The organism is Candidatus Pelagibacter sp. HIMB1485, from assembly GCF_052048055.1.
GTDB lineage: Bacteria > Pseudomonadota > Alphaproteobacteria > Pelagibacterales > Pelagibacteraceae > Pelagibacter.
Genome location: NZ_JBNAIN010000001.1, coordinates 115,343 through 173,013 on the forward strand (window position 1 = coordinate 115,343; position 57,671 = coordinate 173,013).

Genomic DNA, 57,671 nt, shown 5'->3' on the forward strand with positions numbered 1-57,671 from the left:
CTATTCCACTTGCTACGTCAAATAAAACAACTTCATCAACAAGCTCCTTTATTCCAATTAAATGTGCTAGTGTTCCACCTATTTGGCCTGCGCCAATTAAAGATATTTTTTTCATTTATTTCCTCTTATTTCATTGTTGGCATTACAAATTCTGCGTTTGTACGCACACCTGAAGGCCATCGTGATGTTACAGTTTTAATTTTAGTATAGAATTTTATTCCTTCCATGCCATGCATGCCGCTATCTCCAAATAATGATCTTTTCCAACCACCAAAACTATGAAAGGCCATAGGAACTGGAATTGGAACATTGATACCAACCATTCCTACTTGAATTTTACTAGCAAATGTTCTGCCTGCATCACCATCTCTAGTATAAATACTTACTCCGTTTCCATATTCATGATCATTGATTAGTTTTGCAGCCTCTTCAAAAGTTTTAACTCTAACTACAGATAGAACTGGACCAAAAATTTCTTCTTTATAAATTCTCATGTCTTTATTAACGTGATCAAATAAACAACCACCTATATAAAATCCGTTTTCATAACCTTGAAGTTTTAAGTTTCTTCCATCGACAACTAATTTAGCACCTTCTTCAACTCCTAAATCAACATAACTTTTTACTTTTTCTAAATGTTCTTTTGTAACCAGAGGTCCCATCTCTGAAGTTTTGTCCATACCAGGTCCTACTTTTAAGGCCTCTGCTTTTTTTGAAAGTCTTGAAACTAGTTCATCACCAATATCTCCAACAGCAACAGCAACAGATTGAGCCATACATCTCTCACCTGCAGATCCGTAAGCTGCACCCATCAATCCATTTACTGCACCATCCAAATCACAATCTGGCATGACTACTAAGTGATTTTTTGCACCTCCAAGTGCTTGTACTCTTTTTTCATTTTTAGCTGAATTTTCGTAGATATATTTTGCAATTGGAGTGGATCCAACAAAGCTTACAGCTTTAATATCTTTATTTTCTAAAATTGCATCAACAGCTTCTTTGTCGCCATTAACTACGTTAAATACTCCCTCAGGCAATCCAGCTTCACTAAGTAACTCTGCTAATCTAAGTGGACATGAAGGATCTTTTTCTGAAGGTTTTAATATAAATGTATTTCCACAAGCAATTGCTATTGGAAACATCCACATTGGTACCATTGCTGGAAAATTAAATGGAGTAATTCCAGCTACTACCCCTAAAGGTTGCCTCATTGACCAACTGTCAACATTTGTTCCAACATTTTCTGAATATTCACCTTTTAACAAATGAGGAATTCCACAAGCAAACTCAACTACCTCAAGCCCTCTTGTTAAAGAACCTCTAGCATCCTCAAAAACTTTTCCATGTTCTGATACTATTAGCTTTGTTAACTCATCAGAGTTTTTTTCTATTAATTCTTTAAATTTAAATATTATCCTTGCTCTTTGTAAAGGAGGTTTTGCAGACCAAGTTTCAAATGCTTTTTTGGCTGCTTCTACAGCTTGATCTAAATCAGATTTACTTGCAAGTCTAACCTCAGATTCTTGTTCTCCTGTTGCAGGATTAAATACTTTTCCTTTTCTATCAGATGAACCTGGAATTATTTTTCCATTAACGAAGTGCTCTATTAATTTCATGAATACGGTCTTTTAAATCAAAAAAACTTAATAGTCTATTTAAACATTGGCCGTAGCTAACATTTTTTTTATTTCTGCAATTGCTTTTGCTGGATTTAGGCCTTTGGGACAAGCATTTGTACAATTTAAAATAGTATGACATCTGTAAAGTTTTAATTCATCAGCAACTTTTTTTAATCTTGCTTTTCTTTCTTCATCTCTACTATCAACGATCCATCTGTAAGCTTGTAGAAGGACTGCTGGACCTAAGTATTTATCTCCATTCCACCAATAACTTGGGCAAGATGTTGAACAACATGCACACATAATACATTCATAAGCGCCATCAAGTTTTGCTCTATCTTCTTGAGATTGATAAATTTCTGTTGTTTCTTTTTTTGAATTATTTTTTAACCAAGGTTCGATAGATTGATACTGTTTATACAAACCATCCAAATCTCCAATTAAATCTCTTTTAACTTTCAAGTGCGGTAGCGGATATATGTCTATATCTCCATCAATTTCCGAATGCGGAGTTGTGCACGCTAAACCATTTTTGCCACCCATGTTCATAGCACAAGAACCACAAACTCCATGAGCACAAGATCTTCTATAAGCTAATGTTGGGTCAATTTCGTTTTTAATTTTATTTAAAATATCTAAAACTTTTGAAGGACAATTATCCATATCAACTTCATAAGTATCAATTCTTGGATTTTCTTCAGTAGAAGGGTCCCATCTATAAACATTTACTCTTCTAAGATTTTTAGAGCCTGTTTTATCTTTAAAATATTTACCTTTTTTGACTTCAGAATTTTTTGGTAAATTCAATTGTACCATTAGTATACCCGCTCTTGTGGTGGAAAATATTGAACTTCATTAGTCAAAGTTGACTTGTGGACTGGTCTATAACTAATTTTTGTATTTTTTCCATCACACCAAGCAAGAGTATGTTGCATAAATTTATCATCATCTCTTTTTGGATAATCATCTCTTGCATGAGCTCCTCTGCTTTCTTTTCTGTGATATGCAGATTCTACTGTTGTTACTGCTTGTCTAATTAAATTATCAAATTCTAAAGTTTCAACTAAATCAGTATTAAATACTAAAGATCTATCTTTAACAGAAATAGAGTCCATTCCATCATAAGTTTTTCTAATATCATCAACGCCTTCTTTTAAATTTTTTTCTGTTCTAAATACTGCACATTTAGATTGCATTGTTTTTTGCATTGAAAGTCTAAGTTCTGCGGTACTATTGTTTCCATCTGCATTTCTTAACTTATCAAATCTATCTAAACATTTTTGTGTCTCAGACTCAGGTAACTCTTCATGAGGAGTTCCGGGTTTAACTAATTCTGCTGCTCTTTTTGCTGCTGCTCTTCCGAACACTACTAAATCAATTAATGAATTAGAGCCAAGTCTATTTGCACCATGAACAGATACACATGCTGCTTCTCCTATAGCCATCAGACCTGGAACAGTTTTTTCTGAACCATTAACAGTTAAAACTTCTGCTTTGTAATTTGTTGGAATACCACCCATATTATAATGAACTGTTGGGACAACGGGTATAGGCTCTTTAGTTACATCTACATTTGCAAATAATCTTGCAGCATCAGTAATTCCTGGAAGTCTACTTTCAATAATATCTTTATCTAAATGACTTAAGTTTAAATGAACATGATCTTGATCTTTTCCAACTCCTCTTCCTTCATTTATTTCAATAGACATTGATCTACTAACAACATCTCTTGATGCTAAATCTTTTGCATTTGGAGCATATCTTTCCATAAATCTTTCGCCCTTAGAGTTAGTTAGATAACCACCCTCACCTCTAGCACCTTCTGTTATTAACGTGCCATGACCATAAATTCCTGTTGGATGAAATTGAACAAACTCCATATCTTGAAGAGGCAATCCAGCTCTTAATACCATTGCATTTCCATCTCCAGTGCAAGTATGCGCAGATGTAGCTGAATAATAGACTTTCCCATATCCACCTGTAGCTATAATTACAGTATGTGCTCTAAATCTATGGATTGTTCCATCATTTAAATTCCATGCAATTAATCCCTTGCACGCTCCATCTTTCATTAAAAGATCTAATGCAAAATATTCTATAAAAAACTCAGTGTTATGTTTTAAGGCTTGTCCATAAAGTGTATGAAGAATTGCATGACCAGTTCTATCCGCAGCAGCACATGTTCTTTGTACAATTCCATTTCCATAATTTTTTGTCATTCCACCAAAAGGTCTTTGATATATTTTTCCCTCTTCAGTTCTACTAAATGGAACTCCATATTTTTCTAATTCTAAAACAGCTTTTGGAGCTTCTTTACATAAATACTCAATGCTATCTTGATCACCTAACCAATCTGCACCTTTAACCGTATCATACATGTGCCATCTCCAGTCATCTTCTCCCATGTTACCAAGTGCAGCTGAGATACCTCCTTGTGCAGCAGAAGTGTGGCTTCTAGTTGGAAATACTTTTGAAATACAGGCTGTTTTCAATCCAGCTTCGCTTAATCCAACAGCGGCTCTCAAGCCAGATCCACCAGCTCCTAAGACAACTACATCATATTCATGATCTATAATATTATAAGCGCTCATTATTTTAGATTAAGTAAAATTATTATTGTTAATAATGGAATAATTATAGCAGAAATATAGAGAAGTCTGTTTGCGACATATTTGGTTTTTTCATTAGAAATATAGTCCTCAAAAACCTCACTAATACTTAGGGCAGAAAAAAAATAAGCAAAAATTAAAAATATACTAAATAAAAACTTATTTGTTTTGTTTGAAAAAAAACTAACTACTTCAGAATAGTCTCCATCATAAACTGATATGAAATTAATTATAAACCAAAACATTAAAGGGACTAAAATTATTGATGATAATTTTAAAAACATCCATTTTTTTGTAGCTAAATTCATATTAAAAAAAGTTTTTTCCAATAAAGTAAAATAAAATAGTTAAAATCAATGAACCAAAGATCACCATCAAACCTGTTATACGAGTAGTCTTCAGTTCATAGCCATAACCCATATCCATTATTATATGTCGGATTTCACTAAGTATCTGAAAACTAAAAGACCACGTTAACCCTATTGCAACAAATTTTCCAAGAAATGAATTAAAAAAAAAGTTTATCAAATCATATTTTGTTTCTCCTAAAATTAGCCAAGAAACCCAGACGCAAACTAAAGTTATTGCTAAGATATTTATTATTCCAGTTATTCTATGAGAAATAGATACTAGTGAGGATATGTGCCATCTATAAATTTGTATATGAGGAGAAAGAGGTCTTTTACTTTCCATAAAAGTTATTTTTTATTAATGTTTGGGCAATTTCAACTGCATTTAAAGCTGCACCTCTAAGTAAATTGTCTGAGACAATCCACATATTTAAGCAATTCTTTTTAGTCTTATCTTCTCTAATTCTTGAAATGAATGTCTCATCTTTTCCAGCCGCTTCAAGTGGTGTTGAATATCCACCATCTTGTCTCTCATCAATAACTTTACAGCCTTCCATTTTTTCAAGACATTCTTTAATTTGATCAATTGTAAATTCTTTTTCTAATTCTAAATTTACTGCTTCAGAATGAGAAACTAAAACTGGTACTCTTACACAAGTTGCTGATAATTCAATATTTTGATCTAGAATTTTTTTAGTCTCATTGGTCATTTTTAATTCCTCTTTTGTGTATCCGTCATCAGCAAATACATCAATATGTGGAATTAAATTAAATGAAATTTGTTTTGTAAAATTTTTTGATTCAATTGCTTTGTTTTCTAGTGCTAACTTAGTCTGTTCTACTAATTCATCCATTGGTGCTTTACCACCACCAGATACTGATTGATATGTAGCTACAACTACTCTTTTTATTTTAAATAAATCATGGATTGGTTTTAATGGTAAGACTAATTGTGCAGTTGAGCAATTAGGATTAGCAATAATATTTTTTTTTATATTTTTTAAGTCATCCGCATTTACTTGAGGTACAATTAAAGGAACATCAGGGTCCATTCTATAAAAACTAGAATTATCTATTACAATACTGTGACTTGCTGCTTTTGAGGCATAAGCTTCTGAAATTTTTCCACCCGCTGCAAAAAAAGTAATTTTTGCTTTTGAAAAATCAAAAGTCTCTAAATTTTCAACTTCTATTTCTTTACCTTTAAAATTAATTTTTGAACCAGCACTTCTTGCAGATGCAACTAAAAAAATTTCTGAAATAGGCAAATTTTTCCTCTCAAGCACTTCTAGTACTTTTCTTCCAACATTGCCCGTGGCTCCGACTATAGCTATATTCATGATGGGGTTGTTATACTAAATGAAAGGTAAATCGCAAACTTTTCCAGCGCAATTATGTCCATTTACAACAACTTTTACATTTTGCTCAGGATTCCAGTATCCTTTTTGCATCATAGCTATACCAATTACTTTTTTGAAGTGAGGTGAATAGCAAGCAGATCTTAATTCTCCAATTAGGTTATTGTTTTCATCTGTCAAATCTAGAGAACCTGTTACACTGATTTCATTAATATCAATTTTTATACCCATCAATTTTTTGGTAATTCCTTCTTCTTTTATTTTGATTAATTTTTCCTTACCCAAAAACTTTGCATCACTATCTAAGTTAATATACTTATCAAAACCACACTCAAACGGGTTATCATTGTTATCCATATCGTTTCCAAATGATAGAAGAGCACTTTCAATTCTCTCTATTAAATTAGGGCATCCAGGCTTAACATTAAATTCTTTACCAGCTTCAAATAAATGATCATATAACTTTTGACCAGACTCAGTATTTTGAACATAAATTTCATAGCCACCTTGCTTAGACCAACCTGATTGTGCAATTAAATGGTCAGCTCCTTCAAAATTAAAATAATCAAATCCAAAAAATTTCAATTTAGTTATTTTTTCGCCAAATACTTTTTCCATTAACTTAAATGATTTTGGACCTTGAACAGCCATGATGTCTACATTTGGTTCAAAGATTTTCACATCAAATTTATTTCCAATTGCTAATCCTTTTGCAAATAAAATTACATCAGAGTCTGCAATGGATATCCACCATTTCTCCTGACTTAATCTCAGCACTACAGGATCATTAATTAATCCACCTTGGTCATCTATAATAGGACAATAATAACATCTACCATCTTTAGATTTAGATAAATCTCTACAAGTCATTAATTGAACTAATTTAGCTGAGTCTTTTCCTGAAATTTCAACTTGCCTTTCTGCTGCAACATCCCAAATTTGAACATGTTCTTTTAAGTGATGATAAGAGTCTTCCACAGATCCAAAGGCTGCTGGAAGCAACATATGGTTGTAGATTGTATAAGCTGTTACACCTTGTTTTTCTATTCTTGAAGTATAAGGTGTACTTCTGAGTCTTCTAGATTTTGCTATTGAATAATTTTTCATTTATTTAAAAAATCTAAAACCTTGTCCCGCATTTCAAATGCTTTTTCAATCATAATCATATGCCCACATCCTTCAATTACATGAATAGTTGAATTTTTAATCAATTGAGAGAATTTTTTTCCAGATTCTAAATTAACCATTTTATCTAAAGAACCAAAAACAAACATTGATGGAACCTCGATAGATTCAGCTGCGGTTGAACCATTTTTGTAATTATTACAAGCTATAAGATCTACAGCAAGTATTTCACTTATATCTTTTGGAGATTGAATAATTCTTTCAACTGGATTTCCACCTATAAATTTTTTTGAACCTTCATATCCCCACTTCATCATTAACTTTACTGCATCAGAATCTCCATTTTCTGCAAGCTCAATCAAATCAGGATGAACAGGCATTTTATTAGATCCACCTACAAAGACTATTTTTTTTAGTCTATCTTTATATCTATGGGAATACTCAAGTATTTCTAAACATCCTTGTGAATGACCAACTAAAATTAAATTTTGAAGATCTAAGGCATCAAATACAAGTTCCAACCATTCTGCAATTTCCTCAATAGTCTTTAAACATGGCCCCTCAGAATTTCCATGTCCTGGTAGATCAATAGATAATACATTAAAATTATTATTTGAAAAAAATTGCTCACTTAATGACCAAACAATATGAGATAAGCCACTCCCATGAAGAAAAACAATGGTATCTTTGTTTTTATCTATACCTTTGCCATTGTCTGAAGCAAAAATACTTTTATTTTCGATTTCAAAATTCAATTAGATTCCTAAACTTTTTTTCTCAGTTCAAACTTCTGTATTTTTCCAGTTGATGTCTTAGGTAGTTCACAAAAAACAACCTTTTTGGGAACTTTAAATCCAGCCAAAGTTTCTTTACAAAAATCAATTAATTCTTTTTCAGTAACAGGCTTATCTTGAACCATCTCGATGAAAGCACAAGGTACTTCTCCCCATTTTTCATCTGGTTTAGCAACTACCGCTGCTATTGAAACTGAAGGATGTTTAGATAAGGTATTTTCAATTTCTATTGATGAAATATTTTCTCCCCCTGAGATAATAATATCCTTCGATCTATCTTGGATTTTTACATATCCATCAGGAAACATAACTGCCAAGTCACCACTATGAAACCATCCATCTTTCATTGCTTTATCGGTAGCTTCTTTGTCTTTAAAGTAACCTTTCATTACTACGTTTCCTCTAATCATGATCTCACCGATAGTTTTTCCATCTTTAGGAACTTCTTTCATCGTTTCTGGATCTAAAACTGTTACTCCTTCTGTATTGGGATACCTTACTCCTTGTCTTGCTTTAATCTCATTTTGTTTATCTTCATCTAAATCATTCCATCCATCATTCCACGCACATTGTGTAACATGACCATATGTTTCTGTAAGACCATAAACATGCATAACTTCAAATCCAAGAGATTTCATTTTTTTAAAAATAATACTTGGCGGAGGTGCTCCAGCAGTTAAGACGTAAACTTTATGCTTTAATTTTTTTTTATCACTTTCGGGAGCTCCAGTTATCATATTTAAAACTATTGGTGCTCCTCCAAAATGAGTAATGTCATATTTATCAATAAGCTCAAAAATTTTCTTAACATCAATATTTCTTAAGCAAATTGTTCTTCCATTTAACATTGGAACTGTCCATGGATAGCACCAGCCATTACAATGAAACATAGGTACAACAGTTAAAAAGTTTAAACGATTAGGCATATTCCAGGCAACAGTACTTCCCGTGGACATTAAGTACGCACCTCTATGATGGTAAACAACACCTTTGGGATTGCCAGTTGTACCTGAAGTATAACTTAAAGATATTGCCTGCCATTCATCATCAGGCATTTTCCAATCAAAATTCTCATCTCCAGTATTTAAAAAACTTTCGTATTCTAAATCTCCAATTTTTTCCAATTTCGATTGATCAGCATGTTTGTCGTTAATATCTATAACCGTGATTTTTTTATTTAAATTTTTTAAAGCTTTTTTTACTTCTACATGTAATTGTCTATCTACAACCAATACCTTTGCATCACTGTGATTTAAAATATAATTAATTGTATTAGCATCTAATCTTATATTAATTGTGTTTAAAACAGCTCCTGTCATTGGAACTGAGTAGTGTGCCTCAAAAATTTCAGGAGTATTAAAAGCTAAAAAAGATACTGTATCTCCTTTTTGAATACCAATTTTAGAAAGTGCACTGGCAAATTTTACTGCTCTTTTATAAACTTCATTCCAAGTATAGCTTCTATCCTCATAAACTATAGCCTCATAATCAGGATAAACATCTTTGGCTCTTTGTAAAAATGTTAGTGGTGTTAATGGAACATAATTTGCATTATTTCTATCCAGATTAATATCGTAATGATTCATTATTAATTAAATTTAAATTTCATTATGTTTGAGCTACCTGAAACTGCAGATTTATAATGATATTCTGCTCTTGGTAACACTTTTTCAAAGTAGAATGTAGCTGTATTAATTTTGTCTGAATAAAACTCTTTATTTTCTTCATAATCTTTAAAACTAATTTCTAAGATTTTTATCCATGAAAAAGCAATTGAAACATAACCAAGTGTTTTTAAATAATCATTTGCAGCTGCAGAAACATCATCTTTTTCGATTTTACTTTTATCTACAATCCAACCAGTGAACTTTGACAAAATATCAAGATAATATGTAAGATCTTTTGTAAAAGATTTTACCTTTTCATGTTTGTTTTTACATTCAGATTTTATCATTTCTAAATATTTAGAAATTACATCACCATTTCTGTTTATTAATTTTCTAAATACTAAATCAGCGGCTTGAACTGAATTGGTTCCTTCATATATCGGTGTTATTCTATTATCTCTATATAACTGTTCAATACCTTGGTCTTTAGTGTAACCGTACCCTCCATGAATCTGCATAGCATCACTCGTAATCTCCATGGCTAAATCGGTAAATAAAGATTTAACTACAGGTGTCATCAAAGAAACATAATCAGAAGCTTCCTGTTTAATTTTTTCATCTGGATGATGAAGACTAACTTCAGTTTGTTGAGACAACCAAAAGCATAAGGCTCTTTCTCCCTCAATTATTGATTTCATGTTTAATAAAGTTCTTCTTATGTCTGCATGGTCAATAATAAAATCTGCTCCATTTGTGGATTTAGAATTATTAGTTTTTCCTTGTTTTCTCTCTTTTGCATAAGCAAGTGAATTTTGGTAAGCAATTTCTGAAATACCCAGTCCCTGAATGCCAACTACAATTCTCTCAAGATTCATCATGGTAAACATAGCATTTAACCCTTTGTCCTTAGGACCAATCATATATCCTGTTGCATCATCAAAGTTTAAGACACATGTTGCCGAACCTTTAATTCCCATTTTTGTTTCAATAGATCCCGTTGAAATACCATTTCTTTGTCCAACCGATCCATCTTGATTTACTAAAAACTTGGGTACTAAAAATAAACTTATTCCTTTTGTTCCAGGAGGAGAGTCGGTAGATCTTGCTAAGACTAAATGAACAATATTTTCTGTTAAGTCATGATCGCCTGATGTGATGAAAATTTTTTGGCCAGTTATTTTATAAGTTCCATCAGATTGACTAACTGCTTTTGTTTTAAGTAAACCTAAATCAGTACCACAAACAGGTTCTGTTAAGCACATCGTACCACTCCATTTACCTTCTACAATTTTAGGTAAATATTTATTTTTTATTTCATCAGTAGCGTGATGATTAATACAATTGTATGCTCCAATACTTAATTCACTATAAAGTTTAAAAGATAAACTCGCTGAAGACAGCATTTCGTCAAAAAAAGCACTCACTGTTTTTGGCATTCCTTGACCACCATATTTTGGATCGCATGACAATGAAGTCCATCCATCCTCAATATATTTCTGATAAGCTTCTTTGTATCCTGGTGGTGTTCTAACTACACCATTTTCTAAAACTGCCGGATTTTCATCACCTGCTTTAGCAAGTGGTAAAATTAAATTTTGATTGATTTTAGCTGCTTCTTCTAAAATATCTTTAACCAAATCTGAGCTGACTTCATTATATCTTTCAAGATCATTATAATTTTTGTTATCTCTTAATTTTTCATAGAGAAACATCATATCTTTTACAGGTGCAGAATAACTTGGCATTTAAAAAGCTTAGAATACTTAAGGATTTATTGCAATTTTGAAATTATCGCATCGCCCATTTGCGAAGTAGATACTTCTTTCATACTCTCAGAAAGGATATCTTTCGTTCTTAGACCGTCATTTAATACGGTTTGTACTGCATTTTCTAAAGCATCAGCTTCATTATCAAGATCTAAAGAATATCTTAAAGCCATTGCAAAACTTAATACTGTTGCGATTGGATTTGCTAGCCCTTTTCCTGCAATATCAGGAGCTGAACCATGTATAGGTTCATACATTGCTCTCATTTCACCATCTTTATTTTTTGCACCTAAGGATGCTGAAGGTAATAACCCTAGAGATCCTGTTAACATTGAAGCTTGATCTGAAAGCATATCACCAAATAAATTATCAGTAACAATTACATCAAACTGTTTTGGATTTCTAAGTAATTGCATTGCACAGTTATCTGCAAGCATATGACTTAATTCAACATCTTTGTATTCTTTTTCATGAAGTTCCTGAACTTCTTCTTTCCATAGTTGTCCAGCTTCCATTACATTAGATTTTTCACAAGATGTAACTTTGTTTGATCTTTTTCTGGCAAGATCAAAGGCAACTCTTGCAACTCTAGTAATTTCACTAGTAGTATAAGTGTGAGTATTTATTCCTTTTCTTTCACCATTTTCTATTGGTTTAATACCTCTTGGTTCACCAAAATAAATTCCTCCTGTTAATTCTCTTACAATCATTATATCTAAACCCGAAACTACTTCTGGTTTAAGTGTTGATGCACCAACTAATTGTTCAAAACATATGGCAGGTCTCAAATTTGCAAATAATTTTAATTCTTTTCTTAATTTTAATAAGGCTCTCTCCGGTTTTTTTGAAAACTCAATATTATCCCACTTAGGTCCTCCAACTGCACCGAGCATAACAACTTCGCTCTCTAAAGCTTTATAAAAAACTTCATCTGTTATAGGTGTACCGTGTTTATCGTAAGAACATCCACCTGCAAGATCTTCATCTATTTCAAAGTCTAAAGATTTTTTATCATTGAACCAATTAATTATTTTTCTAACTTCTCCAATTACCTCAGGTCCAATACCATCACCTGGTAATAATAGAATTTTTCTTTTTTTTACTTTAATCATTAAAAACCCAAGGTTTTTTATCTTTTAACTGATTTTCAAAATTTTGAATTTTATCAGATTTTTTTAAAGAAAGAGCAATGTCATCTAATCCTTCTAACAAACATTTTTTCTTAAATGGATCTATTTCAAATTTAATTTCATTGTTTCCATAAATAATTTTTTGATCATTTAAGTCTACAGAAATTTCTTCTTTTCTATTTGCATATTCAGAGAGTTCTTTTATTTTTTCTTCTTCAAGAATTATTGGTAAAATTCCATTTTTAAAACAATTACTATAAAAAATATCAGCATAACTTGAACTAATCACACAAGTAATTCCAAAATCTAACAATGCCCATGGAGCATGCTCTCTTGATGAACCACATCCAAAATTGTTTCCTGCAATTAAAATTTTTGAGTTATTAAATGGTTCCTGGTTTAATACAAAATCATTAATTTCTTTTCCATTATCGTCATATCTCATTTCAAAAAACAAATTTTTTCCAAGTCCAGTTCTTTTTATTGTTTTTAAAAATTGCTTAGGAATAATCATATCTGTATCGATATTTACGATTGGTAAATAAGCTGGAATACTTTTTAATGTATTAAATTTTTGCATTTAATTTTGATACTTTCTTACATCATCTAAATTACCAGAGATTGCAGCTGCAGCTGCCATACCAGGGCTTACTAGATGCGTTCTGCCACCTCTTCCCTGTCTTCCTTCAAAGTTTCTGTTTGAAGTAGATGCACATCTTTCCTCTGGTTTTAATTTATCTGCATTCATTGCTAAACACATAGAACAGCCTGGCTCTCTCCATTCAAATCCTGAATTTACAAATATTTTATCTAAACCTTCTTGCTCAGCTTGTTCTTTAACCAATCCTGACCCTGGAACTACAATGGCATTTACATGAGATGATATTTTTTTGTCCTTTAAAATTTTGGCAGCTTCTCTTAAATCTTCAATTCTTCCATTTGTACAGCTTCCAATAAAAACTTTATCTATTTTGATATCAGTTGCTGCCATATCAGGTGTTAGTCCCATATATTTTAATGCTCTTTCAATTGAGTTCTTTTTATCCTCATCTTTTTCATTTTGAGGATTTGGTACTTTTCCATCGATTGTAATTACATCTTGAGGTGAAGTCCCCCAAGTAATCATTGGTAAAATATCATTTGCATTAAGATTTATTTCTTTATCAAAACTTGCATCAGCATCTGTTTTTAAACTATTCCAGTATTCAAGTGCCTTTTCCCAATTTTCTCCTTTTGGAGACATTGGTTTACCTTTTAAATATTCAAATATTTTTTCATCTGGAGCAATTAATCCAGCTCTTGCACCACCCTCAATAGTCATATTGCAAATGGTCATTCTCTGTTCAACACTCAAAGATCTTATTAAATCTCCAGCATATTCAACTACACAACCTGTTCCTCCTGCAGTACCAATCTTTCCAATGATTTGAAGTATTACATCTTTGGATGTTACTCCTAATGGAAGTGTTCCATTAACATTAATTCTAAAATTTTTTGCTTTCTTTTGAACAAGTGTTTGCGTTGCTAAAACATGTTCAACTTCAGATGTTCCAATACCAAAAGCTAATGATCCAAAAGCTCCATGAGTTGCGGTGTGACTATCTCCACATACAATAACTGTTCCTGGTTGAGTAAAGCCTTGTTCTGGTCCAATAATATGTACAATTCCTTGTCGTTTATCATCCATACCAAAAAGCTGCACACCAAATTCCTTACAATTTGATTCTAATGTATCAACTTGTATTTTCGATTCCTGGTCTGATATCCCTTTAGTTCTGTCTGTCGTTGGAACATTGTGGTCAGCAACAGCTAAAGTTAAATTAGGATGACGAACTTTTCTATTTGAATTTCTTAAACCTTCAAAAGCTTGTGGACTAGTAACTTCATGAATTAAGTGTCTATCGACAAACAATAAAGCTGTTCCATCTTCTTGTTGATCAACAAGATGATCGTTCCAAATTTTATCGTAAAGGGTAGTAGACATTGAAAAAAAAATTATTTTTTTTCTGAAGTACTTTCTGTTGATTGTTCAGTTGTAGCTTCCTCTGTTTTAGGCGCTTCTTCCTTTGGAGCTTCTGCTGCTGGGGCTGCTTCTGCTTTAGGAGATTCTTCCTTTGGAGCTTCTGTTGGTGGTGCTACATTTTCTTCAGTAACTGTTTCAGGTTTTGCATCAACATCAATACCAATTTTTTTTCTGATTTTTTCTGCAATCCTTGCTGATTTACCTGTTCTATCTCTTAGATAGTATAATTTTGCTCTTCTTACTTTTCCTGATCTAATAACTTTAATTGAATCAATTAGAGTTCCATAAAGTGGAAATGTTCTTTCAACACCTTCACCAAAAGAAATTTTTCTAACTGTGAAAGACGAGTTTAAATCTCTGCTTTTTTTTGCGATACAAACGCCTTCAAAATATTGAATTCTCTCTTTTTTTCCCTCTGTAATTCTAACACCTACTTTAACTACATCTCCAGGGTAGAACTCAGGGATCTTTTTTTCTGAAAGTATTTTTTTAACGTTATGTTGATTTATCTCTTCAATTGTTTTCATAGTTATATTTATCAAATTAATTCTTCTTATATTTTTCCCATAAATCTGGTCTTCGGACGCGTGTTATAGCCTCAGATTGAGATAAACGCCAGTGTTTAATTTTACTGTGATCTCCTGACAAAAGTACTTCTGGAACCGCTTTTTCCTCCCAAATTTGAGGTTTTGTGAACTGAGGATACTCTAATAATCCATTTTCAAAACTTTCGTTTACTGTAGAATTCTCATTTCCCAGAACACCGGGTAAAAGTCTCAAAATACTATCAATCACCACAAATGCTGCTGACTCTCCTCCTGATAAAATAAAGTCTCCAATACTAACTTCTTCTATATTTCTCGTGCTTAACACTCTTTCATCAACTCCTTCGAAGTGTCCACAAATTATCGAAACCGATTTTTCCTTTGATAGTTCTTTGGCATAATTTTGATCAAATTTTTTTCCTCTTGGAGATAAATATAATATTTTTTCTCCCTCATTTTTATTTTGATCTAATGATTTTGCTAATACATCAGCTTTCATCAACATGCCTGAACCACCTCCATAAGGAGTATCATCTACAGTTTTGTGTTTATCCTCAGCAGCATCTCTAATGTTTACTACTTTTAAATTCCAAATATTTTTAGACATTGCTTTTCCATATAGACCTTTAGACAAAGGACCAGGAAAAATATCTGGATAAAGTGTAAACACTTGAGCTTGCCACATATACTGTCCTCAGTTTATTTTTTTTCCTCAGCTGGAGCTTCTGCTGCTGGAGCTGCTTCTGCTTTAGGAGCTTCTTCCTTTGGAGCTTCTGCTTTAGGAGCTTCTTCCTTTGGAGCTTCTGCTTTAGGAGCTTCTTCCTTTGGAGCTTCTGCTGCTGGAGCTTTAGGGGCTTCTGCACCATCTTCCTCTTTTTTATTTCTTTCTTTTTTAGGAACAGCTTTATTTGGGTTATTTCCAGCTGCTGGCATAGGGATTAAATCATTTTCACCTAAAATTCTTGCAACTCTTGTTGTTGGTTTAGCGCCTTGACCTAGCCAATATTTAATTCTTTCAGCTTCAAGACCTACTCTTTCTTTTTTATCTTTAGGAAGTAGTGGGTTAAAAAAACCAACTTTTTCTATAAATCTTCCATCTCTTGGGAAACGACTGTCAGCTACAACAACTTTGTAAACTGGTCTCTTTTTAGAGCCTCCCCTTGATAATCTAAGTTTTAACATTTGTTCTCCTTATTTTATTATTTTAGTTTATTAAATAGCTCTGGTGGTATCCCTTGATCAGACATACCTTTCAGATTTCCTTTTGACATCTTTTTCATCATTTCAGACATCATTTTAAATTGCTTAAGCAATTTATTGATAGTGGCTGGATCTGTACCAGAGCCATTAGCAATTCTTTTTTTTCTTGAACCATCAATTACTTTTGGATTCTCTCTCTCTTTTTTTGTCATTGATAAAATGATAGCTTCGTTTTTTGTTATAATACTTTCGTCAATCCCTGCTGAATCCATTTGAGATTTAATTTTAGATACTCCTGGCATAAAAGACATGATCCCCTCAATGCCTCCCATTTTTTTCATTTGTCTTAATTGAGAAAGGTAATCTTCCATAGAGAATTGACCCTTTTTTAAATTTTCTTCAGCTTTTTTAATGTTCTCTTCACCTAAGTCTTGTGCAGCTTTTTCTACAAGAGAAACAATGTCTCCCATTCCTAAAATTCTATTTGCTATTCTATCTGGATGAAATACCTCAAAATTTTCTATTTTTTCACCTATACCCAAAAATTTTATCGGAACATTTGATACATATTTCATACTCACAGCAGCTCCACCTCTTGCATCACCGTCAGCTCTAGTTAAGATTATTCCAGATAAGTTAACTGTGTTTTTGAACTCTTTTGCAACTGAAGCAGCAACTTGACCTGTAAGAGAGTCCGCTACAAGAAAAGTTTCTGCTGGATTAATAATGCTCTCAATTTGTTTGATCTCGCTCATCATTTGTAAATCAATTTGAGTTCTCCCAGCTGTATCAAACAAAATTATATCTGCTCCATTTAGATTTGCTGCACTCATGGCTCTTTGGCAAATATCAGTTGGTTGTTGACCTTCAATAATTGGAAGTGTCAAAATATTATTCTGTTCACCTAAAGATCTAAGCTGTTCTTGTGCTGCTGGCCTATAAATATCCAAACTGACCATCATCACTTTTTTCTTTTTGTTATCTTCTAAATATTTAGCTAATTTTGCAGTAGAAGTTGTCTTACCCGAACCCTGCAAACCAACCATCATCATAGGAACTGGTGGTACAGCATTTAAATTTATATCTGCATTGCTAGAACCTAGTAAGTTTACTAGCTCATCGTAGACAATTTTTACAACCATGTCTCCAGGAGAAGTTGATCTTATGATTTCTTGTCCTAAAGCTTTAGGTTTTACGTTTTCGACAAATTCTTTTGCAACATCTAAAGAAACATCTGCCTCAAGCAATGCTTGCCTAATACTTCTCAAACCCTCATCTACCTGAGCTTCATTCAGAGAGGGTGCTTTTTTTAAAGAAGAAAAAATTTCTTCAAATTTATTTGTTAAATTTTCAAACATATATTTTTTTGTTACGCATAGCAGTAACGCACTAGTGGGCGAACTCTCGCTGACTAGTGTCGATCTCTTTGTTTCCAAAGACACCGCAAAGTTAATGTTTTTGCGGAAACGGCATCAACCTATAATAGAGGTTCAAAAAGTCAATAAATAAGTTAAATATCTAATTATGAATATTAAAGCATTTAAAATGGACGGTTTAGGCAATGATTTTGTAATTATTGATAATAGAGAAAAAGTTACAAATCTTACGAAAGACCAAATAATTAAAATTTGTGACAGAAACTTTATAGGATGTGACCAACTTATATTAATTAATAAAGACCAAAATTACGATGCTTCAATAGAATTTTTTAACTCTGATGGTGGGGTTTCTGGTGCATGTGGAAATGGTACAAGGTGTGTGGCTGAGCTATTAGGAAAAGAAAAAAATAAAGACACAATTATATTAACAACTTTATCTGGCCATTTAAAATCTCATATTTTAGGAGAAAAATTAGTATCTACTGAAATTGGTTTGGGCAGAACTAAATGGAATGAAATTCCATTATCTCAAGAATTAGAAACTAAAAACTTAAATATTAAAATTGTTGATTCAAATAATAATGAATTTTTTGGAGGAACAGCCGTCAATGTTGGAAATCCTCATATAATTTTTTTTGTGGAAGACAACGAACAATTCAAAATAGAAAAAATTGGCCCAGAAATAGAAAACCACAAACTTTTTCCAGAAAAATGTAATGTCACAATAGCCACAATAGTAAACAAAGAGTTAATAAAGGTAAAAGTTTGGGAAAGAGGAGCTGGTTTGACAAAAGCATGTGGAACTGCAGCTTGTGCTACTGCCTTTGCTGCTAAACAGGCAGGACTTGCTAGCGATAAAGTTAACATCGAATTTTCTACTGGAAGATTGACGATATTTATAGATGAAAACAATAGTATCCACATGAAAGGTCCTGTTTCTGATATAAAAGAAATCGATATAGAAATTTAATGGGAATTTTCGAAAAATTTAAATCAGGATTTAAAAAAAGTGCTTCAGCTTTTACATCGGGCCTAAGAGATATAGTTGTCAAAAAAGAAATTGATGACAAAACTTTAGACAGAATTGAAGATTATTTAATTCAATCAGATGTTGGGGTAGCTTCTGCCTCAGAAATTAAAGAAATAATATCAAAAACAAAAATAGATCCAAACAAAGATTTAACTGCTGAGATAAATAATATTCTTAAAGACTACATTATCTCAGTTATGAAACCTCTAGAAAATAATGAATTTTTTAAAAATAAAGAAAAACTTAATGCCATTTTAGTTTCTGGAGTTAACGGCGTTGGTAAAACAACAACTATTGGAAAAATTAGTAAAATATTAAAAGAAAATGGTAATAAAGTTATGTTGGCAGCTTCAGATACATTTAGAGCTGCTGCTATAGAGCAATTAGAAAATTGGGCAAAAAAAATTAATGTTGAAATTACAAAATCTTCACAAGGATCTGATCCTGCATCTGTAGCCTATAAAGCAATAGAAACTTCTATATCAAACAATTTTAATCAAGTTTTAATTGATACTGCTGGAAGACTGCAAAATAAAAAAAACCTAATGGAAGAATATAAAAAAATAGCAAACGTTACAAAAAAAATAGATGAAAGTGCACCTCATGATGTGATTTTAATTTTAGATGCAACTTCAGGTCAAAACGTTTTAAATCAAGTTGAAGAATTTAATAAAATTATCCCAATTACAGGCTTAGTAATGACAAAATTAGATGGAACAGCTAAGGGAGGAATACTTCTGGCTGTAGCCAAAAAGTATAAAATACCAATTATTGCACTTGGTTTAGGTGAAAAGGAAGATGATCTGCAAATTTTTGAAGCTGAAAAATTTGCTGATGCGTTTACACAAATTACTTAATTAAATTACTAGATATTAAAGGTTTATAGAAACTACATCTATAATTATCCTTAAATTTGTAGTGTCCGCAGTCCTTTGCAATAGAGGAAATAATGAAATCAAACTTTCCATTAGTTGGATATAAATCTAATTTCTTTTCAACAATATCGTATTTGAAATTTACTTTTAAACTTTTAACAGCACTAATCATTACCAATGTTTTGTTATCCTTTAATAGATAATAAGCAAAATCATCTGGAAAAACTGGAAAATTATATTCCTTTAAAAAATTTTTTGCTTTTCTTGGAAACCATTCATAAGAAATCAATGGTGATGATACTTCTGTTTTATAATCATATATATAGAGATCTTTAGGGTAATCATTGATGTAATTACTTACTTCCCCTTTTGCTAATATAGCTTTTTCTCTTGGTTTAAAATACAAAGCAAAATTTTCATCATGTGAGTTCATTTGATCAATAAAAAATAAATTTTCAATTGAAGACAAATTTTCTTTAGAAAAAGAAGTTCCTGAAATAAGAAAAGTCAAAAAAATATAAATGAATAATTTCTTCATGATTAGAAATTAATTAGAATTTTTGGAATAAAATTGTTTTGATTGTGGCTTAATTTAAACTTTTTATAAATGAACTTAGTTGGAAAACCATATTATTATCAAATTCCATCATATGATCGTCATGTTTGGTAAAATAAGAGGACTTTGGATCATTTGCTAAATCAAACATCTTCTTGCCCATTGAAAAAGGAACAATTTGATCTTTTTCGCCATGCATAACTAAAACTGGAATATTAATATTTTTTATTTTTTCATCATTTTTATATTTATCTTTCAATATTAGAGAGACAGGAATGTATGGATAAAAATTCTTAGCTGCAGCAATCATTGAAGTGAAAGGTGTTTCTAAAATTAAACCAGCATATTTTTTATTTTGAGAAACCTCAGTTGCAATTCCTGTGCCAAGTGACTCTCCATAAATGATTAAATCACTGTCACTCAAACCTTTATTTTTAAGCCAGTTAATTGCACTTTTTCCATCCTCATATAAAGCATTTTCAGATGGTTTTCCTAAATTTCCACTAAATCCACGCCAAGCGATAATTAAAAAATTTACATTCATATTTTTAAAATGATTTAATTTATGAATTCTATTTTCTAGGCTTCCTGCATTTCCATGAAAATAAACAACAGTCTTAAATTTTTTCAAATCTTTTTTATGAAACCATCCTAAAAGGTTAATGTTATCTGTTGTTTTAATTTGAACTTTTTCTATTTCTACTTCTATTTTATCTCCTGAATAATTATTTTCCTGGGGATGATACATTAGATTTCTTTGAAATATAAAAAGATAAGCCAGTAAAATAAAATATATAACTAAGATCCAAATTATAATTTGCAAAATTAACTTCCTAGGTTTTGGTATCATAATTTTTCTTTGCTAAGTAAACTCCAACAAAAACAAGTACAGTGCCAATATAATGAAATGTTTCTAAATTTTCATCAAACAATATAAATCCGTAAATTGCTGCATAGATAGTAAATACATATAAGGTAAATCCAGTAAGTGAAGCTCCTAAACTTTCTTGAGCTTTAGTATATAAAGTAAATGCTATAATTCCTGGAGAAACTGCTGCAAATATAGTCCACAATAAAAAATCAAAATTAAATATTGTTTGTTCAAAATAAATTTCTTCTGCCAAATAAAATGGAAATAAACTTAATGCTCCAAAAAAAGATATCATTGAAAATCTATTAAAAATCGATAATTCAGATTTCCAATAAAATAAATAAATTGAATATAGTGCCCAGCCAATTGCGGCTGCTAACATCCATAAATCTCCAATTGTAAAAGTTAAATTTAAAAGTGAATTTAAATCTCCTTTAATAATAATTGCCAAAACTCCAACTAAACATGAAATCAAACCAATAATTTTTAATAAATTAATTTTCTCTTTAAAAAATATTGCAGAAATTATAATTATAAAAATAGGAGATGAAGTATAAATAATTCCCATATTTGTAACTGTAGTCGTTTTACCTGCTAAAAAAGGAAAAGCCCCACAAACTCCACATCCCATTGCACCTAAAAATAAAAGTTTTTTATATTCTTTTTTTATAATTTTAAAATTTTTCCATAGTGAGAAATAAGTGAATGGTAATAATAATAAAAATACAAAAATCCATCTCCAAAATGCTAAAGAGATTGGAGGTACAAACTCAACGCCACCTCTAGCAACAATTAAATTTGACGCCATAAATATTGGTTGGATAAAAAGAAGTAAATATCCCCAATACAAATTTTTAGTATTACTCATTTTTTTAAATTTATTTTTTATTCATTAATAAAAAAAATAAATAAGAAACTAAACTTAATACTAAAAAAACTGAAAATGCAGATTTGAATGCAGTTATTTCAGAATAACCAAAACTTTTTGTAATATCTATAACAAAGCCCATCAACCACTGCATGATAAATGTTCCAGCAAAAATTAGTAAATTAAAAGAAGTCAGTGCTTTACCAGCAGAATAACCTGAAAAAGCTAAACCAACAGCTGGCTGTGTGACAGATAAAAAAATTGAACTAAGAATAAACAAAGTAAGATAAAAAGCACCAGCTTTTGAACCTAAGATTATTATTGTCAACATAATACAAAAACTAATTGGCAAACCTAATCTGAGAATTTTTGTTGCACTAAAACCAATACTTGAAATTTTTGGCAAAAAGTAACCCCATACAAAAAAGGAGACCAACATTGTTACATTAATCCAAAATAATCCTGTAGCGCTCTGGAGAGGTGTATAGCCAGCGACTCTAGTCATCCAAGGGCCTGCCCATAAAGTTTGTATAGCCATTAACCCTCCATAGTTAAACAATCCCATTGGGATTACACTTATAAAAAATCTATTTTTCCAAACTTCAGATAATGTTCCCTTATTAGTTGGCTCTTCTAACTGACCCCTTTTAATTAAATTCCATTTTGGAATAAAAACTAACATCAAAATAATACTGATTAAAATTAAGATAGTAATACCACCAAATATCCAACGCCATCCAAAACTAGGTAATAAAAGTTGCACAGGTAACGTAGATGACAAGAAACCTAATGAAGCTATCATTAGCATCCACGAGTTAGCTCTTTGCTGTTGGTTTTCGGCGTACCATATTCTGTAACCAGTTAATGGAGCCATCAAACAAGCACTCACTCCTATACCAATTAGAATTCGAGAAATTAATAATCCTGAAAAACTCTCAGCTAAAGCAAATGATCCTGTTCCAACTAACGCAATTAATAAAAAAGAAGATACAATTTTTTTTGGACCATATTTATCAAGTAAATATCCAAGTGGTATTTGCATACATGCAAAACCTAAAAAATAACCTCCAGCTAACAAACCTAAATCTGCTGATAATAAGTTAAATTCTGAGGTTAATACTGGAGAAAGTGTTGCAGTAATCGCACGTAACAGACATGATAAAAAATAACCATATGCAAATACAAAAAAAACAATAATAGCCTGTTTTTTTGGTAAGATATATTTTTCCATTAATTAAAAGTTTAAAGATATGTCTCTATGAACTGAGTTACACCTTGCAACAAATTTAGCCTGTTCTTTGGTTAATCTGCTTTGAAGTCTTAAGCCAATATTATGTTTGATAACATCATTATATTTAATTAATTTAGGTAACAAATTCTTATTGGCATCATCTCTCCACGAAACTTCTAAATTAAAAAGATTAAATGTTTCTGAACTTGCTTCAATTAGCTTCTGCTGATCTATTTCATCATTATCAATAACTGATATTAAGTCATCTAATTTATTTGCAAATTCTTCAGTTCCAGAAATTTCTCCTAGTTTTTCAAAAAGACCATCAATTATTGATATAGCGTTTTCATAATTTTTATTATCAATATTATATTTTAATTCTTTTATTTCTGGTGAAAGTTCTTTTAGCTTTTCATTATCATTTATAAACATCATTATTTGATCTAAAGTTTCATAAGCTTCATCAACATTTTTTCTATATCTTTTGGTTCTTGTATTTTTTGCTTTATGCAATATTTCAAATTCTGCATTTCTTGTTGTCCAGTTTTCTGGAATTTTATTTTCAAGTTCTGTAATTTCTAATTCGTAATTTTCAATTTTTAATTCTAATTTATTTTTATCTGCTAAATTATCATCATCTAAATTTCTTATTTCAGATTTTGTTTTTTTAATTTTCTCATCTATTTTTCTAATTTTTTTCTGAATCTTTCTTACATCGAAATGTAAATCTCTATAATCTTTTATAAATATTTCGTATTCCTCCTCGGTTTTCTGGAGTTTTTTGACTATAGCAAAAGTTCCTAATGCATTATCGAAATGCTCTTCAAAAATATCTAATTTATCTGTTGGAAGATTTGAAGGAGTTAATTTTTGCATATCCTTTATTGCGTTTGTAATTTTTTGCTCTTCATTATTGTAAATTGCAAATTTGTACTCTTGTAAGCAATATTGAAGCTTTGGATTCATTGGTGGTGGAGCAACATTCGATGTTAAATATGTTCTTGCTGGCAAGTAATTCACTAATGATGGATAGAAACCAACAATTCCAAGACCTATTAATTGTAAAACAATAAATGGAACAACTCCCTTCCAGATATTTAAAGTAGAAACAAGTTTTGAAGCCACCCCTTTTAAGTAGAATAATGCAAAACCAAATGGTGGGGTTAGGAATGAAGTTTGTAAATTAACCCCAATCATTACACCAAGCCATATTGCGCTCACATTAGCTCCTGGTTCAGCCAACAATATTGGAGCAATAATAGGAACTACAACTACTGCTATTTCAATAAAATCAAGAAAGAAACCCAATAAAAAGATCACTGCCATTACAACAATAAACTGTGTCCAAAATCCTCCTGGTAAATCTTGAAGAAAATCTCTTACTAACTCCTCGCCTCCAAAAGCTCTAAATCCAGAAGTTAACATTGCTGCACCTAATAAAATTATAAATACCATTGAAGTAGTTACGCATGTTTCAGTAACAACTTCTCTTAAAACATTATCTATTTTGTATGCTCTCCAGAAACTCCAAATAATTCCAATTACAAATGTAATAGTAAAGAACCCTGCAATAAAGATTGCTCCAAGATCTCTGGTTTCTACAGCCTTGATATTTAAATTATAATTTTTAGATAAAATATAAATTGGAATAACAGATATAATTGCAATTATAATTGGATAATAAGCATCTTTTTTTCCTTTATGTAAACGATAGCCAGCCATCATAGTTGCACCTATCGCTCCAATAGATCCAGCTTGATTAACAGTAGCAATACCTAAAAGTATAGATCCAAGAACTGCAAAAATTAAAGCAAGCGGTGGTATGATTACCATTAAAACCTTAATCCAAAATTTTGAATCAAAATTTCCTCTAAATGGAACAGGAGGAGCTGCCTTAGGATTTAATCTGGCATATACAAATACATATAGCATATACAAACCAACTAATACTAAGCCAGGTAGTAGTGCACCAAGAAACATATCTCCTGCAGAAGTAGAGCCCACTCTAAATTCTCCAGGCATATTAAATTCACCAGTTAAAATTTTGTAATCAGTTTGACGCATAGTATTTGCAACATCTGCTGCACTAGCTAATTGGTCAGCAATAATAATTAATACAATTGAAGGCGGTATAATTTGACCAAGTGTTCCTGAAGAACAAACAATTCCACTTGCTAAGCTCTTGTCATACTTGTTATTAAGCATTGTAGGTAATGATATTAATCCCATTGCAATTACTGTTGCTCCAACAATACCTGTTGTTGCCGCAAGTAATGCTCCAACAAAAATTACTGATATGCCTAAACCTCCAGGAATCGGTCCAAATAACTGCCCCATGGTAACTAAAAGATCTTCAGCAATTTTAGATTTTTGTAACATGATCCCCATGAAGATGAATAAAGGAATCGCAATCAAGGTATCAGTTTCTACATCCCAATAGTTACTCCTAAAATTAGTAATACCAGCGGTTAACCATTCTTTGGGTCCATCTACAGCGAAATAAGCGCTACTATCTCCTGCAAACAAATAACCAAAAAAAGCTGCAAGCCCAATTGAAATTATTGCTGATCCAGGTAAAGCAAAAGCTACCGGGAAACCAGAAGCTAAAGCCCCAATCATTATAATTACAAGTAAAGCTAAAAATAAATGTTCCATTATTTAATTCTTTAAAAGTTTATGGCTGCTACTCATAAAGTAGCTAGTAAATTGAGTTAACATACTTACAGCAAATACAGCCAAATAAACCGCCATTAGATAAAGTAAATACAATCCGTTCGAACCTTGTTGAGTAATCTCAAATGAAATTACTGGTCCATTAATAATGCTAGCTTTACCCCCCATGCCTAAAAAAATAACTATTAAACATAAAGGAATACCTAAAATTAGAGATCCGATTGCATTAGTCCATGCTTTTTTACGTTCACTAAAACCAGTGTAAAGAACATCAACTCTTACATGACCCTCATGTATAAGCGCATACGCACTTGCAAACAAATAAAGAGCTGCATACCAAAAACGAACTAAGTCACCTTGAAAAGCTTGTTCGTATTGAAAAATAAATCTGGATAACACTATTAAAAATTCACTTCCAACTACCAAAACTGCTAACCAAATAAATCCTACAGATCTTGTGATATAACCAATTACAAATGAAATCAAAATTAATGGAAAATGTATATATGTAATTCTAAAAGCAGGTTTCACTAAATTAATTTTGACCTGTTCACCAAAAATTGGTTCTACTAATTTTTCAACAACCATGAATGAAATTAAAAAATCAGCCATACCAACAATCAATACTGCCCAAAAAGAAGATCTAACAATGTAAGCTGTAATTTTTGTCAAAATTTCAGAGTCTTTTTGTAATGATTGTTTTAATGATTTAAAAACAAAAAATATAACAGCAATGAAAGAGATTAAATAAAATATTAATTGAAGATAAGATAAATTTATTGCCAAACCCTCTAAAGGTTTATTTAATTTTTTAAAACCAAATAGTTCGTAATGTGAGAAAAGTTTTTTAACTCCCGGCCACTCAAACCAAACTGTTAAAATGTTATTAAATAAAAAAACAAAAGTTAAAGCTAGGATAGAATAGCTAAATATTCTAATTAAAATTGATAAATTTTTTTTCTCTACCATACTAAAAAGCTTTAAATGATATATAAAAAGAGGGCCCGTTTAAGGGCCCTCTAGTAACAATTAGAATTTAATTATACTCCTAATGCTCTATTTCTTTGAGAAATATATGGTGAGTCAGACAAGTTAGTCCATGCACCAATTTCCTTACGACCTTTAACAAAAGCAGCGTGTACTTTCGCAGCAAGAGGACTGTGTTGTTGAACTTCATCAAAAACTTCTGCTGCACCTTTAGCAAAAGCATCGTAAACTTTATCACTAAACTTCTCAAGTTTAACGCCACTTTCGTTAACTAAACGTGCTAGTGCAGCTCCGTTTTTTGCATTGTATTCAGCCATTGTAGTTGTATCAGCCCAATCACACGCAGTTTTAATAATTAACTGGTCTGATTTTGATAAACTAGTAAACCAAGATTTGTTAACTCCACAAGCAAGTGTAGATCCTGGCTCATGCATTCCTGGATAGTAGTAATACTTAGCAGCTTCCTGGAACTTCATAGCTTCATCATTCCAAGGTCCTACCCATTCCGTTGCATCAATTGCTCCTGACACAAGGTTTTCATAAATTTGTCCACCAGGAAGTGAAATTGGAGAACCACCAAGTTTTCCAAGAACCTGTCCACCTAATCCAGGCATACGCATTTTTAAACCTTTAAAGTCATTCGCTGATCTAATTTTTTTATTAAACCAACCACCCATTTGCACTCCTGTATTACCAGCTGCAAAACTTTGTGTTCCGAAATCATCAGTTAATTCATCCCACAGTTCTTGTCCACCAGCAAACTTTAACCACGCATTCATTTCGGCATATGTGAAACCAAATGGAACAGCAGTAAAATATCCAAAAGCAGGGTGTTTTTTAACCCAGTAGTAATCTGCACCGTGATACATTTGAGAGTTACCTGATGCAACTTCGTCAAATGAGTCAAATGCTTTTACCCTTTCGTTAGCAGCATAATAAGTAACTTGAATTCTTCCGTCACTCATATCGCTTAATCTTTGAGCAAGTCTTTGTGCACCAGTTCCTAAGCCTGGAAAATCTCTAGGCCAAGTAGCTACCATAGAAGCTTCAACTCTTTCTTTGGCAACTGCTGGAGCAGATAAAGCAACAGCAGCAACACCAGTTGCGGCTGCAGTCTTAAAGAACTTACGTCTTGAAGGTGATCTAGAAACCTTCAATGATTTTTTTTCTTTAATCATTTGTCTCTCCTCTTATTAGTTAATTAACTTTTGCAAGTTAAATACAAATATATGTTCAAGTCTATAATAAATTGTTCTCAAAAGATCAGATTTCAATCTGAGGTAGTAAATTAAAGATTAATTAAAATTATTTTTTATCAAAGAAAGCTTCGTAAACCATCATGAATATCGCAACTGCCATCAATATATAAACTGGTAAAACATCAAAAAAACCTATCATAGTCGATCTTGTAAGAGTAGTGGCCAAACCAACTAAAAATGCGATTGCAAGTAAAGACCCCAAAAAAGTTGTAAATTTTTGCATTTAATTATTACATTCCTTTTCTAACCAATTAGCAACACCTAAAAATCTTTGATCATCATATTTTGCGCCAATTAACTGTACACCTAACGGCAAGTTATTTTCACCCTGAAGCAACGGCAAAGAAATACATGGAGTTCCTAAATAGGACCAAACTTTGTTAAATTCAGCAGTTCCAGTTGTTTTCAAACTTTTTGGAGCAACACCTGGACTTGATGGTGATAATACACCATGATAATCCTCAAAAACTTCTTCATAAGACTCGTAACTTCTTTTCATAAAATCAACAGCTTCTGCATAATCCTTTGCTGAATGCTTATTACCTCTAATTATTGCATCTTGCATAATTTTAGATAATTTTTTTTTATATTTTTTAAAATAGAGTGAAAAATTATTTGCAAGATCTGTGTCATAAATAATTTGATGATATTTATGGATATCTTTGAAGTATGATGGGGTATCAAAAACTTCAATATTTTTTTTAAATGATTTAATAAAATATTCAAAAGATTCTCTAGATTTTTTTTCAACCAATTTCCAGTAATCTGTTTTGTAAAAAATAAACTTAGGTTCAAATAAGGGACCTTTCTTAGTTTCATTTAACATATTTTCAGCTGAATAATGAACTGATGCAGTATCGAATTTATCCTTTTTAATAAGTGTCTTTGCAAGGAGTGCAACGTCTTCTACTGATCTTCCAAAAACACCAACATGATCTAATTTTTCTGAAGTTTTAAGAACGCCATTTCTAGAAATTAATCCGTAAGTTGGTTTATATCCAACTACACCACAATAAGATGCTGGTCTAATTATTGATCCACCAGTTTGTGAACCTACAGATAATGGTGCCATAAATGAAGCTACCGAAGCAGCAGATCCACTTGATGAACCGCCAGGTGTTCTAGAATAATCATGTGGATTAGTTGTTTTTGCAGGTCCTAAATAAGCTAGTTCTGCTGTTGCTGTTTTTCCCATCACAATCGCTCCAGCAGAAATTAACAATTCAATTATTTCAGCATTTTGTGAATATGATTTTCCTTTTCGAATTACAGTTCCACATTCTGTTGGCATATCAAGTGTTCCAACTATATCTTTAACTGCCACGGGAATTCCATGAAGTGGTCCAAGAGGTTTTCCTAATCTACGATGTTCATCGGCTTCAGCTGCTTTTTCTAGTAAAAGTTTTTTATCAAAGTGTGCCCATGCTTTTATATCTTTTTCAAATTTATTTATTCTATCAATATATATTTGGCACAATTCTACTGAAGAAATTTGAGCGTCTTTAATTTTTTCAACAAGTTCTTCAACTTTTAACGAAAATACATCTGTCATTTTTTATTGAGCAAATAAAGTTTCTGGCAACCAAAGAGCAATACCAGGAAACATATACATTAAAAACATTGCAAAAATTACAATTGCTAAGAAAGGCATAATCCCTCTAAAGATATCTAAAAGTTCTACATTAGATTTTTGGACTCCTTTTAAATAATATGCCGACATTGCCATTGGTGGGGTTAAAAAAGAAGTTTGCAAATTTAAAGCAATCAACATCGCAAAGAAATATGGATTAACGCCAAATACCTCTAATAATGGCAAGAATATAGGAACAAAAATAATCAAAATTTCAGTCCATTCTAAAGGCCACCCTAGAAGAAAAATAATTATTTGAGTGATAATTAAAAACTGCCAGGTAGTAATATTTATAGAAGTAAAGAAGTGTTCAAATACTTCGTGTCCACCTAAGTAAGAAAATACTGATGAGAAAGTCCATGAACCAATAAACAACCACATGATCATTGCAGTTGTCTTAGCTGTTAAAAATACAGACTCTTTAAAGTTTTGCCATTTAAGTGTCTTATAAAACCAAGATAAAAGAATTGCTCCAAAAGCACCTGCCGCAGCTGCTTCCGCTGGAGTTGCAATACCTGCCAAAATAGTTCCCAAAACAAGCATGATTAAACCAAAAAGTGGAACGAAAGAAACTAAAACTTCTTTTAAAATTTCACCAGTTGGTGGGATATCCTCTTTTGGAGGTCTAGGGGCAATCGATGGATTTAACCATGCTCTAAATACTGCATATGCAATATAAAGACCCGCTAAAAGTAAACCTGGAAATATTGCTGCTGCAAAAAGTCTTAAGGGTGATAGTTGAGCTATTACAGAATAAACAATTAGCATAATACTCGGTGGAATTAAAATTCCTAAACATCCACCAGCACAAATTATTCCTGATGCAAATTTTTTATCATATCCTGCCTTAACCATTGCAGGCCAAGCTAACAATCCCATTAAAGTTACAACTGCACCTATAATTCCTGTTGCAGTCGAAAATAATGTACAAGTGATTAATGCAGCTACCGCCATTGAAGCTGGAAGCCTATGTGCGGCTAATCTAATTGCAAAAAATAATTTAGCTACTATACCTGCTCTTTCAACAAGGTAACCCATAAATAAAAATAAGGGGACAGCTGTAAGAACGTTATTGTCCATCACTGTATAAGTATTTTGAACAAACAATTGGAATATACGATTGTCAAAAATATGCTCCATCATTGTTGCATCGTAATAAGCAAAATATCCAAAACCAATTCCCATAGCCATTAAAGTAAAAGCAATTGGGAAACCTAAAAGAACTGCAAACAAGAACATACCCATCATCAAAATTGCAATTTCTGGATTTGTTAAACTAAATAACATTTTTGTCGTCCTCTTCTTGAGCTGTTCTCATTAAAACTTGTTCTGTTTCTTCGGCAACAACCATTCTTGCTGGCCATTGTCCTGTTTGAATGCAAATTATAGATCTAAATACTTCACTAATACCTTGAATGATTAATAAAACTCCTGCAGCAGGAATCATTGTCTTTACCATATAAATTTGAATTTGCGCTGGACTACTCCAACTAGTCTCTTTAATTTTCCATGCTAAAGCAGCATATTCATAACCATAAAAAGCTAATGCAATAACACCAGGGAAAAAGAAAAGAAAATATAATACTAAATCAATCCAAGCCTGAGTTTTTTGACTAAATAATCTGTAAATTACGTCTCCTCTGACGTGTGACTCTGTTGCCAAACAATAAGCGCCTGACATCATTAAAATTGCTCCATACATCTGCATACTAAAATCAAAGTTCCAAAGTGTAGGTGCATTAAATACATAAGCCATTATTACTTCGTAAACAGTCCCTCCCATCAAAACTACGATGCACCAAGAAAAAGCTTTTCCCATTGATGTACTTAGAGTATCTGCAAATTGAATAAATGACTTCATATCAAAGAAATATATTAAAATATGTGTAAAAAAAAGGGGGTTTTTCAACCCCCTTTTAAATTTATTTTAAAGTTAATTAGATTTTAACTTTTTCAATTGGACCAAACTCATTTTCATAAGCTAATTTGTAGTTCGGTTGATTCATCAACAGATACTTCATAGTTCTCTTAGCGTATGCTTTTTGTGAGTCTACTACTTTCTTGAAGAAAGCGTCTTTAGCAGCAAACTCTCCTACAACTTTATCCCAGCCTTTTAATTGCTCAGCTAAAATTGCATCAGATGTTTGGTAAACGTTTACCTTATGCTCATTCATCAACTTAGCAAGGTCAGTTGAATATCTAACCAATGCTTTGAAGTAGTTATCCGAGTTTGCAGCGTAAGCAGCATTTCTCAAGATAGCTTGATGAGCTGGTGAAAGGCTATCGTATCTTTTCTTATTAATCGGCACTTCAAACATTTCCTGAGATTGGTGGAAACTTCCTAAGTGATAATGTTTAGATACGTCTTGCATTCCAAACTGTGAGTCTGATGTTGGATTGTTAAACTCAGCAGCATCAATCAAACCAGTTTTCATCGCTGGTTGGATTTCACCACCTGGTAACTGTCTTACAACCATTCCCATAGCAGTTAAAACGTTAGTCGCTAGACCAACAGTTCTATACTTCATACCTTTTACATCAGATACTTTAGTTACGTTCTTTTTGAACCAACCAAAAGGCTGTGCAGGCATTGGCATATGGAAGAAACCGTAGTAATTAAATCCTACGCTTTTTACAGCTTCATCGTATAAAGCTCTTCCTCCACCATACTCCATCCATCCCATAACTTCTTGAGATGACATTCCGTATGAAGGACCTGTTCCAAAAAGAGATGCAGCAGGGTTCTTTCCGTACCAGTATGCTGTCACCCAGTGACCCATATCTACTACTCCAGAACTAACCGCCTGACCAATTTCAGAAGTTTTTACAACTGCTCCAACTGGTTGGACGTCAATTTTTAATTTGCCATCTGACATATCGCTAACCATTTTCGCATAGTCTGACGCCATTTCGAAAAAGATGTTAGCACCTGATGGCCAAGCAGCTTGCATTTTTAAAGTAACGTGACCGTCACCTAAAGCAATGTTTGGCATAGCTACTGCTGCTGCTGTTGCTGCACCAGTTGCTGCCGCTGCTTTGAAGAACTTTCTTCTTGAAGGAGTTTTAGAACTCTTCAAAGATTTTTTATTCTTAATCATTTATTCTCCTCTAGTTAATTAACTTGGCGGGCACTAGAACATATTTTCAGATTAGAGTCATTCTAAAAAATGACCTAGAATGGGTTATATAGAATTTTTTTACAATTACTGGTAGAATTTAAAATTCAAATTAATTTATCATTTTCATAAATACAGCATTTTTCAGCGGGAATATGTAGTTTAATTTTTTCACCTGAAATTTCAGTTTCTCTATTAACTTTAGACTTAATTTCAAATTTATCCATCATAGCAGTAATTAGTTTATAATTACCAAAATCTTCTACCTTTTGAACATTTACATCAACGAGATTTTCATTTTGATCTTTTGCAATCTTAATAAACTCAGATCTTATTCCTAATTTAATATTTTTAGTTTTTAAATTGGACAAATTTGTATTTGTCTTAATTATTGTATTGTTTATTTTAACTGCATTTTCTGAAGTTGCTTCACTATCAAACAAATTCATAGCAGGTGAACCAATAAAATAACCAACAAAAGTTGTGTTTGGTCTTTCAAATAATTCTTTTGGCGAACCTGTTTGTACAACTTCTCCTTCACTCATCACAATTATATTGTCTGCAAATGTCATGGCTTCGTTTTGATCATGTGTTACATAAACTAAAGTTGTTTTATATTGTTCGTTTATTTCTTTTAGATTTCTTCTCAATCTAAATTTTAAATCAGGATCAATAACGGTCAAAGGCTCATCCATTAAAACTGCAGCAACATCTTCTCGTACCAAGCCTCTTCCTAAAGATATCAATTGTTTTTGATCTGCTGTTAGTTTTCTTGCAGGAGAGTTTAAAAAAGATTTTAAATTTAAAGTTTCTGCAACAGAGTTAACTCTTTCATCTATTTTAGCTTTTGAGAAATCTCTACACTTTAGTGGAAAAGCAAGATTTTCAAAAACTGTCATAGTGTTATAAATTACTGGAAACTGAAAAACTTGAGCAATATTTCTTTCTTCTGTTTTTAAATCTGTAACATCATTGTCATCAAACAATATTTTTCCAGCTGATGGTCTTACTAATCCAGAAACAATATTTAACATTGTTGTTTTTCCACATCCAGAAGGACCTAAGATTGCATATCTATTTCCATTCTCCCATGTCATCGAAAATGGATTTAATGCATAAACTGGATTCGGGTCATTTGGATTATAAGAATGCGAGATATTACTTAAATCAATTTTAGCCATTATTTTCTCCAAATGGTGAGGATGCTAATTTACCATTAGCACCAAAAGCATAAGCTCTATCTATTTTAAAATCAATTTTAATCTTGTCATGAATTTTAAAATTCAAAACCTCTTCTATAGAAATAATAATTTTTATAGTTCCTCTTTTTAAATGGAGTAAAGTTTCAGAACCACTAATTTCAGCAAGCTCAACTTCAAATTCATGACCATTTTCACTAAGTTCAATATCTGAAGATCTTAATCCAATCTTTAACCCGCTATCTGTTAATTTTGATAGATGATTAGGCGCTTTAATTTCAATACCTTCAAATCTTATTTGCTCATTAGATATTTCCACTTCAATAATATTCATAGGTGGATCGTTAGAAATTTCAGCAACTTTTAAAGAACTTGGGTTCTCAAATATTTCTTTTGCTGGACCTACTTGTAGCACTTTGCCCTCATCTAAAACAATTACTTCTCCATTTAATTCCATGGTTTCTCTTGGGTCTGTAGTTGAATAAATTAAAATAGTTTCATCAGCTAAACCCTTTGAAAACAAACTCTTAAATTCCTCTCTAAGCTGTTCTCTCAATTTGTAATCTAAATTAACTAAAGGTTCATCTAGCAATAATATTTTAGCATTTTTAACTAATGATCTTGCTAGAGAGACCCGTTGTTGTTGACCACCAGACAACTCCTGTATTTTTCTGTTTTCATAGCCAACTAACCCAACTGATTTTAAAGACTCCATTACTTTATTTTTAATTTCTTCATTATCGATTTTTCTCTGTCTCAAAGGAAACGCGATATTTTCAAATACATTTAAATGAGGATAATTAATAAATTGTTGATAAACCATAGCTACATTTCTTTGCCAAACTGGAACCTTCAAAAAATCCTTACCATCAAATTCAATAGCACCGCTATCTGGAGTTAAAAGGCCAGCTATAGTTTTTAGTAAAGTTGTTTTGCCTGACAAAGTTCTTCCAAGAATTGTGTATAGATTCCCCTCTTTAAAATTAAAGGACACTTCATTTAAGTGATACTCTTCGCTTGGTTTATAAGTTAAGTTGTTAGCAATTAAATTCATTATTTAATTGCTCCTGATAGATTTCCTTTAGATAGATATCTCTCAACTATAAAGGCTACTATAATTAATGGTGCAACTGAAACCAGAGCAGATGCTGACAAACTCCACCATGGAGTAACAGATGAGTTCAGAGCAACAATTTTAACTGGTAATAACTGTACTTCCGTGAAAGTTAAAATGAACGCAAAGAAAAAATCTATCCATCCAAAAATAATACAAAACATACCAGCAACAATTAATCCTGGTATTGAGTTAGGTAGCACCACTTTTAAGAAAGCTTGATAAGGATTACATCCATCAATCAAAGCTGTTTCATCAATTTCTCTTGGAACTTTATTAAAGAAATCAACCATAATCCAAACTGCAATTGGCATCAGTAAAACAATATAAACTACAATCAATCCTATGAGGCTATCTAATAAATTAATTGAACTTAAAAATAAGAAAAATGGAATTGATAAAACAATTGGTGGCATAATTCTTTGAGAAATAAAGAAAAATGTAATGTCATTATTTTTTACAAAGCCTGCTTTAAAAGTATATCTGGATAAAGCATAAGCTGACAATGTACCAAGAATTATACTAATTAAACTTGCAGTGCACGTTACAAATAAACTATTGAAGTAAGGTTCTACAATATCAACTCCACCTTTAGCTGGAGATTTTATTAAAACTTTCCAACCTTCTAAATTAGGTTCAAAGTCTACCCATGGTATATATGTAACTCCTCCATTTACAGATTGAAAATCTTTAAACGATGTAGTTAAAGCCCAAAGAAAAGGAGCAACAACAAAGACTGCCCAAAAGACAATAAAAAAATATTTTAAAAATGTGTAAAGCTTGCTCATAATTTATTCTTTTAAAAGTAATTTAGTTAAAACCTTTGCAATAATTGTTAAACTTATAATCATGATAATTAAATAAGTGAAAGACATCGAGGCTGCATATCCCATTTGAAACTCTCTTAATCCTTTAATAAAAATATAAAAACTCGATGTTTCTGTTGAGGTACCTGGCCCTCCTGATGTTAGAACATACACCGTATCCATAATTTTAGATGCCTCAATTAATCTTATAATTATTGCTCCAATTGATATGGGTGCCATTAGTGGAAAAGTTACATAAATGAACTTTCTAACTGGACTAGCTCCATCAATTGCAGCAGCTAAAAATGGTTCTTTGGGTAATGACAATAAACCCGCTAATAAAAGTAAAAACATAAATGGTGTCCACTGCCAAACCTCAACTATAATCACTGTAAATTTAGCTAAAGCTGGATCTGTTAACCATTTCGGAGATAAACCAAAATTAGATAAAATATCATTAACTGGTCCTAAAGATTCATGAAAAAAAGTTCTCCAAATAACAGTCATGATAACCGGAGTTGTCATCATTGGTACTAAAAATAAAACTCTAAAAAATCTTTTAAATTTGATGTCTTTCCAAACCATATGTGCAAGAGCAAATCCAATCACATACTGGAGAATTACTGTTGTAACAGACAAAAAACTTAATCTAAAAAAAGATTCCCAAAATCTTGGGTCATCAGTAAAAAGTCGTATATAGTTTTCTATACCTATAAAATCTAAACCTGGATTATAGCTATTCCATCCGGATAAACTTAATCTAACTACAAAAATAATTGGAAATATTAAAATTCCAATCAGCACAAATAGACCTGGAAACAGAAAGAAATATTTATGCTTAAAGTTCATTTGTAAAATTGGATTATATTGTTATTTTTTATGTGGCCATTTTAATAAATGGCCACATAAATTAAGTGTTATTATAGTTGGTTGTCTTCCATTTTAACACCAACAGCGTAGGCATCTCTCACTGCTTTTTTACCTACTCTGCTTACAATTGCTTCCCACTCCTTAGCAACTTCGTCCAATGCTTCTTGAGGAGATAATTGTCCTGCTAAAGCTTTAGAAGTTCCTGTAGCAACAGCACTTGTAAATTCAAATACGCCTGGAACTCTTAGAGGGAAAACTCTATTTTTACTTTTCTCCATATCTAAAAGTGTTTGCGTGTAACTGTTAGCGATCTCTGGATCCCAACCCATGCTATTAATATAAATATTAGGGTCGAAGTCAGAGTTTTTAAATGGGTTAACACCAAATCTACCAATTGCTAAGTCAGCTTGATGGTTTGCCCCATTAGAGAAGAAGCAAAGATAATCGAAAGCCATATCTTTTACTTTACTTTTCTTAGCAACACCAACTGCCCAACCCCAAACAATGTAAGGAGCTTGGTTGTATTGGTTTTCCCAACTATTTGAAACTCTGTTCCAAACTTTGTTAGCACCTGGAAGAGGAGCTGCACCTACTTTGTTTTTAATAGGGCTGTCATCCTGCATCGCTGCAATAAATGCATCATCCCATGAAAAACTAAATAAAGTTTGTCCACCACCAAATGATCCAATTTCGTCACCTAGACCAAAGTTAGTTCCCCCTGGAGGAACATATTTAGTAGCCTCAACCCAATCAGTTAAAGCTTCAACGAAACCTGGGTTATTAATGTTTGGTTTCATAGTTTCTAAATCAAAAAAGAAACCACCTGGAGTTCTTGGATTTTTAGCATATGCAACTGATCTGCTGAAAAAAGCTGCGAACATTAAGTCATCTTTTTTCATAACTTCAGCTGAACCATATTCTAACTCACCATCTCCATCCCAGTCCCAACCATTAAAGAATTTTGCCATCTCAGCATATTCTTTCCAAGTTGTTGGAACTTTTAGATCTTTTCCTGTTTCTGCTTTATATTTTTTTTGCATTTCAGGATTGTCAATGACGTCTTTTCTATATTTCAAATAGTGTCTGTCACCATCAACTGGATACTGGTACATAGTTCCATCCCAAGATGATACACCCATATGAGATTTAGTTACGTCTTTCATCTCTGTTGAGTTCATATACTTCTTAGGAACTGGTGCTAAATATCTTTTCCAGTCATTGATAAAGTTGGAAAATCCAAACACAATATCGTAAGGTGCTTGTCCAGCTTGAAAAGGAACCATTGCTTTAGAATACAAATCACCTGCTGGTGTATGAGTAACTTCAACCTTAGCTCCAGTTAATTTTTCAAACTGTTCAGCATGAAGAGCTGTTGGCTCTCCCATTACTGGAATTGCGTGAGTATTTATTTTAAGAGTTTTTCCTTTGTAATTTTTCTTAGACATTTCCTCATAAGAACAATCACCTGGAATATCTCCTGTTGCTTTGATATGTGGGAATTGATCACTCCACTTATCAGCATATGCCATAGGGCTAAATATCATCATACTTGATATTACAGCCGTTAAGCAGGTTTTTATTATTTTCATTATCACCTCTCTTTTTTTTTTACGGAACTAAAACAGCTCGTCCCTTAACCTTACCATCGTTAAGATCATGAAGCGCTTTATTAGCATCGTCTAAACTATACTCCTGCATAGAGAGCTTTACTTTACCTCTGTCAGCTAACTCCATTAATTCATATAATTCAGACCACGTTCCCACTAAATTACCTACAATTGTTTTCTCAGAAATAATTAAATCAACTGCAAGTGATTTAATTTCTTCTCCATATCCAACTATGTAGTAAAAACCACCATTAGAAGTCATTTGAATTCCCATGGCAGTAGATCCTTTTTCACCTACGAAATCAATTACAGCTTCAGAACCTTTTCCTTTTGTTAGTTCTTGAACTTTTTCAATTTCGTTTCCATCAATTAAAACTCCGTGGTCACCACCAAGTTCCATTGCATGTTTCAATGCTGCTTCAGATTTTTCAACAATAATAATATCTGCTGCACACATAGCTTTTAAACATTGAATAGCGATGTGACCTAAACCTCCTGCACCAATAATTGTACAGCTCTGACCAGGTAGCAAATGTCTTGTTGCTTTTTTTACTACTCTATAAGCTGTAAGACCTGCATCTGAAAAAGGTGCAACATCTTTAGGCGCTAATACTTTTGGAAGTTTAATTAGATTTCTAACGCTAGTTTTTAATAATTCAGCGTAGCCACCTTCTTTAATACTTAATCCAGGAAATGCGCCTGCTTCAGCATGCATATCATTACCTCTTCTGCAATCTAAACAAGTTCCTCCTGTTCCAGAAATAAGTGGGTGTAATATTACAGGATCACCCTTTTTAAATTCAGTAACGTCTGAACCTACATCTTCTACCCAACCAGCATTTTCATGTCCCATTACGCATGGTAATAATTTTCCATCTGGATCTTGGATGTGTTTCCATACTCCTTCAATAATATGTAAATCAGTTCTGCAAACTCCTGCAGCACCAATTTTAACTATAACGTCTGACGCCTTTTCAATTTTAGGATCTGGCATCTCCTCACCTGTGACCCAGACCTTTTCTTTCATTTCAGGGTCGTATTTATGCAAAACCTGTGCTTTCATTATTATCTCTCCTTTAATATTTCAGTAACACTATTAAAGTTCTGATGTAGAATGGAGTCAACGCCATCTTTATATGTACAGAAAGTTAACAATTACAACCTGTGGTTGGTTGTTGTATCTAAAAAAACAAATAAACTTTTAAAATGTCAAACTTAAGTCACTCAAACAGCGAACTTAGAAATATCCTACATAAAAGGAATATGAGCTCTTATGAGATGGGAAAAGATATTAACGAAAGTTGGTTAAGATGTATCAGTGAAGGCCTTGATCCATTTAATGATCCTAAACAAAGTGTAATTTCATCAATCGAGCTAAATGAAATTAAAGAACAAAACGAAGCTGTCAGAAGAATAATTATTCCTGAGCTTGAACTTTTATATTCCCAAATAGCAGGAACAAATTTTATGGTAGCTTACTCAGATGAGAAGGGATTGGTCTTAGATACAATTTATGACAAATCTTGTTTACAAACTGATGTTGGCAAAACAGTAATACCTGGTTCAATTTGGGCAGAAAAGATTTGTGGAACAAACGGACTTGGCTTATCTGTTGAACTTAAAAAACCAACTATCGTTTCAGGTAAAGAACACTTTTTTACAGCTCATGAAAATATATCTTGCTTCGCAAGTCCAATTATAAATTATGATGGTAAAATTATTGGTATTATAGATGCTTCAACAGACTCGATGTCTAGGGAACAACATACGCTAGCTTTAGTAAGACTTGCAACTAGAAGTATCGAAACAAAATTATTTATTAAGAAATTTGAAAACGAATTAATAATTTCTTTTCATCCAAGACAAGAATATCTAAATACAACTAGTGTAGGAATGCTGGCAATTAATGGAGATGGATTGATTGTAGGTGCAAATAACAATGCAAAAATTATGCTTAACGGACTAGTTGATTTAAAAAATGAAAATTTTAATAAAATTTTTACAACTTCATTTTCATCAATAGCAAAAGATATACTGAATAATAAAATTTTAAAGATAGCAGATCATTTGGGTTCATCTGTATTTATGATTAAAAGTCAAAATTTTAAAGAAAGTAAATTTATTGAAACTGGTAAACAAAATAAAACTTACGCATGCAAAAGCTGTGAAGATACAAAAATTAAAAGAGAGAAATGTATTCTAATTAGATCAACTTTTAGTGAGACTAATAATATTTCTGCAGCGTCAAGAAAGTTAGGTGTATCGAGAACTACAATTTATAAACACTTGCAATAAAATTATTTAATCAATTGGATAATCCCAAGCACTACCACCAATAACTTTTGAAATAGCAGAAAAATCTTTTGCATCGTTTCCATCTTTGCAAAATTGATCATAAATTTCTAATGCCATTTTTCCCAGCGGTGTTTCAGCATTAACACTTTTTGCGCAATCATGAGCAAGTTTAAGATCTTTGTTCATCATACCTGCAGAAAAACCTGGTCTGTAATTATTATTTGATGGTGTTCCATCAATTAAACCAGGCAAAGGTGGATAAACAGAAATTGGCCAGCTGTTACCCGATGCATTTTTCATAATTTCATGAACTTTTTTAATATCAATATTTAATCTTTTCGCTAACATTAATGACTCTGAAGCAGCAATCATTGCAATTCCAAGAGCCATATTGTTGCAAATTTTAGCACCGTTACCACTACCAAGATTGCCTGCATGAAATATATTTTTGCCCATAATCTTTAATAAAGGAAGCGCTTTTTCAAATGCTTCTTTTGATCCACCAACCATTATATTTAAAGTCGCTTTTTGAGCTCCCATTACCCCACCACTAACTGGAGCATCAATCATTAAAATTTGTTTTTCTGATGCTTTGTTTCCAATCTCAATAGAAGTTTGAATGTCAATTGTAGAACAATCAATCAATAAACAGTCTTTTGAAACTTTATTTATTATCCCTTTTTCTCCTAAATAAACTTCCTTCGAATGCTTACCTTCAGGAAGCATCGTTATAACTGTATCAACATCACCTGTAATTAAATCATCTAAATTAGAGACAGTTTCAAGTTTTTTGTCTCTGGCAATATCCAGCATTTTTTTTGAGACATCAAAAACTTTTACAGTTTTGTTTGCTTTCATTAAATTTTCAGCCATTGGACAACCCATATTGCCAACGCCTATAAAAGCTATCGATTGAGACATTTTAATTTACTTTATTAGTACAATTACCAGTTCTAAAAAATTCATCTATGTTATCTATTGCTAAATTTCCCATTGCAATTCTAGTATCTTTTGTAGCACTTCCTAGATGGGGCAAAACAAACACACTCGGAATTTTTAAATAACCAGGATTTAAATTTGGTTCATTTTTATAAACATCTAATCCTGCTGCGTAAATTTTTCTTCTATTCAATGCATCAATCAAAGCTTCATCATCAACTATATCACCTCGAGCAACATTTGTTATCACGGCACCTTTAGGGAAATACTCTACTGTCTCTTTATTTATTAAATTTTCTGTTTCTTTTGTTGCTGGACAACAAATAGATAAAACATCTGAAACTGAAAAAAGACTCTTTATACTGTCATGATAAATTGCTCCCTGCTCTTTATCTTCACTTAATTTTGAACGATTATGATAATGAATAACCATGCCTAAAGATTTAGCAATATTTGCTATTTTTTGACCAATACGACCCATACCTAAAATTCCTAATCTTGTTCCTGTTAACTGTTTTCCAATTAAATAATCTGCAGACCATTTCCATCCACCTTCACGAGCAGACTCGATTCCCTCTGACGCTCTTCGACAAGCTCCTAATATAAGTAATATTCCTATCTCAGCTGTAGCATCTGACAAAACTTCTGGGGTATTAGTGACAGCAATACCTCTTTTTTTAGCAGCATCTAAATCAATGTTTCCAAAACCAACTGCAAAATTTGAAATTATTTTAATACTATCTGGAAGTTTATTTATTGTATCAGCATCTAATTTTTCAGTTAAAGATGATAAAATTCCATCACATCCTTCACTCATTTCAATAATTTTTGATTGTGAATAAAGTTCATCATTTGAATTAAATTTAGCTTCAAATAATTTTGATGCTTTATCTTCACTCTCTCGGATCAGTCTTCTAGTAATTAAAATTTTTTTCATAAAACCCCTATTTTAAAATTTCAGGTTTGGGACCGCCTGTGTACCAATCTAAAACTTCAATTGTATGTAAAATTGGGACTTTAGTACCATGAGAAATTTGGGTAATACAACCAATATTTCCTGTTGAAATAAAATCAGGATTTAAACTTTCAATGTTATTTACCTTATTTTTTAATAGTTGTTTTGCAATTTTTGATTGTAAAATATTGTAAGTTCCTGCTGATCCACAACAAATGTGCCCTTGTGGAATTTCCATTATTTCATTGTCAGTTTTTTCAAGTAACGAAATAGGTTGTGAATGAACTTTTTGACCATGCTGCATTGAACATGCAGAGTGATAAGCAACTTTATATTTCTTTCCTTTAGATTTTATATTTAGTTTTAAACTTTCAAAAATATATTCAGAAATATCTCTTGTAAGATCTGATATGACTTTTGCTTTTTTACTTAACTCTTTGTCATCTCTAAAAATAAAACCATAATCCTTCATGGTAGTACCGCAACCTGATGTATTAGATAAAATTGCGTCTAAATTTCCCTTTTGATGCTCCTCATACCAAGTATTTATATTATTTTTAAAATCTTGGTGAGCATCCTCTTCTTTTCCTAGATGGTGATTTAAAGATCCACAGCAACGAATTTTTTTTGGAACTACAACTTCAACCCCATGTCTATTTAATAATCTGATTGTTGCTTCATTAATTTGTGGCGAAATTTCTTTTTGAACACATCCAGTTAGCAAAGCAACTCTTGCAATTTTTTTCTTTCCTGTAACTTTATAAATTTCTTTATTAGGTAAAGTTTTTTTGGGAAAACTAGTAGGCATTAGCTCCATCATGTCCTTTAATTTTGATGGCATTAAAAACTTAAATGGTTTTGATAATTTAACTAAAAAACTAGAAAGCCTAAATATTTTTGTGTTTGGTAGAGTGATAGACAAAAAATATCTTATTAATCTATCAAAAAAAGATCTCTCATAATTTTTTTCAATATATTTTTTTCCATGATCAATTAAGTGCATATAATTTACACCTGCTGGACATGTAGTCATGCAGCTATAACAAGAAAGACATCTGTCTATGTGTTTAACAACTTTTTCAGTTGGTTTCTTATTATTTTCCAACATATCTTTAATAAGGTAAATTCTTCCTCTTGGACCATCTAACTCATCTCCTAAAATTCCATAAGTTGGACATGTTGCATTACACATTCCACAATGAACACATTTTTTAAATATTTTCTCAGAAGATTGATTGTCTTTATCTTTGAGTTGTGTTTCTGAAAAATTTGTTTGCATTAAAAATCCTTATACATTTTACCTGGATTAAATATTCCTTTTGGATCAAAGCTTTCTTTAATCTTTTTGGAAATCATAAGTTTAGTATCATCAATAGTGAATATTTTTTCTGAAAAATCAAACTCCTCTGATTTCTTGATTATTGTTAAGTATCCATTATTTTGAAGGATCATTTTTTTTACTTCTTTTAATTTATCATCATCTTTTCCAGGAACCTCTATCCAAAACAGTGATCCGGACCAATCTATAAAATATTTAAATTTATTTTTTATATTGTTCATTACTTTTTCACAGTTAGCTGGAGGCACAACAGCTCTTAGTAAATTATTTTTTGTCTCAGAAAATAATTGTAAACTATTTACACTTTTCCAAAAAAGAGGTGATTGATGAGGATCTAAATTAGATGTTTTATATTTTTTTAAATCTAACTCATTTGAAATATCCTTAATTCTTTCTTTTATTGAATTTTTATTACCTTCAACTCTTAACGCAAAAAATGAACCTTCTTGATCTAAATCATTAAATTTAAATGCTCTACTTTTATTTAAATCAAATTTTTTATTTTGTGGCTCATCAGGAATAAAAACTGCACCTGAAATTTCGTTACTCGAACTAAGCACCTTTTGAAATAATTCTGAGATGACTTTTGGATCATTTTCATAAATAACAATTGTATTTTGTGAAGGTTTCTTTGCTGAAATTTTTAAAGTTATTTCAGTTAGTGCAACCAATGTTCCAAAGGATCCACTTACTAATTTAGACAAATCATAACCTGTAACATTTTTTACAACAGTACCGCCTGATTTAATTATATCTCCTTTGCCATTTACACCCCTGAATCCTAAAACAAAATCTCTGACACTACCCGACTTAAATCTTCTAGATCCTGCAAAATTACAGGCAACACAACCACCTACAGTTCCTTTGTTTGATTTTCCATTTTTGATGTAACCAAAATCAGTTGGTTCAAAAGAAAGCTCTTGATTATTTTTTTCTAAAGCAGTCTCAACATCCTCAAGTAAAGTTCCCGGTTTTACTTTAATATAAAGTTCTTCTGGTAAATACTCGATTATTCCATTTAAACTTGATAAGTCTAAACTTTTAGCAGCCTGGACATTATAACCTATAAATTTTTTTGTATTTGCCCCATGAATATCAATTGGAAATTTCTTTTTGTAAGCTTCTTTAATTATATTTGAAACTTCAAGCTCAGTTTTTGGTAGTAAGTGATTAGAATCTTGGAAGATCTGGGAATTTTTCTTCTCCTCGGTGAACATGAACCCTTCCTTCCTCAGCACATTTTCTTAAAATTGGGTAAACTTTTCCAGGATTTAAGAGATTTTTTTCATCTAAACATTTTTTAATATTAAGTTGTTGCTGGATATCGATATCATTAAAAGCCTCACACATTAATTCTCTTTTTTCTATTCCAATTCCGTGCTCACCAGAGAGTGCACCTCCCATTCTCACACAAGCTTTTAAAATTTCAGCCCCAAACTCTTCAGTTCTTCTTAACTGTTCTTTATCACTTCCATCGAAAAGAATTAAAGGATGAAGATTTCCATCTCCTGCATGAAAACCATTGGCAACACCTAGATTATATTTTTTTGATAATCTGCTAATCTCCTTAAGTATTACTGATAATTTTCCTCTAGGGATTGTTCCGTCCATACAATAATAATCTGGCGCCATTGCTCCACATGCTGGGAATGCAGCTTTTCTTCCAGACCAAAATCCTAATCTTTCTTTTTCAGATTTACTTAATTTAAAACTGTTTGATTTATTTTTTTCAGCAATCTCTTTTATTTGTTTAAATAATTCGTCTACTTCAGATTTCGTTCCATCTAATTCAACTATCATTAAAACTTCTGCATCCATTGGATATCCCGCATGAACAAATTTTTCTGTTGCATCTATCAATGCTTTATCCATAATTTCCATTCCAGCTGGCACAATACCGTTGGAAATAATATCTGTTACACAGTTACCTCCATCTTCAATTGTTGGAAAACCAATTAAAGCTGCTTTTACTGTTTGAGGATTTTTCAATATTTTTACAGTAACTTCTGTAATTACACCTAGCAATCCTTCTGAACCACACATTAATCCTAATAAATCATATCCCTCTTGATCCAAAGTTTTTCCACCTAATCTACAAATAGTCCCGTCCATCATTACCATTTCAACACCAAGTATATTGTTTGTTGTTGTTCCATATTTAAGTGAATGAACACCACCTGAGTTTTCAGCAACGTTTCCACCTATAGAACAAGCTAATTGACTAGAAGGATCTGGAGCATAATAGTAACCTTTATGTTTTACTGCATGTGTTATGGACAAGTTGGTTACACCAGGTTGTGTAACTACACATTTATTATCAAAATCAATATCTAAAATTTTATTAAATTTTCCTAAACCTAAAATAATTGCATCGTTTAGAGGTAATGCTCCACCTGAAAGTCCTGTTCCTGCTCCTCTTGGAATAACTTTTATATTTTCTTGATGACAGTATTTTAAAATTTCACTTACTTCTTTTGTATTTTCTGGAAGAACTACAGCCAATGGAAGATTTTTATAAGCTGCCAACGCGTCTGTTTCATAAGGCTTAATCTCATCTAATTCACTTAAAACATTTTCCTTTGAAGTAAAACTTTTAAGACTAGATACGATAATATCTTTTTTACTGACAATTAACCTGTCTACTTTTGGTAAAGCTATTTCAGACATAGCTTAACCTAGCATTTTTTTGATATTTTCCAATGCGTTAGAAATGTTATCCTGTGATGCAGCAAAGCTAAATCTTACGTAATCTTTGCATGTTTTTCCAAATGCTGTACCTGGGACAATAGCAACACCCGCTTCATGCATAGCTCTTTTACAAAACTCTGAACCATCCATTCCGGTACCTATGACTTTTGGAAATGCATAAAATGCTCCACCTGGTAAACTACATTCTACTCCAGGAAGACTATTCAGCCCTTCATGAATTAATTTTCTTCTTTGAGTAAATTTTTCCATCATCAAATTAATTGAGTCGTCTGGACCATCTAAAGCTGCTATTCCTGCGAATTGAGCTGCAGCATTAACACAAGAAACACTATTGATTAGTAATTTATTAATATGTTCAATTAGATTTTGAGGCCAAAAACTCCAACCTAATCTCCAACCTGTCATTGAATAAGCTTTACTCCAACCTTCCAAAACAATTAGTCTTTCTCTTAACTCTGGATAATTAAAAAATGTTGGCATTTCTTTATTATCAAATATTTGTCTACTGTAAATTTCATCACTTAAGATGGTCACGTGAGGATGTTTTTTTAAACCCTCTGCTAATTTATCAATTTCAGATTTCTCAACAAAACTTCCCGTTGGGTTATTAGGGTTAATTAAAATTAACAATCTAGTTTTTTCAGTAATTAAAGATAAAATTTTATCTGCACTAAATTTTAAATCTTTATCTTCAGTTAAATCATAAGGTACAGCAGTAGAGCCTGTATAATTAATCATAGACTCATAAATAGGAAAAGCTGGTGTTGGATGAATAATTTCAGCTCCTGGCTCACCAAAACACTGTATCGCATAATGCATTGTAGGTTTACCACCTGGCATTATAATAATCCTTTCTGGATCCACTTCAGTGTTATATCTTTTCTTGATCCATCTAGTAACCGCTTGTCTGCACTCTAAAATTCCATTTGAAAGAACATAACCATGATGACCATCGTCCAGAGCTTTTTTTGCAGCCTCAACTACATGCTTAGGTGTTTTAAAGTCTGGTTGACCTAAACCAAGATGTATCATTGGGTTTCCTTGCGCTTCTAATTTTTTAGCTTCTGCTAAAACTGAAAAAGCACTTTCTGTTCCAAGTCTATTAAGTGATGCTGCTAGTTTCATAATAAAGTTGGAAAATATACATAAATAAAATTGAATGTCTATTAAGATAAAATTTAAATTTCCTTAATTTATCTTAACTTCTGTAGATTATTTTTGACGCGTCGAGATCTTTTACAGATTTACATCCCATCAAAATCATGTTTCTTCTAATTTCTTTTTGCATGTTCTCAAGTAATCTTTCAACACCTTTTTGTCCTCCAGCACCTAAACTAAAAAGAAAAGCTTTTCCAAAACTACAAGCTGTTGCACCAGCTGCAAGAGCTTTTAAAACATGCGTTCCTCTTCTTACTCCACCATCAAGAATAATTTCTAATTTATCTCCTACCGCATCTGAAATTGCTTTTACTTGATCAAAAGGTGATCTAGATCCATCCAATTGTCTTCCACCATGATTAGATATCATTATCGCAGTACAACCTATATCAATTGCTCTCTTTGCATCTTCAACAGACATCACACCTTTTAGTGCCATTGGTTTATTCCATTTTTTAATACAGTATTCTGCATCTTTCCAATTCATCGCTGGATCATATTGCTCATTAATATAATCCATTACTGATTTGGCTATGTTTGTTCCTTTGTCAGTTTTGTTTTTAATATTTGCTAATTCAAATTTTTTATTAGTAAAATATTTAAAAACCCAGCCAGGCCTCATGGCAAAACTTAATAAACTATCTAATGTAAATTTAGGTGGAGTAGTAAAACCAGTTCTGTGATCTCTTTCTCTATTTCCTGCAACTAATGTATCAACAGTAATGCACATACCGTCAAAATTTGCTCTGCTACATCTATCAATTAAATCATCAGTAATTGATTTATCCTTATGGATATAAAGCTGAAAAAGTTTTGGACCACTAGAAATATTTGCAACTTCTTCTATAGAAAATGATGCCATTGTTGACATACTATAAATCGTATTAAATTTTTCTGCTGCTCTTGCAGAAGCCTTATCACCTTCTGGATCATACAAACTTTGCATCGCTGTAGGAGACAGAAATAGCGGCATATCAATTTTTCTACCAAACACTGTTGTCGATAAATCTGGCTCTCCAACACTATTCAAAATATTGGGGACTAAATCACAGTCATTAAATGAATCTGTATTTCTGTTTAAAGTTATTTCATCATCAGCACCTCCATCAATATAATGAAATATGGGTGCTGGAAGTTTCTTCTTTGCTAATTTTCTAAAATCATTAAAATTATAGCAATCTTTTAAGTTCATAATAAGTTTATTAGAAGCTTTTAAAAAAATTAAACATATAACTATTCGCCCCAGGGTTTTTATCTCCTATGCTTGCATTAGAAATATGATTATATGAAAAACCTAATTGACTGCTGTCAGACATATCTAAAGAAATTTGCAACTCAGATTTAAACTCTAAGACATGTCCTAGATCTTTTCCATCACCTTCATGATATAATCCTGGTGTAAAACTTGGATTAAAATTTAATGATCCTATTTTGTATTGAGCTTCAACACCTGTGTAAACATAAGCAGCACTATCGGCAGTGATGAGTCCGCCCGTTATTGGTGATAAATTTCCTAAAAACGTATCTCTATTTAAATTTTCATTTTGATGTTGAAAGCCAATTAATTCAGATTTTTTTCCACTATCACTAAAATCAAACATTCCTGTGTAAACATTAAACTCAGTATTTAAATCTTCCTTTTTAATTTCTTCAGCATTTGATGAAATTGTAAATACTAAAAATATAAATGAGGTTAAAATTTTTTTTATATGCATTTAGGATTAAATTTTAAATTTTAGTTTTTTTATGATTATTGCACCTCCAAGTAAAAATATCAATATTGGCAATAACCAAAGAATATAAGTGTTTTTATTTAAACCAGGATCATACAAAATCCATTCACCATATTTTTCCTTAAAAAAATCATAAATTTGATTTTCAGATAGTCCTTCCTCAAGTTTTTTATCAACTAAAATTTTCATGCTATTTGCAAAATCAGAATCTGAGTCATACACAGATTGACCCTGACAAATTAAACATCTTAAATTTTTCGTAATCTTATTTCTTTCGAGCTGATCATCAGCAATTGATATTTTTGGAATTATTAATAAAATAATTAAAGTAATTTTTAAAATTCTCATTTTATTATTGAGTTAATTTCGTTAATTAATTTTTCATTTAATGGTCCAATGTATTTTGCAACTATTTTATTTTTATGAATTAAAAAAGTTTCAGGCACACCATATGCTCCCCACTCTATTGAAATTGTACCATCTTCATCTAATAATATTGTTTCGTATGGATTTCCCAATTTTATTAGAAAATTTTGAGCATTGTTAAAATTATCTTTATAATTTAATCCAATTAAAATTACTTTATTGTTTTCGCTTAATCTCATTAAATAAGAATGTTCTTGTCTACAGGGTACGCACCATGAGGCCCATATATTTAATAAATAAAATTTATTTGAATTAAATATTTCTGATGAGTTAACATTTTCTTTGCTATCAAACTTAACGCCAGAAAAAATTGGAATATCTTTTTTTATTTCTGGCTTAGGGGTATAGATATTTGTTTCCTGTAAACCTTTATAAAATATAAAAAAAATAATTATAAAACTTATTATTATTATTGAAGGTATTAATTTATCTTTCATATTCTCTTTCTAAACAATCTTAATATTCCACCCATACTTAATAATAACACTGACACCCATATCCAAAGCATAAAGGGTTTGTCTTGATATCTAACATTAAAATATTCCTGATTTTGCACCAAGTTTATGACGATAAATTTATCTTTCATTAAAGAAGTTTTAATATCAGCTTCACTGGTTACTATATTTGGCTGATTATAAATTCTTAACTCTGGAGACATTTTATTAATTTTTCCATCTGGAGAAATTATTTTAAAATTTGCTACTACTGAGTTAAAGTTTTTTTCACTTCTCTGGTTTACGTCCTCAAGTGTAATTTTGATTTTTGAATTTTCATAACTTTCACCAATTTTAAGATTAGTTATTACTTCACTAGAAAGTAAATTATTAAATAAAATACTTAAGATTAATAAGCTAAATCCAAAGTGAGCAATATTTTGAGATATGTTTTTAAATTTTTTTGTAAAAAAATCCCTTACAGTAATAAAAAATAAATAAAACGCACTTGAGATTAAAATAGTGTTTACAAGGAAATTTTTGTCAAAATTCTTAACAATTAAATAAGATATTAAAATCGATATAAATAATAAAAATATAAGGATTTTTTTACTCTCTAAGTTAGATTTAATCCATTTCAATTGGGGTCCGATTGCCATAGCGATTAAAAATGGAATTAAGAAAGGGATAATTAGTTTATGGTAAAACGGTGGACCAACAGATATTTTTTCTGAAGAAATTACATCTAAAAAAATTGGATACACTGTACCTATTAAAACCACAGATAAAAAATACATCATGAACCAATTATTCAATATAATTGCACTTTCTTTACTTAACCAAAAAAGATTTATTGAATTCTTTTGATCCTCTTTATGAAAAAAGAAAAAAATAAATAAAGAAATAAAAATTAGAACAAACAAAAATATTAATATAAATAAACCTCTTTCAGGATCGTTAGCGAAAGTATGAACTGAATTAAGTATACCTGATCTAACTAAGAAAGTTCCACACATACTGAGTGTAAATGTAGCTATAGATAAAATTATAACCCAAGAAGTTAAAATCGATTTTTTCTCCAGAACTAATATACAATGTAATAATGTGGTTAGTGCTAACCAAGGCATAAGAGATACATTTTCCACTGGATCCCAAAACCAAAATCCTCCCCATCCAAGTTCATAATAAGCCCAAATAGAACCTAGTAAAATTCCCAATGTCAAAAATATCCAAGAAACTAAAGTCCATTTTTTTATATGAGTTGCCCAGCTTCCTGAAACCATTTTTAAAGTTGTGGCTGCTAGTGTGGAGGAAAATATTATTGATGAACCAACATAGCCTAAATATAAAACAGGTGGATGAATTGCTAATGCGGGATCTTGCAAGATTGGATTTAAACCTAAACCTTCTTCAGGAATTGGGAACAAGTAATTAAATGGATTAGAAGTTTTTAATAAAAATATAAAAAAACCAATAATTATTATCTGCTGAAATATTGTTGTTAGAGTTTTGTACTTTATTGATTGATTATTTGTTCTTAACAAAAAAATAAAAATAAATAACGTTAAAACCAACAACCACAATAACAAACTACCCTCATGGTTTCCCCAAGTTCCTGTGATTTTATAAAACAAAGGTTTAGTAGTATGGGAATTATTAAATACAGTTTCATTACTAAAATCTGAAACTACAAAAGATAAAACTAAACCAAAAAAACTGATAACAACAAAAAATAATTGTAAAAATGATAATGATAATATTTTAGTATCTAAAATTTCTGAATTTCTAAAATTTTGAACTGAAAAATAGATCAAAATTAAACCACTAATTAGTCCTAAAATCAGTGCATAGTATCCAACAACACTATAAATCAATTAATTTTCCTCCAATGCAGCTTTAACCTCTGGAGGCATATAATTTTCATCATGCTTTGCTAAAATTTTTGTTGCTGAAAAAAAATTTCTGTCTTTCAAAACACCTTCAGCTACAACTCCCTTTCCTTCCTCAAATAAATTTGGGACAGCACCTGAATAAGTAACATTAATCTCATTTTTAAAATCTGTAATGATAAAATTCACTTCATTAGAATTCATGTTAATAGAATTTTTTTTAACCATTCCACCTACTCTGATTTTATTATTTGTCAGCTCAGTTAATGACTTAATCTCTGAAGGAGATTGAAAATAAACAACGTTTTCTTCTAAGGATTTTAGAACTAAAAAAACAGTTAATATTAAAATTAATAAAATAGTCGAAACAAATAGGAATCTTAACTTAACTTTTCGACCATACATCGATCAAAAATTAGTTGTTTGTTGCGTCAGCTAAAATTTCTTTATTTATTCTTTGTGATTTTGCAGAATTAGCTTGTTCAGTGTTAAGTGATCCAAATTTAGCAACAAATTTATTTTGTTCTTTAATAAATTGAACTTTTGTTACTAAATATAAACTTAGGAAACTTAATAAAGTAAAACCAAATGCAGATAACACGTATACTGCATATCCATTCATAAATAATAATTCGTTAATCATAATCTATCTAAGCCTTTATTTTTAATTTTTATCAGTTCTGTATTATATTTCATTAAGAAAATTAACAACGAAAATAGAGCAAATGCCGCAGTCATTATCAATAAAGGATAAAGCATTGATGAATGAATTGAGCTTTTAGACAATATATTTATTGAGGCAGGTTGGTGAAGTGTATTCCACCAATCAACGGAGTACTTAATTATTGGCACATTAATAATTCCAAGAATGGTAATAAAAGTTGAGATTTTAAAAACTTTTTCTTCATTTTCATAAATTCTCCAAGAGATTAAGTATAAAGCATAAAATAGAGCTAAAATTAACATTGAAGTAATCCTAGCATCCCAGGCCCACCATGTACCCCAGGTAGGCTTCCCCCAAATAGAACCAGTTACCAAAGCAATAATGTTAAAAACAAAACCTGAAGGTGCTAAACTTTTGGATATTAAAAAAAAATTTTTATTTTTAAAAATAAATCCTGAAATTGATAAAACAGTTATCGAAGAAAAAATTCCAAGAGAAATCCATGCAGCAGGAACATGAACATACATAATTCTAACAGCATCACTTTGCTTGTAATCTTCTGGAGACAATATAAGTGCTTCAACTAATCCAACAGACAGAACAACAATGAATAAAAACAAAACATATTTTGGTGCTTTCGAAGTAATTTGAAAAATTTTATTTGGCTCTAAAAGTTTAAACATATCTCTAATTTAGGGATTTATTTTAAAAATACTATTGTGAAAAATTATCTGATCAAGAATGAAGAGGGGGAGATAATAAAGAAAGATTAACTTTTAACACTCTTGATCAGAATATGATTATTTTATAAAAAAATAGTGTGGCCTAGATTGGAAATAAATGTGTTTGAATAATGATAACTAATTAGAAAGCTTGAAATAACTTGAGCCTTTTTTACCTGAAAAAATTTCTTCAATTAACGGATGTTTTATAGGCTCGTCTGAATCGTCCATCAAAAGATTTTGTTCTGAAACATAGGCTTCGTAAGTAATTTCGTCATTTTCAGCAAGTAAGTGATAAAAAGGCTGATCTTTTCTTGGTCTAACATTTTTTGGAATTGACTGATACCATTCCTCAGAATTGTTAAACTCGAAGTCTACATCATAAATAACACCTCTAAATTCGAAGTGCTTGTGTTTAACAATATCTCCAATTGAAAATTTAGCTTTTTGGATTGCCATGATAGTTAGTATGGGTATTTAAAAATAAAAATCAATGTAAAAAATATTAATGTTTTGTGATGTGGCAAATATGTTAATATCTTTTAAGTGAATAAATCTTTTTTAAAATTTGTTACTGATTTTGGACCTCTAGCAATATTTTTTTTCTATTATTACAACAGTGGAAAAAATTTATCAGTAGCAATTCCTCCCTTAATAGTTGCAACAATTATTGCATTAGCTGTTGTTTGGTTTTTTGAAAAAAAAATACCACCGATGCCTTTGTTAAGTGGAATTTTAATAACTTTTTTTGGAGGTCTCACTATCTACTTTAATGATCCAATATTTATTTATGTAAAACCAACAATAATAAATATCATGTTTGCTTTGGCTTTATATTTTGGAAAATACTTTACGAAAGAACCAGTGCTTAAAAAAGTTATGGGTAAATCAATACCTTTGTCAGATATCGGATGGGAAATTTTAAATCGAAGGTGGATGTTTTTTTTCTTTGGTCTTGCACTATTAAATGAATTTGTTTGGAGAACACAAACTGAAGAATTTTGGGTCAATTTTAAAGTATGGGGAATGCTGCCAATAACAATAGTGTTTACAGGATTTCAGGTACCTTTAATAAACAAACATAAAATGGATGCGTAATAACTTAAGATTAGTAGTAAACAATCCACAAAATAAAATAGAGGAAAAACATTTTTTTGAAAAAGATGAGCTTAAAATTATTTTAGATCTTTATGCTAAGATGGTTTCGGAAGGCTCTTGGAAAGATTATGGTCTCAACATTTCAAGCAAACAAGTTAGCTTTAGTGTATTTAGAAATGCAGCAGAAAATGCACTTTACAAAATCTGCAAAAATTTTAAGCCAAAAAATAAAAATTTAAAATACTTAATCACAGATACAAGTGGTAAGATTTTAAAAAATTCTTACGAACTTAAGTCTTTACTTAAAAATACTAATTGGAAGAAACTTCAAAAATAAATTATCGTCTTTGACCAAAAAGTCTTAACAACATTATAAACAGATTAATAAAGTCTAGGTATAATGTTAAAGCACCCATTACTGCTTTTTTTCCTACGATTTCACCAGAGTCACTTGAAACATACATGTTTTTAATTTTTTGAGTATCATAAGCTGTTAGACCTACGAAAATTAAAACGCCTAAAATTGAAATTACAAAGTACATCATTGAAGACTTTAGGAAAATATTTACGATTGATGCAATAATTATCCCAATCAACCCCATCATTAAAAATGAGCCAAACTTCGTTAAATCTCTTTTAGTTGTATAACCATAAATGCTCATCACTCCAAAAGTCGCTGATGTTATGAAGAATACTCTAGTAACACTCAAGCCAGTATAAACTAATAAGATTGAAGACAAAGATAGTCCCATTAAAGCTGCAAACACCCAAAATGTTGTTTGAGCTTTTGAAGCGCTCATCTTATTGATTCCAAAACTCATGTAAAAAACGATACCTAAAGGAGCTAACATTACCAACCATTTAAGCCCTGATAAATAAATTGCATTTCCCATTTGTGTTAATCCAACAATTGCACCTGATTGATCAGTCACGACTGACATCTTAAATGTTATTAATGCTATGATCCCTGTTAGCAGCACACCTGTTGCCATGTAGTTATAAACTTTTAACATGTAGGCTCTTAAGCCTTCATCCATTACAGCTGTGGTTTGTTGTGCTGCTTTTGCTCTGTTTAATATTCCGTTTTTATCAAATTCCATAATATGTTAGATATAATAGTCTTTTGACAATTATTCAAGATACCTTAATAGATTAATAAAAAGTTAACATAAAACATTAATGAATTACAAAAAATTAGGAAATACTGATCTTGATGTGAGTACAATTTGTCTCGGTACAATGACTTGGGGAGAACAAAATACTCAAGATCAAGCCTTTGAACAAATGGACTTTGCTTTAAGCAACGGAGTTAATTTTTGGGATACAGCTGAATTATATGCTGTTCCTCCTCGTAAGGAAACTTATGGTGATACTGAAGAAATAATTGGTAATTGGTTTGAAAAAACAAAAAAAAGAAAAGAAGTTATTTTAGCTACTAAAGTTGCTGGTCCAGCAAGAGATTATTTAAGAAATGGTGAAAATAGTTTTACAGGTCCAAACTTAGAGTCAGCCTTAAACAATAGTCTCAAAAGACTTAAGACAGATTATATCGATTTATATCAACTGCATTGGCCAGAAAGAAATGTAAATAATTTTGGAAGACTTGGTTATGTTCATAAAGAAAATGATTGGAATCAATTTGAAGATGTTCTTGGCGAATTAGATAAATATATTAAAGCTGGAAAAATAAGATACATTGGTCTTTCAAACGAAACTCCTTGGGGAGCGTTAAATTATTTGCAGCTATCAAAAGATAAAAATTTACCAAGAATGATGTCTATTCAAAATCCATACAGCTTACTAAATAGATCTTATGAAGTAGGATTAGCCGAGGTTTCTATTAGAGAAAAAATTGGATGCCTTGCATATTCACCTCTAGCAAGTGGATACTTAACGGGTAAATACAGAAATAAAAATTTTCCTAAAGGATCAAGAATGGAAAGAGACTTTGATTTTTGGACAAGATATAGAAAACCTAACACAGAGGCTGCTGTAGAGCTTTATTTTAAAATCTGTGAGAAACACAATTTAAATATGACTCAAATGTCTATTAAATTCTGTGAAATTCAAGAATTTATGACAAGTGTAATTATAGGTGCAACTACAATGGAGCAGTTGAAATCAGATATAGAAAGTGTAAATGTAAATTTATCTAATGATGTCATTGAAGAAATCAATCAAGTTCAAACAATTTATCCAAACCCATGTCCTTAATTAAAAAAATAATAATTTTATCAACTATATTTATCTTAAGTTCAAATCATCTATTTGCTCAGGAAGTAAAAAAAATTGGTAAATATAAAGATTGGGAGGCAATGGTGGCATATGAACCTGATGGCAAAGTATGTTTTGCTCAATCAGTACCTGTACTTCAAGCACCAAAATCAAACAAAAGAGATGCAAAATTATTTGTAACTTTTAGACCAGAAGAAAGTATTTCAAATGAAGTGAGTGTTACTCCTGGATATGAATTTAATAAAAAGAATTCTGTTATTGCAGCATCAGGAAAGAACAAATTTAAGTTTGATATAATGCAACAAGGATTTGCATGGATTGCTGACAACAAAATTGAAGTAAAAATGATTAGTAGAATGAAGAAGGGATCAAGGATAATGATTACCGGTTACAATCAAAATGGATCCCAAACAATTGATCATTATTCTTTGCTTGGATTTACTAAAGCTTACAATGCATCAAAAAAAGCTTGCACATGATTAAATGAAATCAAAAAATAAAATTGTACTTGCCTACTCAGGCGGTTTAGATACATCCATAATTTTAAAATGGCTTCAAGAAAATTATAACGCTGAAGTAGTTTGTTATACTGCTGATGTTGGTCAAGAAATTGATAGAAAAAAAATTTTCAAGAATGCAAAAAAATTTGGTGTCAAAAATATTATTATCCAAGATTTAAAAGATGTTTTTGTAAAAGATTACGTTTATCCAATGATTAGAGGGCATGCAATTTATGAAGGGGTGTATCTTTTAGGGACTTCTATTGCTAGACCATTGATTGCCAAAGACCAAATAAGAGTTGCTAAAAAATTCAAAGCTAATGCAGTTTCACATGGTGCTACAGGAAAAGGAAACGACCAAGTAAGATTTGAATT

Annotated in this window: 60 protein-coding genes (2 of these 60 running past the window's edge); 8 read left to right on the forward strand and 52 right to left on the reverse strand. The window is 31.4% G+C overall.

Annotated elements, in window-relative coordinates; genetic code table 11:
* The 18 genes in view from mdh to ffh are tightly spaced (at most 39 nt apart) and all read right to left on the reverse strand, a layout consistent with a single transcriptional unit that may run on beyond the window.
* On the reverse strand, window positions 1-115 hold the beginning of the coding sequence (gene mdh, locus ACTTA4_RS00605; protein ID WP_440633081.1) for a malate dehydrogenase. Its footprint begins 848 nt before the window's first position; 115 of the gene's 963 nt are visible here — the first part of the coding sequence; it begins with the start codon at window positions 113-115; the stop codon falls past the left edge of the window.
* Between the two features lie 10 nt (window positions 116-125).
* A complete protein-coding gene (locus ACTTA4_RS00610) occupies window positions 126-1,619 on the reverse strand; it encodes a CoA-acylating methylmalonate-semialdehyde dehydrogenase (RefSeq protein ID WP_440633082.1) in 1,494 nt (497 codons plus the stop codon).
* Window positions 1,620-1,658: 39 nt separating this feature from the next.
* Window positions 1,659-2,438 (reverse strand): succinate dehydrogenase iron-sulfur subunit, encoded by a 780-nt coding sequence (locus ACTTA4_RS00615; protein WP_262589896.1) that lies wholly within the window; start codon window positions 2,436-2,438, stop codon window positions 1,659-1,661.
* Entirely contained in the window at window positions 2,438-4,213 is a 1,776-nt protein-coding gene (gene sdhA / locus ACTTA4_RS00620; RefSeq protein WP_440613691.1) for a succinate dehydrogenase flavoprotein subunit, read from the reverse strand. The genes ACTTA4_RS00615 and sdhA overlap by 1 nt, the downstream gene beginning before the upstream one ends.
* The gene (gene sdhD, locus ACTTA4_RS00625; RefSeq protein ID WP_440633083.1) at window positions 4,213-4,539 is read right to left on the reverse strand and encodes a succinate dehydrogenase, hydrophobic membrane anchor protein; all 327 of its coding nucleotides are present in this window, start codon (window positions 4,537-4,539) and stop codon (window positions 4,213-4,215) included. Before sdhD ends, sdhA begins: the two co-directional genes overlap by 1 nt.
* Before the next feature lies 1 nt (window position 4,540).
* Complete coding sequence (gene sdhC, locus ACTTA4_RS00630; protein WP_440633084.1) at window positions 4,541-4,924, reverse strand: succinate dehydrogenase, cytochrome b556 subunit; 384 nt, start codon at window positions 4,922-4,924, stop codon at window positions 4,541-4,543.
* On the reverse strand, window positions 4,914-5,921 hold the full coding sequence (locus tag ACTTA4_RS00635) for an aspartate-semialdehyde dehydrogenase (protein ID WP_440633085.1): 1,008 nt from the start codon (window positions 5,919-5,921) through the stop codon (window positions 4,914-4,916). Before ACTTA4_RS00635 ends, sdhC begins: the two co-directional genes overlap by 11 nt.
* 15 nt (window positions 5,922-5,936) lie before the next feature.
* The gene (locus ACTTA4_RS00640) at window positions 5,937-7,046 is read right to left on the reverse strand and encodes a dimethylsulfoniopropionate demethylase (RefSeq protein ID WP_440633086.1); all 1,110 of its coding nucleotides are present in this window, start codon (window positions 7,044-7,046) and stop codon (window positions 5,937-5,939) included.
* Window positions 7,043-7,819, reverse strand: coding sequence for an alpha/beta fold hydrolase (locus ACTTA4_RS00645; RefSeq protein ID WP_440633087.1), 777 nt, complete (start codon window positions 7,817-7,819; stop codon window positions 7,043-7,045). Before ACTTA4_RS00645 ends, ACTTA4_RS00640 begins: the two co-directional genes overlap by 4 nt.
* A gap of 8 nt (window positions 7,820-7,827) precedes the next feature.
* Window positions 7,828-9,444, reverse strand: a complete 1,617-nt coding sequence (locus tag ACTTA4_RS00650) for an acyl-CoA synthetase (protein WP_440633088.1) — start codon at window positions 9,442-9,444, stop codon at window positions 7,828-7,830.
* 2 nt (window positions 9,445-9,446) lie between these two features.
* Window positions 9,447-11,210 (reverse strand): acyl-CoA dehydrogenase family protein, encoded by a 1,764-nt coding sequence (locus tag ACTTA4_RS00655; RefSeq protein WP_440633089.1) that lies wholly within the window; start codon window positions 11,208-11,210, stop codon window positions 9,447-9,449.
* Between the two features lie 26 nt (window positions 11,211-11,236).
* A complete protein-coding gene (leuB, locus tag ACTTA4_RS00660) occupies window positions 11,237-12,343 on the reverse strand; it encodes a 3-isopropylmalate dehydrogenase (protein ID WP_440633090.1) in 1,107 nt (368 codons plus the stop codon).
* Window positions 12,336-12,941, reverse strand: a complete 606-nt coding sequence (gene leuD, locus ACTTA4_RS00665; RefSeq protein WP_262589907.1) for a 3-isopropylmalate dehydratase small subunit — start codon at window positions 12,939-12,941, stop codon at window positions 12,336-12,338. Before leuD ends, leuB begins: the two co-directional genes overlap by 8 nt.
* Window positions 12,942-14,345 (reverse strand): 3-isopropylmalate dehydratase large subunit, encoded by a 1,404-nt coding sequence (gene leuC / locus ACTTA4_RS00670; protein WP_440633091.1) that lies wholly within the window; start codon window positions 14,343-14,345, stop codon window positions 12,942-12,944. It lies immediately after the preceding gene.
* Window positions 14,346-14,356: 11 nt separating this feature from the next.
* Entirely contained in the window at window positions 14,357-14,911 is a 555-nt protein-coding gene (gene rplS / locus ACTTA4_RS00675) for a 50S ribosomal protein L19 (protein WP_440633092.1), read from the reverse strand.
* A 16-nt stretch (window positions 14,912-14,927) separates the two neighbouring features.
* Complete coding sequence (gene trmD, locus ACTTA4_RS00680; protein WP_075506095.1) at window positions 14,928-15,614, reverse strand: tRNA (guanosine(37)-N1)-methyltransferase TrmD; 687 nt, start codon at window positions 15,612-15,614, stop codon at window positions 14,928-14,930.
* Window positions 15,615-15,628: 14 nt separating this feature from the next.
* Entirely contained in the window at window positions 15,629-16,111 is a 483-nt protein-coding gene (gene rpsP, locus ACTTA4_RS00685) for a 30S ribosomal protein S16 (RefSeq protein WP_440633093.1), read from the reverse strand.
* Window positions 16,112-16,128: 17 nt separating this feature from the next.
* Window positions 16,129-17,487 carry a signal recognition particle protein gene (ffh, locus tag ACTTA4_RS00690; RefSeq protein WP_262589911.1) on the reverse strand — a complete coding sequence of 453 codons (1,359 nt, stop codon included), beginning with the start codon at window positions 17,485-17,487 and terminating at the stop codon, window positions 16,129-16,131.
* A 166-nt stretch (window positions 17,488-17,653) separates the two neighbouring features.
* Here ffh and dapF point away from each other — a divergent pair, with 166 nt between their 5' ends.
* A complete protein-coding gene (gene dapF, locus ACTTA4_RS00695) occupies window positions 17,654-18,478 on the forward strand; it encodes a diaminopimelate epimerase (RefSeq protein ID WP_440633094.1) in 825 nt (274 codons plus the stop codon).
* Window positions 18,478-19,395 (forward strand): signal recognition particle-docking protein FtsY, encoded by a 918-nt coding sequence (gene ftsY, locus ACTTA4_RS00700; protein WP_440633095.1) that lies wholly within the window; start codon window positions 18,478-18,480, stop codon window positions 19,393-19,395. Before dapF ends, ftsY begins: the two co-directional genes overlap by 1 nt.
* Here the strand turns inward: ftsY and ACTTA4_RS00705 are convergent.
* The 18 genes from ACTTA4_RS00705 to ACTTA4_RS00790 all read right to left on the reverse strand — a co-directional run bounded on the left by ACTTA4_RS00705 (window position 19,388) and on the right by ACTTA4_RS00790 (window position 39,263).
* The gene (locus ACTTA4_RS00705; protein WP_440613676.1) at window positions 19,388-19,951 is read right to left on the reverse strand and encodes a hypothetical protein; all 564 of its coding nucleotides are present in this window, start codon (window positions 19,949-19,951) and stop codon (window positions 19,388-19,390) included. The genes ftsY and ACTTA4_RS00705 overlap by 8 nt on opposite strands.
* A 49-nt stretch (window positions 19,952-20,000) precedes the next feature.
* On the reverse strand, window positions 20,001-20,717 hold the full coding sequence (locus tag ACTTA4_RS00710) for an alpha/beta hydrolase (protein WP_440633096.1): 717 nt from the start codon (window positions 20,715-20,717) through the stop codon (window positions 20,001-20,003).
* Between the two features lie 85 nt (window positions 20,718-20,802).
* Entirely contained in the window at window positions 20,803-21,708 is a 906-nt protein-coding gene (locus ACTTA4_RS00715) for a DMT family transporter (protein ID WP_440633097.1), read from the reverse strand.
* A 10-nt stretch (window positions 21,709-21,718) separates the two neighbouring features.
* Window positions 21,719-22,939, reverse strand: coding sequence for an MFS transporter (locus tag ACTTA4_RS00720; protein ID WP_440633098.1), 1,221 nt, complete (start codon window positions 22,937-22,939; stop codon window positions 21,719-21,721).
* Window positions 22,940-22,942: 3 nt separating this feature from the next.
* Entirely contained in the window at window positions 22,943-25,594 is a 2,652-nt protein-coding gene (locus tag ACTTA4_RS00725; RefSeq protein ID WP_440633099.1) for a TRAP transporter large permease subunit, read from the reverse strand.
* A gap of 3 nt (window positions 25,595-25,597) precedes the next feature.
* Window positions 25,598-26,581 (reverse strand): TRAP transporter small permease subunit, encoded by a 984-nt coding sequence (locus ACTTA4_RS00730; protein WP_440633100.1) that lies wholly within the window; start codon window positions 26,579-26,581, stop codon window positions 25,598-25,600.
* A gap of 71 nt (window positions 26,582-26,652) precedes the next feature.
* On the reverse strand, window positions 26,653-27,777 hold the full coding sequence (locus ACTTA4_RS00735) for a TRAP transporter substrate-binding protein (protein WP_440633101.1): 1,125 nt from the start codon (window positions 27,775-27,777) through the stop codon (window positions 26,653-26,655).
* Window positions 27,778-27,904: 127 nt separating this feature from the next.
* Window positions 27,905-28,081, reverse strand: coding sequence for a hypothetical protein (locus ACTTA4_RS00740; RefSeq protein ID WP_440633102.1), 177 nt, complete (start codon window positions 28,079-28,081; stop codon window positions 27,905-27,907).
* On the reverse strand, window positions 28,082-29,410 hold the full coding sequence (locus tag ACTTA4_RS00745; protein ID WP_440633103.1) for an amidase: 1,329 nt from the start codon (window positions 29,408-29,410) through the stop codon (window positions 28,082-28,084).
* 3 nt (window positions 29,411-29,413) lie between these two features.
* The gene (locus ACTTA4_RS00750; protein WP_440633104.1) at window positions 29,414-30,775 is read right to left on the reverse strand and encodes a TRAP transporter large permease; all 1,362 of its coding nucleotides are present in this window, start codon (window positions 30,773-30,775) and stop codon (window positions 29,414-29,416) included.
* Complete coding sequence (locus ACTTA4_RS00755) at window positions 30,765-31,349, reverse strand: TRAP transporter small permease subunit (protein WP_440633105.1); 585 nt, start codon at window positions 31,347-31,349, stop codon at window positions 30,765-30,767. The genes ACTTA4_RS00750 and ACTTA4_RS00755 overlap by 11 nt, the downstream gene beginning before the upstream one ends.
* A 76-nt stretch (window positions 31,350-31,425) precedes the next feature.
* Window positions 31,426-32,586: a TRAP transporter substrate-binding protein gene (locus ACTTA4_RS00760; RefSeq protein WP_075505835.1), complete on the reverse strand. Its 1,161-nt coding sequence runs from the start codon at window positions 32,584-32,586 to the stop codon at window positions 31,426-31,428.
* 125 nt (window positions 32,587-32,711) lie between these two features.
* A complete protein-coding gene (locus ACTTA4_RS00765; protein WP_440633106.1) occupies window positions 32,712-33,785 on the reverse strand; it encodes an ABC transporter ATP-binding protein in 1,074 nt (357 codons plus the stop codon).
* Complete coding sequence (locus tag ACTTA4_RS00770) at window positions 33,778-34,857, reverse strand: ABC transporter ATP-binding protein (RefSeq protein WP_440633107.1); 1,080 nt, start codon at window positions 34,855-34,857, stop codon at window positions 33,778-33,780. Before ACTTA4_RS00770 ends, ACTTA4_RS00765 begins: the two co-directional genes overlap by 8 nt.
* Window positions 34,857-35,705, reverse strand: a complete 849-nt coding sequence (locus ACTTA4_RS00775; RefSeq protein ID WP_440633108.1) for a carbohydrate ABC transporter permease — start codon at window positions 35,703-35,705, stop codon at window positions 34,857-34,859. The genes ACTTA4_RS00770 and ACTTA4_RS00775 overlap by 1 nt, the downstream gene beginning before the upstream one ends.
* Before the next feature lie 3 nt (window positions 35,706-35,708).
* Window positions 35,709-36,572, reverse strand: a complete 864-nt coding sequence (locus ACTTA4_RS00780) for a carbohydrate ABC transporter permease (protein ID WP_075505839.1) — start codon at window positions 36,570-36,572, stop codon at window positions 35,709-35,711.
* Window positions 36,573-36,643: 71 nt separating this feature from the next.
* Window positions 36,644-38,182: an extracellular solute-binding protein gene (locus ACTTA4_RS00785; protein ID WP_082255123.1), complete on the reverse strand. Its 1,539-nt coding sequence runs from the start codon at window positions 38,180-38,182 to the stop codon at window positions 36,644-36,646.
* Window positions 38,183-38,201: 19 nt separating this feature from the next.
* Entirely contained in the window at window positions 38,202-39,263 is a 1,062-nt protein-coding gene (locus ACTTA4_RS00790) for an NAD(P)-dependent alcohol dehydrogenase (protein WP_262589926.1), read from the reverse strand.
* 200 nt (window positions 39,264-39,463) lie between these two features.
* Between ACTTA4_RS00790 and ACTTA4_RS00795 the strand changes: the two genes are divergently transcribed.
* A complete protein-coding gene (locus ACTTA4_RS00795) occupies window positions 39,464-40,495 on the forward strand; it encodes a GAF domain-containing protein (RefSeq protein WP_440633109.1) in 1,032 nt (343 codons plus the stop codon).
* Between the two features lie 6 nt (window positions 40,496-40,501).
* Here the strand turns inward: ACTTA4_RS00795 and mmsB are convergent, their stop codons facing one another.
* The 15 genes from mmsB to hspQ form a co-directional block, all read right to left on the reverse strand.
* A complete protein-coding gene (mmsB, locus tag ACTTA4_RS00800) occupies window positions 40,502-41,416 on the reverse strand; it encodes a 3-hydroxyisobutyrate dehydrogenase (RefSeq protein ID WP_440633110.1) in 915 nt (304 codons plus the stop codon).
* Window position 41,417: 1 nt separating this feature from the next.
* Window positions 41,418-42,371, reverse strand: a complete 954-nt coding sequence (locus ACTTA4_RS00805; protein WP_440633111.1) for a 2-hydroxyacid dehydrogenase — start codon at window positions 42,369-42,371, stop codon at window positions 41,418-41,420.
* A gap of 7 nt (window positions 42,372-42,378) precedes the next feature.
* Window positions 42,379-43,668 (reverse strand): glycolate oxidase subunit GlcF, encoded by a 1,290-nt coding sequence (glcF, locus tag ACTTA4_RS00810; RefSeq protein WP_440633112.1) that lies wholly within the window; start codon window positions 43,666-43,668, stop codon window positions 42,379-42,381.
* The gene (locus ACTTA4_RS00815) at window positions 43,668-44,945 is read right to left on the reverse strand and encodes an FAD-binding protein (protein ID WP_440633113.1); all 1,278 of its coding nucleotides are present in this window, start codon (window positions 44,943-44,945) and stop codon (window positions 43,668-43,670) included. Before ACTTA4_RS00815 ends, glcF begins: the two co-directional genes overlap by 1 nt.
* Window positions 44,899-46,395 carry an FAD-linked oxidase C-terminal domain-containing protein gene (locus ACTTA4_RS00820; RefSeq protein WP_440633114.1) on the reverse strand — a complete coding sequence of 499 codons (1,497 nt, stop codon included), beginning with the start codon at window positions 46,393-46,395 and terminating at the stop codon, window positions 44,899-44,901. Before ACTTA4_RS00820 ends, ACTTA4_RS00815 begins: the two co-directional genes overlap by 47 nt.
* A gap of 3 nt (window positions 46,396-46,398) precedes the next feature.
* A complete protein-coding gene (locus ACTTA4_RS00825) occupies window positions 46,399-47,562 on the reverse strand; it encodes a pyridoxal phosphate-dependent aminotransferase (RefSeq protein ID WP_440633115.1) in 1,164 nt (387 codons plus the stop codon).
* A 73-nt stretch (window positions 47,563-47,635) separates the two neighbouring features.
* Entirely contained in the window at window positions 47,636-48,787 is a 1,152-nt protein-coding gene (locus ACTTA4_RS00830) for an alpha-hydroxy acid oxidase (protein ID WP_440633116.1), read from the reverse strand.
* 10 nt (window positions 48,788-48,797) lie between these two features.
* On the reverse strand, window positions 48,798-49,310 hold the full coding sequence (locus ACTTA4_RS00835; RefSeq protein ID WP_440633117.1) for an acyloxyacyl hydrolase: 513 nt from the start codon (window positions 49,308-49,310) through the stop codon (window positions 48,798-48,800).
* A gap of 6 nt (window positions 49,311-49,316) precedes the next feature.
* On the reverse strand, window positions 49,317-49,676 hold the full coding sequence (locus tag ACTTA4_RS00840; RefSeq protein WP_440633118.1) for a cytochrome c-type biogenesis protein: 360 nt from the start codon (window positions 49,674-49,676) through the stop codon (window positions 49,317-49,319).
* Window positions 49,673-50,191: a DsbE family thiol:disulfide interchange protein gene (locus ACTTA4_RS00845; RefSeq protein WP_440633119.1), complete on the reverse strand. Its 519-nt coding sequence runs from the start codon at window positions 50,189-50,191 to the stop codon at window positions 49,673-49,675. The genes ACTTA4_RS00840 and ACTTA4_RS00845 overlap by 4 nt, the downstream gene beginning before the upstream one ends.
* Window positions 50,188-52,062, reverse strand: coding sequence for a heme lyase CcmF/NrfE family subunit (locus ACTTA4_RS00850; RefSeq protein WP_440633120.1), 1,875 nt, complete (start codon window positions 52,060-52,062; stop codon window positions 50,188-50,190). Before ACTTA4_RS00850 ends, ACTTA4_RS00845 begins: the two co-directional genes overlap by 4 nt.
* Window positions 52,063-52,482 (reverse strand): cytochrome c maturation protein CcmE, encoded by a 420-nt coding sequence (gene ccmE, locus ACTTA4_RS00855; protein WP_440619107.1) that lies wholly within the window; start codon window positions 52,480-52,482, stop codon window positions 52,063-52,065.
* A 10-nt stretch (window positions 52,483-52,492) separates the two neighbouring features.
* Window positions 52,493-52,720 carry a heme exporter protein CcmD gene (locus tag ACTTA4_RS00860; protein ID WP_440633121.1) on the reverse strand — a complete coding sequence of 76 codons (228 nt, stop codon included), beginning with the start codon at window positions 52,718-52,720 and terminating at the stop codon, window positions 52,493-52,495.
* Window positions 52,717-53,424 carry a heme ABC transporter permease CcmC gene (ccmC, locus tag ACTTA4_RS00865; RefSeq protein ID WP_440633122.1) on the reverse strand — a complete coding sequence of 236 codons (708 nt, stop codon included), beginning with the start codon at window positions 53,422-53,424 and terminating at the stop codon, window positions 52,717-52,719. The genes ACTTA4_RS00860 and ccmC overlap by 4 nt, the downstream gene beginning before the upstream one ends.
* Window positions 53,425-53,601: 177 nt before the next feature.
* Window positions 53,602-53,922: a heat shock protein HspQ gene (gene hspQ, locus ACTTA4_RS00870; protein WP_262589942.1), complete on the reverse strand. Its 321-nt coding sequence runs from the start codon at window positions 53,920-53,922 to the stop codon at window positions 53,602-53,604.
* Between the two features lie 87 nt (window positions 53,923-54,009).
* Between hspQ and ACTTA4_RS00875 the strand changes: the two genes are divergently transcribed.
* Both ACTTA4_RS00875 and ACTTA4_RS00880 read left to right on the forward strand, forming a co-directional pair.
* A complete protein-coding gene (locus ACTTA4_RS00875) occupies window positions 54,010-54,561 on the forward strand; it encodes a septation protein A (RefSeq protein WP_440633123.1) in 552 nt (183 codons plus the stop codon).
* The gene (locus ACTTA4_RS00880) at window positions 54,554-54,898 is read left to right on the forward strand and encodes a DUF2794 domain-containing protein (RefSeq protein WP_440633124.1); all 345 of its coding nucleotides are present in this window, start codon (window positions 54,554-54,556) and stop codon (window positions 54,896-54,898) included. Before ACTTA4_RS00875 ends, ACTTA4_RS00880 begins: the two co-directional genes overlap by 8 nt.
* 1 nt (window position 54,899) lies before the next feature.
* Here the strand turns inward: ACTTA4_RS00880 and ACTTA4_RS00885 are convergent, their stop codons facing one another.
* Complete coding sequence (locus tag ACTTA4_RS00885; RefSeq protein ID WP_440633125.1) at window positions 54,900-55,661, reverse strand: Bax inhibitor-1/YccA family protein; 762 nt, start codon at window positions 55,659-55,661, stop codon at window positions 54,900-54,902.
* A 79-nt stretch (window positions 55,662-55,740) separates the two neighbouring features.
* Between ACTTA4_RS00885 and ACTTA4_RS00890 the strand changes: the two genes are divergently transcribed.
* The 3 genes in view from ACTTA4_RS00890 to ACTTA4_RS00900 are tightly spaced (at most 4 nt apart) and all read left to right on the forward strand, a layout consistent with a single transcriptional unit that may run on beyond the window.
* Entirely contained in the window at window positions 55,741-56,775 is a 1,035-nt protein-coding gene (locus tag ACTTA4_RS00890) for an aldo/keto reductase (RefSeq protein WP_440633126.1), read from the forward strand.
* Entirely contained in the window at window positions 56,766-57,275 is a 510-nt protein-coding gene (locus tag ACTTA4_RS00895; RefSeq protein ID WP_440633127.1) for an invasion associated locus B family protein, read from the forward strand. Before ACTTA4_RS00890 ends, ACTTA4_RS00895 begins: the two co-directional genes overlap by 10 nt.
* Window positions 57,276-57,279: 4 nt before the next feature.
* Window positions 57,280-57,671 carry the beginning of an argininosuccinate synthase gene (locus ACTTA4_RS00900; protein WP_440633128.1) on the forward strand. The gene runs 796 nt beyond the window's last position, so the window shows 392 of its 1,188 coding nt (coding positions 1-392); the start codon lies at window positions 57,280-57,282; its stop codon lies off the right edge, out of view.

Bases quoted from the DNA above. Each gene is read 5' to 3' on its own strand.
- ACTTA4_RS00745 (WP_440633103.1), bottom strand. From the start codon at position 29,410: ATGACAGATGTATTTTCGTTAAAAGTTGAAGAACTTGTTGAAAAAATT.
- ccmC (WP_440633122.1), bottom strand. From the start codon at position 53,424: ATGTTTAAACTTTTAGAGCCAAATAAAATTTTTCAAATTACTTCGAAA.
- ACTTA4_RS00770 (WP_440633107.1), bottom strand. From the start codon at position 34,857: ATGAATTTAATTGCTAACAACTTAACTTATAAACCAAGCGAAGAGTAT.
- ACTTA4_RS00765 (WP_440633106.1), bottom strand. From the start codon at position 33,785: ATGGCTAAAATTGATTTAAGTAATATCTCGCATTCTTATAATCCAAAT.
- ACTTA4_RS00830 (WP_440633116.1), bottom strand. From the start codon at position 48,787: ATGAACTTAAAAGATTGCTATAATTTTAATGATTTTAGAAAATTAGCA.
- ACTTA4_RS00705 (WP_440613676.1), bottom strand. From the start codon at position 19,951: ATGAAGAAATTATTCATTTATATTTTTTTGACTTTTCTTATTTCAGGA.
- ACTTA4_RS00730 (WP_440633100.1), bottom strand. From the start codon at position 26,581: ATGGTAGAGAAAAAAAATTTATCAATTTTAATTAGAATATTTAGCTAT.
- ACTTA4_RS00885 (WP_440633125.1), bottom strand. From the start codon at position 55,661: ATGGAATTTGATAAAAACGGAATATTAAACAGAGCAAAAGCAGCACAA.
- ACTTA4_RS00750 (WP_440633104.1), bottom strand. From the start codon at position 30,775: ATGTTATTTAGTTTAACAAATCCAGAAATTGCAATTTTGATGATGGGT.
- ACTTA4_RS00895 (WP_440633127.1), top strand. From the start codon at position 56,766: ATGTCCTTAATTAAAAAAATAATAATTTTATCAACTATATTTATCTTA.
- ccmE (WP_440619107.1), bottom strand. From the start codon at position 52,482: ATGTATGGTCGAAAAGTTAAGTTAAGATTCCTATTTGTTTCGACTATT.
- leuD (WP_262589907.1), bottom strand. From the start codon at position 12,941: ATGCAAAAATTTAATACATTAAAAAGTATTCCAGCTTATTTACCAATC.
- sdhA (WP_440613691.1), bottom strand. From the start codon at position 4,213: ATGAGCGCTTATAATATTATAGATCATGAATATGATGTAGTTGTCTTA.
- ACTTA4_RS00825 (WP_440633115.1), bottom strand. From the start codon at position 47,562: ATGAAACTAGCAGCATCACTTAATAGACTTGGAACAGAAAGTGCTTTT.
- ffh (WP_262589911.1), bottom strand. From the start codon at position 17,487: ATGTTTGAAAATTTAACAAATAAATTTGAAGAAATTTTTTCTTCTTTA.
- ftsY (WP_440633095.1), top strand. From the start codon at position 18,478: ATGGGAATTTTCGAAAAATTTAAATCAGGATTTAAAAAAAGTGCTTCA.
- ACTTA4_RS00780 (WP_075505839.1), bottom strand. From the start codon at position 36,572: ATGAACTTTAAGCATAAATATTTCTTTCTGTTTCCAGGTCTATTTGTG.
- hspQ (WP_262589942.1), bottom strand. From the start codon at position 53,922: ATGGCAATCCAAAAAGCTAAATTTTCAATTGGAGATATTGTTAAACAC.
- ACTTA4_RS00720 (WP_440633098.1), bottom strand. From the start codon at position 22,939: ATGGAAAAATATATCTTACCAAAAAAACAGGCTATTATTGTTTTTTTT.
- ACTTA4_RS00815 (WP_440633113.1), bottom strand. From the start codon at position 44,945: ATGTTCACCGAGGAGAAGAAAAATTCCCAGATCTTCCAAGATTCTAAT.
- ACTTA4_RS00845 (WP_440633119.1), bottom strand. From the start codon at position 50,191: ATGAAAGATAAATTAATACCTTCAATAATAATAATAAGTTTTATAATT.
- ACTTA4_RS00610 (WP_440633082.1), bottom strand. From the start codon at position 1,619: ATGAAATTAATAGAGCACTTCGTTAATGGAAAAATAATTCCAGGTTCA.
- ACTTA4_RS00715 (WP_440633097.1), bottom strand. From the start codon at position 21,708: ATGAGTAATACTAAAAATTTGTATTGGGGATATTTACTTCTTTTTATC.
- ACTTA4_RS00650 (WP_440633088.1), bottom strand. From the start codon at position 9,444: ATGAATCATTACGATATTAATCTGGATAGAAATAATGCAAATTATGTT.
- ACTTA4_RS00775 (WP_440633108.1), bottom strand. From the start codon at position 35,705: ATGAGCAAGCTTTACACATTTTTAAAATATTTTTTTATTGTCTTTTGG.
- ACTTA4_RS00655 (WP_440633089.1), bottom strand. From the start codon at position 11,210: ATGCCAAGTTATTCTGCACCTGTAAAAGATATGATGTTTCTCTATGAA.
- glcF (WP_440633112.1), bottom strand. From the start codon at position 43,668: ATGCAAACAAATTTTTCAGAAACACAACTCAAAGATAAAGACAATCAA.
- mmsB (WP_440633110.1), bottom strand. From the start codon at position 41,416: ATGTCTCAATCGATAGCTTTTATAGGCGTTGGCAATATGGGTTGTCCA.
- ACTTA4_RS00795 (WP_440633109.1), top strand. From the start codon at position 39,464: ATGAGCTCTTATGAGATGGGAAAAGATATTAACGAAAGTTGGTTAAGA.
- ACTTA4_RS00740 (WP_440633102.1), bottom strand. From the start codon at position 28,081: ATGCAAAAATTTACAACTTTTTTGGGGTCTTTACTTGCAATCGCATTT.
- ACTTA4_RS00755 (WP_440633105.1), bottom strand. From the start codon at position 31,349: ATGAAGTCATTTATTCAATTTGCAGATACTCTAAGTACATCAATGGGA.
- ACTTA4_RS00785 (WP_082255123.1), bottom strand. From the start codon at position 38,182: ATGAAAATAATAAAAACCTGCTTAACGGCTGTAATATCAAGTATGATG.
- ACTTA4_RS00820 (WP_440633114.1), bottom strand. From the start codon at position 46,395: ATGTCTGAAATAGCTTTACCAAAAGTAGACAGGTTAATTGTCAGTAAA.
- rplS (WP_440633092.1), bottom strand. From the start codon at position 14,911: ATGAAAACAATTGAAGAGATAAATCAACATAACGTTAAAAAAATACTT.
- ACTTA4_RS00890 (WP_440633126.1), top strand. From the start codon at position 55,741: ATGAATTACAAAAAATTAGGAAATACTGATCTTGATGTGAGTACAATT.
- ACTTA4_RS00615 (WP_262589896.1), bottom strand. From the start codon at position 2,438: ATGGTACAATTGAATTTACCAAAAAATTCTGAAGTCAAAAAAGGTAAA.
- ACTTA4_RS00840 (WP_440633118.1), bottom strand. From the start codon at position 49,676: ATGAGAATTTTAAAAATTACTTTAATTATTTTATTAATAATTCCAAAA.
- leuC (WP_440633091.1), bottom strand. From the start codon at position 14,345: ATGTCTACTACCCTTTACGATAAAATTTGGAACGATCATCTTGTTGAT.
- ACTTA4_RS00735 (WP_440633101.1), bottom strand. From the start codon at position 27,777: ATGATTAAAGAAAAAAAATCATTGAAGGTTTCTAGATCACCTTCAAGA.
- dapF (WP_440633094.1), top strand. From the start codon at position 17,654: ATGAATATTAAAGCATTTAAAATGGACGGTTTAGGCAATGATTTTGTA.
- sdhD (WP_440633083.1), bottom strand. From the start codon at position 4,539: ATGAATTTAGCTACAAAAAAATGGATGTTTTTAAAATTATCATCAATA.
- ACTTA4_RS00880 (WP_440633124.1), top strand. From the start codon at position 54,554: ATGCGTAATAACTTAAGATTAGTAGTAAACAATCCACAAAATAAAATA.
- leuB (WP_440633090.1), bottom strand. From the start codon at position 12,343: ATGATTAAAGTAAAAAAAAGAAAAATTCTATTATTACCAGGTGATGGT.
- ACTTA4_RS00710 (WP_440633096.1), bottom strand. From the start codon at position 20,717: ATGTATCATCCCCAGGAAAATAATTATTCAGGAGATAAAATAGAAGTA.
- ACTTA4_RS00805 (WP_440633111.1), bottom strand. From the start codon at position 42,371: ATGAAAAAAATTTTAATTACTAGAAGACTGATCCGAGAGAGTGAAGAT.
- trmD (WP_075506095.1), bottom strand. From the start codon at position 15,614: ATGTGGCAAGCTCAAGTGTTTACACTTTATCCAGATATTTTTCCTGGT.
- ACTTA4_RS00635 (WP_440633085.1), bottom strand. From the start codon at position 5,921: ATGAATATAGCTATAGTCGGAGCCACGGGCAATGTTGGAAGAAAAGTA.
- ACTTA4_RS00640 (WP_440633086.1), bottom strand. From the start codon at position 7,046: ATGAAAAATTATTCAATAGCAAAATCTAGAAGACTCAGAAGTACACCT.
- ACTTA4_RS00725 (WP_440633099.1), bottom strand. From the start codon at position 25,594: ATGGAACATTTATTTTTAGCTTTACTTGTAATTATAATGATTGGGGCT.
- ACTTA4_RS00790 (WP_262589926.1), bottom strand. From the start codon at position 39,263: ATGAAAGCACAGGTTTTGCATAAATACGACCCTGAAATGAAAGAAAAG.
- sdhC (WP_440633084.1), bottom strand. From the start codon at position 4,924: ATGGAAAGTAAAAGACCTCTTTCTCCTCATATACAAATTTATAGATGG.
- rpsP (WP_440633093.1), bottom strand. From the start codon at position 16,111: ATGTTAAAACTTAGATTATCAAGGGGAGGCTCTAAAAAGAGACCAGTT.
- ACTTA4_RS00835 (WP_440633117.1), bottom strand. From the start codon at position 49,310: ATGCATATAAAAAAAATTTTAACCTCATTTATATTTTTAGTATTTACA.
- ACTTA4_RS00760 (WP_075505835.1), bottom strand. From the start codon at position 32,586: ATGATTAAGAATAAAAAATCTTTGAAGAGTTCTAAAACTCCTTCAAGA.
- ACTTA4_RS00860 (WP_440633121.1), bottom strand. From the start codon at position 52,720: ATGATTAACGAATTATTATTTATGAATGGATATGCAGTATACGTGTTA.